The 57671-nt window shown below is 38.4% G+C and carries 50 protein-coding genes, 1 tRNA gene and 1 rRNA gene (1 of these 52 running past the window's edge); 31 read left to right on the forward strand and 21 right to left on the reverse strand.

Annotated elements, in window-relative coordinates:
• Together rrf and ACLCDL_RS07330 are read left to right on the forward strand one after the other, a co-directional pair.
• Window positions 1-93, forward strand: a 5S ribosomal RNA gene (rrf, locus tag ACLCDL_RS07325); the annotation flags it as partial.
• Window positions 94-235: 142 nt separating this feature from the next.
• Window positions 236-1852 (forward strand): S8 family peptidase, encoded by a 1617-nt coding sequence (locus ACLCDL_RS07330; RefSeq protein WP_423147633.1) that lies wholly within the window; start codon window positions 236-238, stop codon window positions 1850-1852.
• Window positions 1853-1929: 77 nt separating this feature from the next.
• Here the strand turns inward: ACLCDL_RS07330 and ACLCDL_RS07335 are convergent, their stop codons facing one another.
• Both ACLCDL_RS07335 and ACLCDL_RS07340 read right to left on the reverse strand, forming a co-directional pair.
• Window positions 1930-5676 carry a BamA/TamA family outer membrane protein gene (locus tag ACLCDL_RS07335; protein WP_423147634.1) on the reverse strand — a complete coding sequence of 1249 codons (3747 nt, stop codon included), beginning with the start codon at window positions 5674-5676 and terminating at the stop codon, window positions 1930-1932.
• Window positions 5666-6505: an SdiA-regulated domain-containing protein gene (locus ACLCDL_RS07340; protein WP_423147635.1), complete on the reverse strand. Its 840-nt coding sequence runs from the start codon at window positions 6503-6505 to the stop codon at window positions 5666-5668. The genes ACLCDL_RS07335 and ACLCDL_RS07340 overlap by 11 nt, the downstream gene beginning before the upstream one ends.
• A 140-nt stretch (window positions 6506-6645) precedes the next feature.
• Between ACLCDL_RS07340 and ACLCDL_RS07345 the strand changes: the two genes are divergently transcribed.
• A complete protein-coding gene (locus tag ACLCDL_RS07345) occupies window positions 6646-7854 on the forward strand; it encodes a Pycsar system effector family protein (protein ID WP_423147636.1) in 1209 nt (402 codons plus the stop codon).
• On the opposite strand, the gene ACLCDL_RS07350 is transcribed toward ACLCDL_RS07345, so the two are convergent.
• Complete coding sequence (locus tag ACLCDL_RS07350; RefSeq protein WP_423147637.1) at window positions 7842-8468, reverse strand: DUF2652 domain-containing protein; 627 nt, start codon at window positions 8466-8468, stop codon at window positions 7842-7844. The two genes, ACLCDL_RS07345 and ACLCDL_RS07350, sit on opposite strands and share 13 nt — an antisense overlap.
• Before the next feature lie 737 nt (window positions 8469-9205).
• Here ACLCDL_RS07350 and ACLCDL_RS07355 point away from each other — a divergent pair.
• Complete coding sequence (locus ACLCDL_RS07355; protein ID WP_423147638.1) at window positions 9206-9517, forward strand: EthD family reductase; 312 nt, start codon at window positions 9206-9208, stop codon at window positions 9515-9517.
• Window positions 9518-9781: 264 nt separating this feature from the next.
• Here ACLCDL_RS07355 and ACLCDL_RS07360 read toward each other — a convergent pair.
• A tRNA-Met gene (locus ACLCDL_RS07360) sits at window positions 9782-9855 on the reverse strand.
• Window positions 9826-9954, reverse strand: a complete 129-nt coding sequence (locus ACLCDL_RS07365) for a hypothetical protein (protein WP_423147639.1) — start codon at window positions 9952-9954, stop codon at window positions 9826-9828. The genes ACLCDL_RS07360 and ACLCDL_RS07365 overlap by 30 nt, the downstream gene beginning before the upstream one ends.
• Before the next feature lie 95 nt (window positions 9955-10049).
• Between ACLCDL_RS07365 and ACLCDL_RS07370 the strand changes: the two genes are divergently transcribed.
• From ACLCDL_RS07370 to ACLCDL_RS07380, 3 genes are all read left to right on the forward strand, one after another.
• Window positions 10050-10430: an START-like domain-containing protein gene (locus tag ACLCDL_RS07370; protein WP_423147640.1), complete on the forward strand. Its 381-nt coding sequence runs from the start codon at window positions 10050-10052 to the stop codon at window positions 10428-10430.
• A gap of 27 nt (window positions 10431-10457) precedes the next feature.
• The gene (locus ACLCDL_RS07375; protein WP_423147641.1) at window positions 10458-11882 is read left to right on the forward strand and encodes an LptF/LptG family permease; all 1425 of its coding nucleotides are present in this window, start codon (window positions 10458-10460) and stop codon (window positions 11880-11882) included.
• A 63-nt stretch (window positions 11883-11945) separates the two neighbouring features.
• Window positions 11946-13160, forward strand: a complete 1215-nt coding sequence (locus ACLCDL_RS07380) for a bifunctional 3,4-dihydroxy-2-butanone-4-phosphate synthase/GTP cyclohydrolase II (RefSeq protein WP_423147642.1) — start codon at window positions 11946-11948, stop codon at window positions 13158-13160.
• A gap of 6 nt (window positions 13161-13166) precedes the next feature.
• Here the strand turns inward: ACLCDL_RS07380 and ACLCDL_RS07385 are convergent, their stop codons facing one another.
• On the reverse strand, window positions 13167-17540 hold the full coding sequence (locus ACLCDL_RS07385; RefSeq protein ID WP_423147643.1) for a translocation/assembly module TamB domain-containing protein: 4374 nt from the start codon (window positions 17538-17540) through the stop codon (window positions 13167-13169).
• Between the two features lie 102 nt (window positions 17541-17642).
• Here ACLCDL_RS07385 and tsaD point away from each other — a divergent pair, with 102 nt between their 5' ends.
• Entirely contained in the window at window positions 17643-18644 is a 1002-nt protein-coding gene (gene tsaD, locus ACLCDL_RS07390) for a tRNA (adenosine(37)-N6)-threonylcarbamoyltransferase complex transferase subunit TsaD (RefSeq protein WP_423147644.1), read from the forward strand.
• Window positions 18645-18696: 52 nt separating this feature from the next.
• Here tsaD and recA read toward each other — a convergent pair whose 3' ends face one another.
• From recA to ACLCDL_RS07410, 4 genes are all read right to left on the reverse strand, one after another.
• Window positions 18697-19707, reverse strand: coding sequence for a recombinase RecA (recA, locus tag ACLCDL_RS07395; protein ID WP_423147645.1), 1011 nt, complete (start codon window positions 19705-19707; stop codon window positions 18697-18699).
• A gap of 101 nt (window positions 19708-19808) precedes the next feature.
• Window positions 19809-20546 (reverse strand): endonuclease III, encoded by a 738-nt coding sequence (nth, locus tag ACLCDL_RS07400; protein ID WP_423147646.1) that lies wholly within the window; start codon window positions 20544-20546, stop codon window positions 19809-19811.
• Between the two features lie 76 nt (window positions 20547-20622).
• Window positions 20623-20823: a hypothetical protein gene (locus ACLCDL_RS07405; protein WP_423147647.1), complete on the reverse strand. Its 201-nt coding sequence runs from the start codon at window positions 20821-20823 to the stop codon at window positions 20623-20625.
• A 76-nt stretch (window positions 20824-20899) separates the two neighbouring features.
• Window positions 20900-21484, reverse strand: coding sequence for an RNA polymerase sigma factor (locus ACLCDL_RS07410; RefSeq protein ID WP_423147648.1), 585 nt, complete (start codon window positions 21482-21484; stop codon window positions 20900-20902).
• A gap of 255 nt (window positions 21485-21739) precedes the next feature.
• On the opposite strand from ACLCDL_RS07410, the gene uvrA reads away from it, so the two are divergent.
• From uvrA to ACLCDL_RS07435, 5 genes are all read left to right on the forward strand, one after another.
• Complete coding sequence (gene uvrA / locus ACLCDL_RS07415) at window positions 21740-24535, forward strand: excinuclease ABC subunit UvrA (protein WP_423147649.1); 2796 nt, start codon at window positions 21740-21742, stop codon at window positions 24533-24535.
• Window positions 24536-24633: 98 nt separating this feature from the next.
• A complete protein-coding gene (locus ACLCDL_RS07420; RefSeq protein ID WP_423147650.1) occupies window positions 24634-25578 on the forward strand; it encodes a sulfite exporter TauE/SafE family protein in 945 nt (314 codons plus the stop codon).
• A 22-nt stretch (window positions 25579-25600) separates the two neighbouring features.
• Window positions 25601-26770, forward strand: coding sequence for a trans-sulfuration enzyme family protein (locus ACLCDL_RS07425; RefSeq protein WP_423147651.1), 1170 nt, complete (start codon window positions 25601-25603; stop codon window positions 26768-26770).
• 2 nt (window positions 26771-26772) lie between these two features.
• Window positions 26773-27186 carry an OsmC family protein gene (locus ACLCDL_RS07430; protein ID WP_423147652.1) on the forward strand — a complete coding sequence of 138 codons (414 nt, stop codon included), beginning with the start codon at window positions 26773-26775 and terminating at the stop codon, window positions 27184-27186.
• A gap of 63 nt (window positions 27187-27249) precedes the next feature.
• Window positions 27250-27867, forward strand: coding sequence for a lysine transporter LysE (locus tag ACLCDL_RS07435; RefSeq protein WP_423147653.1), 618 nt, complete (start codon window positions 27250-27252; stop codon window positions 27865-27867).
• A 3-nt stretch (window positions 27868-27870) separates the two neighbouring features.
• Here ACLCDL_RS07435 and ACLCDL_RS07440 read toward each other — a convergent pair whose 3' ends face one another.
• Genes ACLCDL_RS07440 through ACLCDL_RS07465 form a run of 6 tightly spaced genes read right to left on the reverse strand, consistent with a single transcriptional unit; the run spans window position 27871 to window position 32505 of the window.
• Window positions 27871-28917: a DUF2157 domain-containing protein gene (locus ACLCDL_RS07440; protein WP_423147654.1), complete on the reverse strand. Its 1047-nt coding sequence runs from the start codon at window positions 28915-28917 to the stop codon at window positions 27871-27873.
• Window positions 28918-28929: 12 nt separating this feature from the next.
• Window positions 28930-29865 (reverse strand): bifunctional riboflavin kinase/FAD synthetase, encoded by a 936-nt coding sequence (locus tag ACLCDL_RS07445; RefSeq protein ID WP_423147655.1) that lies wholly within the window; start codon window positions 29863-29865, stop codon window positions 28930-28932.
• A gap of 11 nt (window positions 29866-29876) precedes the next feature.
• Window positions 29877-30602 carry a tRNA pseudouridine(55) synthase TruB gene (gene truB, locus ACLCDL_RS07450; protein ID WP_423147656.1) on the reverse strand — a complete coding sequence of 242 codons (726 nt, stop codon included), beginning with the start codon at window positions 30600-30602 and terminating at the stop codon, window positions 29877-29879.
• A complete protein-coding gene (locus ACLCDL_RS07455) occupies window positions 30602-31396 on the reverse strand; it encodes an undecaprenyl-diphosphate phosphatase (protein WP_423147657.1) in 795 nt (264 codons plus the stop codon). Before ACLCDL_RS07455 ends, truB begins: the two co-directional genes overlap by 1 nt.
• Window positions 31397-31627: a DUF3098 domain-containing protein gene (locus ACLCDL_RS07460; protein ID WP_423147658.1), complete on the reverse strand. Its 231-nt coding sequence runs from the start codon at window positions 31625-31627 to the stop codon at window positions 31397-31399. It lies immediately after the preceding gene.
• Entirely contained in the window at window positions 31627-32505 is an 879-nt protein-coding gene (locus ACLCDL_RS07465) for a cell division protein FtsX (protein WP_423147659.1), read from the reverse strand. The genes ACLCDL_RS07460 and ACLCDL_RS07465 overlap by 1 nt, the downstream gene beginning before the upstream one ends.
• 196 nt (window positions 32506-32701) lie before the next feature.
• Here ACLCDL_RS07465 and ACLCDL_RS07470 point away from each other — a divergent pair, with 196 nt between their 5' ends.
• The 4 genes from ACLCDL_RS07470 (at window position 32702) to murI (ending at window position 40332) form a co-directional block, all read left to right on the forward strand.
• Entirely contained in the window at window positions 32702-33580 is an 879-nt protein-coding gene (locus tag ACLCDL_RS07470) for an ROK family protein (protein WP_423147660.1), read from the forward strand.
• A 112-nt stretch (window positions 33581-33692) separates the two neighbouring features.
• The gene (gene leuS / locus ACLCDL_RS07475) at window positions 33693-36527 is read left to right on the forward strand and encodes a leucine--tRNA ligase (protein ID WP_423147661.1); all 2835 of its coding nucleotides are present in this window, start codon (window positions 33693-33695) and stop codon (window positions 36525-36527) included.
• A gap of 145 nt (window positions 36528-36672) precedes the next feature.
• Window positions 36673-39162: a TonB-dependent receptor gene (locus tag ACLCDL_RS07480; RefSeq protein WP_423147662.1), complete on the forward strand. Its 2490-nt coding sequence runs from the start codon at window positions 36673-36675 to the stop codon at window positions 39160-39162.
• A gap of 351 nt (window positions 39163-39513) precedes the next feature.
• Entirely contained in the window at window positions 39514-40332 is an 819-nt protein-coding gene (gene murI, locus ACLCDL_RS07485) for a glutamate racemase (RefSeq protein WP_423147663.1), read from the forward strand.
• Between the two features lie 37 nt (window positions 40333-40369).
• Here the strand turns inward: murI and ACLCDL_RS07490 are convergent, their stop codons facing one another.
• The 4 genes from ACLCDL_RS07490 to ACLCDL_RS07505 all read right to left on the reverse strand — a co-directional run bounded on the left by ACLCDL_RS07490 (window position 40370) and on the right by ACLCDL_RS07505 (window position 44668).
• Window positions 40370-41170 carry an NIPSNAP family protein gene (locus ACLCDL_RS07490; protein WP_423147664.1) on the reverse strand — a complete coding sequence of 267 codons (801 nt, stop codon included), beginning with the start codon at window positions 41168-41170 and terminating at the stop codon, window positions 40370-40372.
• Window positions 41171-41182: 12 nt separating this feature from the next.
• Window positions 41183-41629: a c-type cytochrome gene (locus tag ACLCDL_RS07495; protein ID WP_423147665.1), complete on the reverse strand. Its 447-nt coding sequence runs from the start codon at window positions 41627-41629 to the stop codon at window positions 41183-41185.
• A gap of 3 nt (window positions 41630-41632) precedes the next feature.
• On the reverse strand, window positions 41633-42937 hold the full coding sequence (locus tag ACLCDL_RS07500; protein WP_423147666.1) for a PQQ-dependent sugar dehydrogenase: 1305 nt from the start codon (window positions 42935-42937) through the stop codon (window positions 41633-41635).
• A 270-nt stretch (window positions 42938-43207) separates the two neighbouring features.
• Entirely contained in the window at window positions 43208-44668 is a 1461-nt protein-coding gene (locus ACLCDL_RS07505) for a glycine--tRNA ligase (RefSeq protein ID WP_423147667.1), read from the reverse strand.
• 153 nt (window positions 44669-44821) lie between these two features.
• Between ACLCDL_RS07505 and ACLCDL_RS07510 the strand changes: the two genes are divergently transcribed.
• The 8 genes from ACLCDL_RS07510 to ACLCDL_RS07545 all read left to right on the forward strand — a co-directional run bounded on the left by ACLCDL_RS07510 (window position 44822) and on the right by ACLCDL_RS07545 (window position 52157).
• Window positions 44822-45544, forward strand: a complete 723-nt coding sequence (locus ACLCDL_RS07510) for an ATP-binding cassette domain-containing protein (protein WP_423147668.1) — start codon at window positions 44822-44824, stop codon at window positions 45542-45544.
• A gap of 122 nt (window positions 45545-45666) precedes the next feature.
• Entirely contained in the window at window positions 45667-46200 is a 534-nt protein-coding gene (locus tag ACLCDL_RS07515) for an outer membrane beta-barrel protein (RefSeq protein WP_423147669.1), read from the forward strand.
• A gap of 136 nt (window positions 46201-46336) precedes the next feature.
• A complete protein-coding gene (locus tag ACLCDL_RS07520; protein ID WP_423147670.1) occupies window positions 46337-46867 on the forward strand; it encodes a hypothetical protein in 531 nt (176 codons plus the stop codon).
• A 67-nt stretch (window positions 46868-46934) separates the two neighbouring features.
• Window positions 46935-47663 (forward strand): gliding motility-associated ABC transporter permease subunit GldF, encoded by a 729-nt coding sequence (gldF, locus tag ACLCDL_RS07525; protein ID WP_423147671.1) that lies wholly within the window; start codon window positions 46935-46937, stop codon window positions 47661-47663.
• The gene (gene gldG, locus ACLCDL_RS07530) at window positions 47657-49339 is read left to right on the forward strand and encodes a gliding motility-associated ABC transporter substrate-binding protein GldG (protein WP_423147672.1); all 1683 of its coding nucleotides are present in this window, start codon (window positions 47657-47659) and stop codon (window positions 49337-49339) included. The genes gldF and gldG overlap by 7 nt, the downstream gene beginning before the upstream one ends.
• Before the next feature lie 80 nt (window positions 49340-49419).
• Window positions 49420-50544: a DNA polymerase III subunit beta gene (dnaN, locus tag ACLCDL_RS07535; protein ID WP_423147673.1), complete on the forward strand. Its 1125-nt coding sequence runs from the start codon at window positions 49420-49422 to the stop codon at window positions 50542-50544.
• A 146-nt stretch (window positions 50545-50690) separates the two neighbouring features.
• Complete coding sequence (locus tag ACLCDL_RS07540) at window positions 50691-51422, forward strand: DUF4397 domain-containing protein (RefSeq protein ID WP_423147674.1); 732 nt, start codon at window positions 50691-50693, stop codon at window positions 51420-51422.
• Between the two features lie 81 nt (window positions 51423-51503).
• On the forward strand, window positions 51504-52157 hold the full coding sequence (locus ACLCDL_RS07545) for a DedA family protein (RefSeq protein ID WP_423147675.1): 654 nt from the start codon (window positions 51504-51506) through the stop codon (window positions 52155-52157).
• Here ACLCDL_RS07545 and ACLCDL_RS07550 read toward each other — a convergent pair.
• Window positions 52154-53113, reverse strand: coding sequence for a zinc dependent phospholipase C family protein (locus ACLCDL_RS07550; RefSeq protein WP_423147676.1), 960 nt, complete (start codon window positions 53111-53113; stop codon window positions 52154-52156). The genes ACLCDL_RS07545 and ACLCDL_RS07550 overlap by 4 nt on opposite strands.
• 128 nt (window positions 53114-53241) lie before the next feature.
• Here ACLCDL_RS07550 and rpsT point away from each other — a divergent pair, with 128 nt between their 5' ends.
• The 6 genes from rpsT to ACLCDL_RS07580 form a co-directional block, all read left to right on the forward strand.
• Window positions 53242-53496, forward strand: a complete 255-nt coding sequence (gene rpsT, locus ACLCDL_RS07555) for a 30S ribosomal protein S20 (protein ID WP_423147677.1) — start codon at window positions 53242-53244, stop codon at window positions 53494-53496.
• A gap of 80 nt (window positions 53497-53576) precedes the next feature.
• The gene (gene radC, locus ACLCDL_RS07560; protein ID WP_423147678.1) at window positions 53577-54275 is read left to right on the forward strand and encodes a RadC family protein; all 699 of its coding nucleotides are present in this window, start codon (window positions 53577-53579) and stop codon (window positions 54273-54275) included.
• Window positions 54276-54360: 85 nt separating this feature from the next.
• A complete protein-coding gene (pheT, locus tag ACLCDL_RS07565) occupies window positions 54361-56760 on the forward strand; it encodes a phenylalanine--tRNA ligase subunit beta (RefSeq protein WP_423147679.1) in 2400 nt (799 codons plus the stop codon).
• A gap of 64 nt (window positions 56761-56824) precedes the next feature.
• Window positions 56825-57196 carry a four helix bundle protein gene (locus ACLCDL_RS07570; protein ID WP_423147680.1) on the forward strand — a complete coding sequence of 124 codons (372 nt, stop codon included), beginning with the start codon at window positions 56825-56827 and terminating at the stop codon, window positions 57194-57196.
• A gap of 51 nt (window positions 57197-57247) precedes the next feature.
• Window positions 57248-57535, forward strand: a complete 288-nt coding sequence (locus ACLCDL_RS07575) for a hypothetical protein (RefSeq protein WP_423147681.1) — start codon at window positions 57248-57250, stop codon at window positions 57533-57535.
• Between the two features lie 21 nt (window positions 57536-57556).
• Window positions 57557-57671 carry the start of a cell division protein ZapA gene (locus ACLCDL_RS07580; protein ID WP_423147682.1) on the forward strand. Its footprint extends 176 nt past the window's final position, so 115 of the gene's 291 nt are visible here — the first part of the coding sequence; its start codon is at window positions 57557-57559; its stop codon lies off the right edge, out of view.

Genomic DNA, 57671 nt, shown 5'->3' on the forward strand with positions numbered 1-57671 from the left:
GTGTCCACCTCTTCCCATTCCGAACAGAGAAGTTAAGCCCGCCAGAGCCGATGGTACTGCGGTAACACGTGGGAGAGTAGGTCGGTGCCAAATTTTACTCCTTTAGCCCTTCATTTTAAATGAAGGGCTTTTTTATTTTAAAATAATCCTTTATTTGTAATATTCTTATTGCCGATTAAACGGATCAATCTTAAATAAGTCTCTTTACGTTAATTAGAATTATTAATTAAAATTTATGAATATAAAAATTAGAGAATTTATAGGTTTTCTTTTATTGGCTGCTTTGCCATTATTCTCAGTAGCACAGGATGAAAAGAGGCCACCTGCAAACTGGCAAAACCTGGATTTACCAAGTAATGGAGTATTTGGAATTAGCACAGAGAAGGCTTACTCCTTATTAAAGGGAAAGAAAAGTGTTCCGGTCGTAGTAGCTGTTATTGATGGTGGGGTAGATGAAGAACATGAAGATATAAAAAACGTTATCTGGATAAATTCAAAAGAAGTTGCTGGTAATAAAAAAGATGACGATAAAAATGGCTATGCAGACGATATTAACGGATGGAACTTTATAGGATCGGACATTGGTAATGTGCATTACGATAATCTGGAAGTAACAAGGCTGGTAAGAAAGCTTCGTCCAAAATATGCTTCAGTAGTGAATTCAACTCCTTTAGACAGTGCAGAAAGGAAAGAGTTTAATTTTTATAAACGTTTGGTTGAAGATTATATCAATAGTTATCAGAATGCAAAGAACGGAAGTGAGTTCTATACTAATCTAAAGAAATATACTGATCAGATAGTTGAAAAAATCGGTAAAAAGGAACCTTCACTGGCGGATTTCGAAAATTATAAAACCGAGGATGCAAATGAAAGTAAAGCCTTGAAGGTAATTAAATCAGAGTTGAAAAAGGATAAGACTTTTAAAGAGTTTTATGATGACCTGAAAGAAGGTGTTGAATATTTTAATACCCAGGTTAATTATGGTTATAATCTTGACTTTAATCCTAGGGATACAGTAGGAGACAACTATGCCAACAGCTTGGAAAGATTTTATGGTAATAATGACATTACCGGCCCTGATGCAGATCATGGGACGCATGTAGCCGGAATTATAGCGGCTTCAAGAAGTAACAATATAGGTGTAAAAGGGGTTGCTGATAACGTGAAAATTATGGGTGTACGAGCAGTTCCTAATGGTGATGAACGTGACAAGGACGTTGCTAATGCTATTCGTTATGCAGCTGATAATGGAGCAAAAGTAATCAATATGAGTTTTGGGAAGTCTTACTCCTGGGATAAAGCTATTGTTGATAGTGCGGTAAGATATGCAATGTCTAAGGACGTTTTACTGGTTCATGCAGCCGGAAACGAAAGTAAAAATATCGACAAAGAGCCTAATTATCCTAATCGCTATTACCAGGATTCTACTGGTTTGACAATGGGTACTGCAGCTGCGTGGATTGAAGTAGGTGCTTCAGATTTTACAAATGACGAAAACCTAGTAGCGTCGTTTTCCAATTATGGAGCGAAGTCTGTTGATGTGTTTGCCCCCGGCGTTAAAATTAATTCTACTGTTCCAGGTTCAAAGTATAAGGAAAATGATGGTACAAGTATGGCTTCTCCGGTAGTGGCTGGCCTCGCTGCTTTGATCCGGTCTTATTATCCTTCTCTGAGTGCTGTGGAGGTGAAGAATATTATCCTGCAATCTGTTACCAAAGTGGACCACAAGGTGAAAATTAAAGAAGAAGGAGACTCTAAAAAAGTAAATTTCGATGAAGTTTGTATATCAGGAGGTATTGTGAATGCTTATAATGCAATTCAACTTGCAGAAAAACAAGCGAAAAAGAAATAGAATAACTTTGGCTTCCATAAAAAAAGACCGGCATTAAAAATGCTGGTCTTTTTTTAATATTCCTGATTACTTTATTACTAAAAAGTGATTCCTGTTTTCAATCGTATGTAGCTTCCTTCTTTAGAAAAACCATAAGAGGAAGATACCAGTAACAGGTTATAGAGTTTAAACCATACACCTGGCCCATATCCAGTATGCCACATATTCCCTTCTGGATTATCTGAAAAAACTCTTCCCGCATCAAAAAAGCCAAATACCCCAAGGTTCCCGGTAAGGAAATAATTCCGGATATTGGTTACTTTAAATCGGAGTTCTGTATTTTGGAACAGGAATGATCTTCCACTGAAACGATTATTTCGATAACCCCGTAAAAAGGTATTCCCTCCCAGAGAATTAGACTGGAAAAATTTATAATCACCTACATTAGTAGCTGCACCTAAACGTATAGCCGCCGTTACCGGGATGCTTGTATTAGGTGTCGCGTAAAATGATAGGGTGCTGGATAATTGTAAAAAGTTGTAATTGTTGTTTTTTAATTCTTTAAAGTAATTTGCTTCATTTTTCCATCTTACACCGGAAGTAGGAAAAATGGCGTTGTCAACAAAATCAATATCAGTAAAGAACCTAAGAGTTCCAAAGTGGGATGCTGCGCTTATTTCAGACTGTTCAGGAAATGCAGGATCACTTACAAATCTGTTTTCAGGCTTTTCTACTTTGTAATATTCGAATCCCGGCCCCATACCTATTTTAAAGGCACTCGTAAATCGATGCTGAATGTAAGAGGTGATACTTAGGTTTTTGCTTCTTACTCTGTAATACTCCTTATTATCGCCGATATTTAAAGACGAATTTCCTTGTCCATAATAACTAAAAGTATATTTAGGTCCGTTAAGAGTGGCGTTAAGAGCAAGATCTGTGTTTCTTGAAAAGAGTGAAAAAATAGTTCCTTTATAATTAATTGTATATGCATTTGTTTTGGGGGCATAAATGCCAGATATACTTTGAATGTAGCTTGCAGGTTCTTTCTTAAAACCGAAATGTGTTATGGAATATCCGCCTCCCAGAAATATACCGTCTTCAGAATTGTAATCTACCGCGGGAGTAATAGAACGCTGGTCGTATTTTACAGAATTAACATCGTATTCGTTTACCCAACTTTTATCTGATAAAATGGTAGCAGTATTGGCTCCTTTTTTAATCTCGTTATTTTCGCTTTTACTGTCATAAATCAATACTCTTTTGCCTGTATTGGATGAATCGGTTATTAAATCATTACCCGGCCCCCCTACAATCCTGATCTTGAGAGGAGTTGTGCCTCTTTTGATTATCACACTGTCTTTTCCAGATAAAGCATATATATTTATCGCAGAGGTTTCTTTTGGCAGGAATGTTCGTTCATAGAGTTTATCTGTTATTTTCTTATCTTTTATCTTAAAAACAGATACAATTATACTATCCTTAAAAGGTGTTATTTTGAAGAACTCCTTTTTGTCAGATCCTGCAATAGTTACTTCTCTCGACAGATATGCATAATAGTTCATCGCTGCTTCCTGTAATTGATCTCTTCGCGATTTTAGCTTATCAACCAGTTCTTCGCCTGAAATTTCATATACTTCTTCAGGTAAATGTCCTACAGCTTTCTGAATTATACTGTCACTTAGTTCTTTCTGAAGTTCTCCACTGATTCTTTCCCAGTCCTGCCTGCTTAATTTATTTAAGAGATTTCTGTCAAGATTCCTTGCCGATTTTGATAAATTGACTACATCTTTTATCTCATAAGAAAAAGATTGGAAATCAGGAATGACGAGATTCATTAATTTCGGAAGTACTCCATCAAATTTAGAAAATGCCTGATCTCTGTCCCGGGGAATAGGCTTGTAAATTGATCCTTTGTCTTTTTTGAACTCAGCCCATCGCCATTGATCTTCGTGGCGATCCCAATCTCCTATGAGAATATCCAGCAAACGTGCTTTTAAAAACATTTGCTGATCAACTTCATTGTCATTATCGTCTTTTAATTTTTCATAGAGCTTATTTGTACTGATCGCATTTTTTGCGTTGCCAAAAGAGTTAAAGTCCGACACATCATCGTCTGGTCGGGCTTCAATAATTCCAAGTTTTCCTCCCACATCTTGTAGATAAGGGCCTAATAAACGACTAAAAGGCATATATACTAATTGAGGATTTGTATGATAAATGCCAATAGCTTTTGCTAAATCAGGCACAACTAAAGCTCCGTAAGGATGAGCAGATGAAATTTGATCCTGGAAAAAATCTTCAGCAAAAGTTTTTAGGAATCCTTCGGGAAGCAATGTTGAAGGATCTTTATTAATAGTTCGAAACTGATAGATATTACCATCTTTGCCTTTGAGCTGAAGTGATGTGGTTTGCTTGCCTCCGCCTATTTTGACAGGAGTTAAACCTCCGGCAAAATTAGCCAGATCTAAATATTCAGCTTTAACCGGAACTGCCCACGAAGCTCTGTAATGTTCCCCAAAAAGCCTTTCTTTAAACGGGCTTGCTTTGTATTCTTTGCCTGCGGCAATAGTCTTTACACTGTCACTATAATTTGTTTTTAATTCTTCCTGAACTTCTGAAGGCTTTTGCGGAGGAATAGCATACAATGGACTTCTGAATACCAGAGTTCCTTTCGATCCGTCATTATCAGGTTCCCAGAATTCTACCCAAACCTGTCCGTTTTTATAATAATTCAGCCGGGCAAAACCTTTTGTTCCGTGTGTAAATAGTGCACCGTTGCCTTTAACAAGCGAGCTGCGTTTGCTACCGGCTCCACTAATTATATGAGTTAAATCGTTGTACTTGTTTAGCTGTAAAGCATGTTCGTGCCCTGCCGCTATCACTACGTTTTTCTCGTTCTGCAGAATTGATAATAATCCCCTTTTTAGTTGTTGATAATCTTTATTCGAAATGTCTTCCCTTGAAATACCGTACTGCCGCATTAATGGATAAACAGAGCCAATAACAGGCAGTGGAATCCATAAATTATCCCTTACCAGTGTGAGGGGGAAAATATAATCTTTAAGAGAAAAATATCCTCCATGAGTGCCGTTACTAAAAAGCGGATGATGCTGTGCAAATAGAATGTTTTTGCCTTTATTCCTGTCAAGAATGTCTTTTACCTGCCTGATAACTTCTAATCTGCTGCCTGCAGTGCATCCATTATCAGGAGCTACAGGTTTTTTATATTTATAAAGCCACCACTCTGTATCAAGTACGATGATAACAAGATTTTTATTTAATTGGATCTCTACCGGGCCGGGGCAACCATTACTGGGCAGGAAAACATCATTAGAATCAAGGTAGGCTTCTATAAAGGCTTCTTCTCTATTTACTGCAGCAAGCCCCTGAGGTTTCATTTCATTCCAATCGTGATTACCGGGGACAAAAATGCTTTTTCCTTTAAAGTTCTTAACAACTTTCATTTGTTCAATTATCCGTCGTTCTTTTTCTTTACGGTCTGCTGCATCTGATTCCGGTAATCCTGATTCATAAATATTGTCCCCAAGGAAGATTACCACATCCTGTGAGCGGGAATTGTTGAGAGATAAGGTATCAGAAATTGAATCGGTATTGAAAATTTTTTGCTGAAGTAATTTCAGTGTTGGCTCTTGCCTTGCAGCATCGGGTTTGCCAACATCTCCAACTAAAAAGACCGAATAATTAAGCAGGTTAGAATCGGGCGGATTAGCGCTGGCCCAGTTTCGCTGGCTTTTATCGTAAAAAGGTTTGGTGCTTGTGCAGGCAGCTGCAATTGCAAGGAAAAAAAGTAAACAAATAAATTCTACCGGCTTTTTAATTTTCATGTTTCAGCTTAATGATATTTGCTTTTTTGTCTCTTCCTTCATTTGAAACGAATAATTCTCCGTTTGGGTTGAAGCTGATTCCTTCCGGCTGAATAAATTCTTTTCCTTTCAATTCTATGATCCGTTGCAATTGCCCCTGTGAATTTAGAACAGCAATCAGGTTGTTTAACGATGAAAGAACGTATACATTTTTATTTTGCGGGTTAATTGTTATTGCAGATGGCCTGAATACTTCATTCAGATTTTTATTCCCAAACGCTTTCAAGAATTTTTTAGAGCTTTCTTCAATGGCGTCTCCCTTAAAATAATTCTCAATCTCTTTTAATCTGATAGCATAAACAGGGGTTGTGCTAAGCTGTTTCGTCTTAAGATCGAAAGCATAGATTTCTTTATCTTCGTCGTTATCAATTCCTTCATCTTTAGAAGCAAGTAACAGGCGGTTATGCACTGAATCATATGCCAAGCCCTCGATGTTGTTTTTTTCAGATAGCGGTGTCTTATAAATTTTTACCTCCGGATTCTGTGATTTATAATTAATTATTTGGAAAAGTTTTCCATCACTGCTTATAACGTAAGCATCTGCTTGTACAATTACTACATCTTCGTAATCACCCTTACCGGCAAACTTTCTCTTGTCAGTGATTTTTTCCTCTGATAGATTATAAAAATATAAAGTACCTTCTTCGTCCTGTACGGCAAGCAGGTTTTCCTGATCAATAAACGATATTCCAGAAATTTCTTTCAGGTCGGATGGCAGCTTAAATAGCTGATAATCTGGTTCTTCTTTCTTTTCTTTTTCGGCTTTTTTGGATCTTTTATCTGAGTTCATGCAAGAAGTTGTACCGGCAATAAATAATGGGAGTAACAAAAACAATAAAAATCTGTTCATTGTGTGTAATTAAATAATGTATAAGATAACAGACGGCTGGGTTCATAGTTTTTATTTAACATTAAACAGTTTTAGCTTGCATGAAAAACAATAATCCCATACTAAAAAATGCTTCCGCTTATGTTTTTAATCTTTTTAAAGAAAAGTTAAATGGTGAGTATGTATATCACAGTTACCGGCACACTGCAGATACGGTAAAAGCCTGTAAAGAATTGGCAGAAAGTTATAACCTGTCAAGCAGGGAATATGAAGTTTTAATGCTTGCGGCCTGGTTCCACGACACAGGTTATACTGACTGTTACAATGGCCATGAGGAGAAAAGTGTAGCTATATTAAAAGATTACTTGCAGGGGGAATACCGTACCGAAGATTTAGCCGAAATAGAAGCACTGATTCTCTCGACGAAATTTAATTCAAAAATTGAAGGGAAATTGCAGGAAATACTACATGACGCAGATTATATAAATATTGGTAAAAAGAAGTTTAGTGAAAGGGCAGAGTTGCTTAGGATAGAGTGGGAGCAGATTTTGGATAAAAAATTTTCAGATTCGGAATGGGCAGAAGAGCAGTTGAACTTTCTGATTGGTACCACCTTTAAAACAGAAGCTGCAATTTTAAATTATAACACGCAGCGTGAAATTAATATCCGAGAGCAGAGGAATAAAGTTGAGGAGTTGAAAATTGCCGACCAAAAACAGAAAGCGAAAATTGCGGTAAAAGAAGAATCGAAGCCAAAGAAAGAAGGACGTGGTATTGAAACTCTTTACCGTTCGGTATATGCCTATCATATTAATTTAAGTTCGCTTGCTGATAATAAAGCAAACATTATGATAAGCATTAATACAATTATTATTTCCCTGATAATTACGCTGTTTGGTTCAGGTTATACTTTTTCTTCAAACGACGGTGAGTTTGAGAGTATAAGATTCGTTTTTCCAATGGTTATTCTGCTTTTTTCAAGCCTTACGGCTGTTGTTTTTGCAATTCTTTCTGCAAGGCCAACAGTTACATCGAAAGAGAAATATGATTTAAATAATAAAAAAAGCAGCGTTCTTTTCTTTGGAAATTTCTCTCAGCTACAGCTGGATGAATTTGTGAGTAGGATAAAAGCCTTAAAGAAGGAAAAGGAAGAATTGTACGACAGCATGTCGATTGACATTTACAGTTTAGGGGCAGTTCTATTGAAAAAGTACCGGCTTTTGACCTGGTCGTATAATATTTTTATGGGAGGACTGATTTTAAGTGCTGTTGGATTTATTATTCTGATGATAGTTTCTTATGACGCCTGAGAATAACGGGTATTATCAACCGGCAAATATTCATAATGAATCTTGCCGATATGTTCGTATTCTTCCACTCCCTTTTTTATTTCAATAGCAGAAAAGATAGCAGGAAGGTTATGCTTAATCGTTTTCTTTAAATAATTCTCCGACAGCAGAATGTATTCATCTTCAACTACATTGTTTTTAAGGAGCCTATGAGCAACAATGACATCCTCCCCGATTAGTTTTATATGCCCCTTAATTTTCGTTTTTGAAATTTTTCCGTAATGAATAATGATTTTCAGGCCAATATTTCCTGATGAGAAATACTTAGTGTAATTGTCGGGGTCTGTCATCCGGATACGTTCAATATAGCCGTAGAAATTTTTGTAAAATAGATCGCATTGTTTTGCTACCATCTTAATTGAAGGTAATCTTCCCGTTCTATAAAAAAAGATGGCATCTCCTTCAATTTCGGCTACGTCCATTTTTAGAATGTTGGCGCTGATTAGTTTTGACAGCAAGGCAGGAATAAAGTTTTTGCTGAAATTGATATCAGCAGTAGCAATAAATCTTGTAAAGCCACTTATGTCAGGAACACAAAAAAAAGAAGGTATGATTTCATCTTTCAAACCCATCATCAAAAATTTAATATAATAGCCCTTTAAAGACGCTTAAAATATTGAATTAGTTTTAAATGGATTGGAAAATAGGGGATAGGTTGTTGAAAGTGCCCTTCTGGAATAAAAATCAACAGCAGTCATGAAGAACGCGGTCATGTACAATTACAAATGTCATCCATAACACGATTAGGATTGATAGTACATTAATAATTGTGCTGATTGTGTAATAATTTCTTTGAAAATCAGTGGACTTACTGATAATTTTTTTGATGTAAAATTTAGAAGCAATTGGAATCAGGGTTACTAACAATAACACAATAATTCCAGGATAAAAACCTGTAATTGTGATTCCAATAATACTTAGTACCGCTATCGTAAGGGTTAATATCAGGGACATAGAGGTAACAGTACTAAATGTTTTTGTTCCCATTTTGATAATAATTTAAGTTTTTAAAATTGTTTGTAATTAAAAGTAGTAAAAAGTACTTTTAATTACAAAGTTAATTGTGGATTTTGTCAGAGGTATTGAACAGTGAAAATTTTAAAATATTTAAGATTTGATTAGATGACTACAAGTTGAAAGTAATTGTAGACGGTAAACTAAGGCCAAATTATTTTAATATGCTTATCTGTATTCTTTTATTAAGGTAAAAATGTTTGTCCAAATAGACCTCTATAAAGTCTATTTTACACTCACTTTAAAGTAATGCATACACGTATGTTTGTATTATATAAACAATTTAATAATAATTGAGATGGCAAAAATGACTGTGATTTACAAAATACCTAAGGATAAAGAATTTTTTGAAAGACATTATTTTGATGTACACGTTCCATTAGCGAAACAATTACCCGGTTTGATCAAGTATGAAATAAATGATGGCCCAATTGTCTCAGCTACTGGACATTCAGAAACTTATCGTATAGCCAACTTGTATTTTGATACTCTTGATACAATGATGAATGCTTTTCGTTCAGAAATTGGACAAAAATGTGCTGCTGACAGAAAAATTTTAGCAAATAATGAAGATGTACAGATTTATTTGTATGAAACAAAAAACGTTTAATGGGCTAAAGTTTAGTTCCAAAAAAAAAATAAAAAAAAGTGAGGATTGACAAGTCTCTAACTTGGTATCATTTTCTTTCCTGCACGGACACCTTTTTCAAAAAGTGGTGATTCCATTTTTTTCTGAATTTTCTCAAGTTTATAGTTAAAGTTTATTTAAAAGCTGGTCTTTTTCCCCATTTTTGGGATGAAAGCGCTTTTGACGCATCTGTTGGCGAACAAGATGGGGATAAACGAAAAAAGCCGCATGGAGCGGCTTCTGAGGTAGCGGGGAGCAGGATCGAACTGCCGACCTTAGGGTTATGAATCCTACGCTCTAACCATCTGAGCTACCCCGCCAATTATATTGATCTTTTTACAGGAATTTATGCCGTTAGCTAAACTGAATATATCCTGTCCCTTCAAGGCAGCGGTTGGAACTGCTGAGTTACACGCCATCTTTTTAAAAGAGTTTGCAAATATAGTTTAAATTACTTTTCTTTAGAAAGAAAAGTTAAAAAACCTGTATAGGGGGTAGAAAAGGAACACAAAGAATGTCAGAAAAGAAAAAATTCCATTTAGAATATGAAATAAAATCATCTCCAAGAATATTGTTTAGTTTTTTAAATGAACCAAATGCCCTGGCCCAATGGTTTGCCGATGACGTAAGTTACAGGGATCAGGTTTATACCTTTACCTGGGATGGAGAAGAACATAAGGCTAAGCTTTTATCAGTTAAAGAGAATAAACTGGTGAAATTTAAATGGCTTGAAGATGAGCCTCACTGCTATTTCGAAATGGAAATTATACAGGATGAGCTTACCAATGATGTTGCCCTTGCAATAACTGATTTTGCAACAGAAGATTCATGGAACGACCGGAAACTGATCTGGGATAACCAAATCGAATATTTAATAAGTGTTCTGGGCGCTTAAAGGGAAATTTATCCCTAATTTTGTGATGTGAAAAAGATATACCTGCTGGTAATAAAAGCCTTTATCAGACCTTTTTTCGTTACCTTTTTTATCGTAATGTTCATTTTGTTGATGTTATTTTTATTCAAATACATCGACGATCTGATTGGTAAAGGTTTTGAATGGACCGTTATCCTGGAGCTTTTGTGGTATGCTTCTGCCACCAACGTTGCTATGGCACTACCACTCGCAATGCTGTTGTCTTCTATTATGACCTTTGGCAGCCTGGGAGAAAATTATGAACTTGTTGCTATTAAATCTGCCGGAATTTCTCTTCAAAAGGCCATGATGCCTCTTGTTATCCTTGTTGGAGGATTAAGTATAGGAGCTTTCTTTTTTTCGAATTATATGTTGCCCATTGCGAGTCTGAAAATGGGTTCTCTGTTATACGATGTCAGAAATCAGAAAGCTACTTTTTTAATTGAGGAAGGAGTATTTAATAATAGTTTTCCCGGTTATTCAATTCGGGTAGAGAAAAAAGACCCGGATGGGCAAACACTTCATAACGTGGTGATTTATGATCATAATACCGCAAGCGGTAGTAATGTTTTAATTGCAAAGGAAGGCAGGATGTATAAAACCGAGGATGAGCAGTTCCTGGTACTACGTTTAAAAGATGGGATACGATATGAAGAATCTGAAGGGGAAAAGGGATATAATCCGCGTGAGCGACTACTGCGGTATCGGTTTAAAGAAACAGAACAGAAGTTTGACCTTTCAGGCTTTAAGCTTCAAAGAACTGATGAGAGCCTGTTTAAAAGCAACTACGCGATGCTCAATCTAAAACAGCTGGATTATTATAAAGATTCAATAAAAACACAGCTGGATAGTACGAACAGATCCACCTTTAATACGATTAAAAGAAGTTTTAGGGTCATTTCTTCTCCTTCTCCTAGGATTGAAAACCCTAAGATTAAAACAGAGGATTTTAAAAAAAGTGTATTGGAACTCATACCCAGAACTTCCAGGATGTCCACAATTTCAAATGCACGTTCCGTAGTTAATAACCTGGAGTCGAATTTAACTTCATTGGGTGCTGTAACCGATGATTACAAAACCCGCATCAGAAGGTATGTGATTGAGTACCAGCGTAAATTTACACTTTCAGTTTCCTGCCTGATTCTTTTTTCAATAGGGGCTCCTTTAGGGGCTATAATAAGAAAAGGCGGTTTAGGATTGCCTGTTGTAATGTCTATCATCTTTTTTCTTATCTATCATATCATTTCAACTATTGGCGAAAAATCTGCTAAAGAGGGCTCATTGTCTCCTGTCTTCGGCATGTGGATCGCTATTATTGCCCTTGCACCGCTTGGTATGTTCCTTACTTACAAAGCAACGGTAGATTCTTCACTGTTTGATCTCGATTATTACAAGCAGCTTCTTTTCCGGTTCTTTAAAAGAAAGAAGAAATAGTCCTGATTTTACATACAGATTATCCTAATTATGATAATAGGAAGTAATTTTGTTCACTCAACAATGGAAATTAATCTTAATACAATAGAAGAAGCGCTTGAAGAAATCAAGGCAGGTAAAGTAATAATTGTAGTGGATGACGAAGATCGTGAGAATGAAGGCGATTTTGTAACGGCAGCCCGTAATGCAACTCCCGAAGTGATTAATTTTATGGCTACTCATGGCCGCGGCTTAATTTGTGCACCTCTTACTGAAGAAAGGTGTGATGAATTAAAGCTTGATTTAATGGTAGGAAATAATACCGCTCTTCATGAAACTAATTTTACCGTATCTGTTGATCTGATAGGTAATGGATGTACTACTGGTATATCCGCTTCAGACAGGTCGAAAACAATAAAAGCATTAGTAGATTCTTCAACTACTCCTGAAGATCTGGGCCGTCCGGGCCATATCTTCCCATTAAGAGCTAAGGAAGGAGGAGTTCTACGGCGTTCGGGTCATACTGAAGCGGTAGTAGATCTGGCTCGTTTAGCCGGAATGGAATCAGCCGGAGTTCTTGTGGAAATAATGAAAGAAGACGGAGAAATGGCCCGCCTTCCGGATTTACTTGAAATTGCAGAACGCTTTAATCTCAAGATCATTTCTATAAAAGACCTTATTTCATATCGCTTACGCACCGAATCACTTATAAAGAAGGAAGTGGCTGTAAAACTTCCCACTCAATGGGGAGATTTTGAAATGGTGGCCTATACCCAAACCAATACAGGCGATCATCACCTTGCCTTAATAAAAGGCAATTGGGAGCCGGATGAGCCGATATTAGTACGAGTGCATAGTTCGTGTGTTACCGGAGATATTTTCGGTTCCTGCCGGTGCGATTGCGGTCCGCAATTACACAAAGCAATGGAAATGATCGAGGCAGAAGGAAAGGGTGTAATTATTTATATGAACCAGGAAGGCCGTGGTATAGGTTTGATTAATAAATTGCATGCCTATAACCTGCAGGAAAACGGCTTTGATACCGTAGATGCGAATTTGCAGCTTGGTTTTAAAATGGATCAGCGGGATTACGGTATTGGTGCACAGATTTTAAGAAACCTGGGGATTAAAAAAATGCGTTTATTGTCTAACAATCCAACAAAACGTGCAGGCCTTAATGGCTATGGTATTGAAATAGTTGATAATGTGCCGATAGAAATACGCTCTAATAAACACAACGAACTGTATTTAAAAACGAAACGCGATAGAATGGGGCATTCTATTATGAAGAATTCGTAACCACACTTATCTTTTAGATTTTATTTCAGGTTCATCCGGTTTTGTAGCAATGGGCGAAGAAGGGTTCTGTGGGTTTTGTTTCCGACGTTCTTCTCTTCGCTTATTGCCGATCAATAGCCTAAGGAACTCATTTGCGTTATCAAACTCCTGTCGAAAAACCAATCCGATTGCACTTACATATTCGTTGTTATAAGAAAGATCAAGAAAGCTTCTGTTATTTAACCTGTTGGAAAATCGCAATACAAGACTTCCATCTCTTTTTAAAAGGTAAAGCGCTTCTACATCGCGGGCAATAGAATTTCCGATAAAGTTATAATCGTATAACTCGGCTCTTCTGTCTGTAACACCATAAGTGAAAACCAGGCGGTCATTTAAAAAACGAAAGGAAGCACTTGCTTCGTTAAATGACCGGATATTTAAATCCACGAAGTTAAGATTAAGCGATTGTGCGAGTATATTATTGAACTGGTTAAATAGCAGTTCGGTACCTGCACTTGCTAATGTAGAACTTGCTGCTCCTAAATTTAAGTTTAAGCCCGTGTTAGGAGAGAAAGAGCGGCGTACAATTAGGCTCAAAGCTTGCTGGTTTTTATTGTTTACATCGCTTAAAAATCCTTGAAGTTCGTCTTTTACATAGGCATCGGTAGGGAAGTTAAGATCGAAAGAAATATCAGGCTTTAGCAGATCGCCATTCAGGTTCATAATTGCTTCCGCCTGTACACGTTTGTCATCGTCGGAAGGAAGGCCGGCAGCCTGGTAAAGTGGCTTTACACTGGTACGTACACTATACACAGCTTTTAAGCTGATCTGGGCATGCATGGGGTCTCCTGTCCAGCGGATAGAACCTCCATGTCGTATGTCAAATATCTTATTTATAAAATCCTGTGCAGTAAATTCAAACTGTCCTTCTGAAATCAGGTAATCACCTTTCATTTCAAAATCGCCTAAACTGGTTATCCTTAAATTTAAGGCGTCAGACTCTCCTTTTCCGGTAAGTTTTCCAATATCTGTATAAATGTTCACCTCTGTATTCCGATCTACAGCGAGGTTAAAATCCATTACAAGCCCTTTAAATGTGTTTTGCTTTTTAGGAGGGGGAACATTGCTGGAATCTTTTGAAACGAACGTGATAAAATCATTCTCACTTACAGTTTCTGATGAATTGAGGGGAATATTAAATATGGTACCTGCTTCTGTTTTCGCATCAATATTAATATGCATATTATCCGTTGGCCCTTTGAAACTGAAAGTTCCGGTTCCGTAGGCTGTACCATAATACAGCGGATTGTCTTTTGCCCGTGTATTTAAAGCCATGAAATTCCGGGCAGTAATAATTACATCTATGTCAGGATTATTCGGGTTTTTCATGTCGACAGTGCCGTTAGCAATTGCCTCATGATTTTTTATATCCTTCAGTATCAGATTATCCAGTAAAATAACGCTGTTTTGTACAGTAACTTCATCATTAATATGATAAGGAGTTTTAAGGTAGTTAACGATGAGACCAGCGTTATTCAGCTTCAAAGTACCATCAATTTGAGGATTAAAGATTTTGCCTGTCAGTTTTAGATCTGCAGAAACTGTGCCTGTTAAATTAGATACCAGTCGCTTTAAAAATGGCTCAAAGATTATGAGTTCGCTGTTGTCCATACTCACCGTCATGTCTAAACTGTTTTCTTCGGCATTGGCGTTGTAAGTTCCGGCAATATTTAATGTTTTAAGATGCTCTTTCTGAATGTCGAGTACCACATTGACAAGTTTCGTTTCATTATCAAAGTCGGCTTTAAGCTGTAGGTCTCCTACTGAAGTATTATTCATTATCAGGGAGGATACCGAAAGATTGGATTCGATTCGGGGCGTTTTTAATACCGAGGCGATATCAATTCCACCATTAAGCTCTCCTTTTAAATCAATACCTTCTCCTTTGGTTAGGGGATTAAAAGTTTGCAGGTTAAACTTGTCGAATTTTACATTCAGTTTTTCTTTCGGATCCTGAGAAATTATCCCATCTATTGTTAGAATCTGCTCATTGTGCGATAATTCAAAGTCCTTAATGGTAGTTTTGCCGGCGTCGAATCCTATACGCACCTGCTCTTGAATTTTCCAGGTCTCCCTGTTAATTATCACATCAGAAGGCAAAATGCTGAAAAGGGCAGATGAATCTCTTTTAAATTGTACCAGTCCGTTTAAGTCTAACTGGTTTGTAGCATTTTTATCAGATAATTTGATGTTTAGGTTTAAACTGTCATTTTTAAGAACGTTCGCAATATTTACATTTTTAATGTATAAACTATCTGTTATATCAACCCTGTCTGAACTGATAAAGATGTTGAGCGCTTTATCTGTTGTTGTTTCGTCAATAATAATGTTGTTTACTTTTACGCCCTTATATTCGGCTAATTTAGCGAAGGCGTTAAAAGTAGCTGAGTTTTGATCTGACGTAAATTTTCCGTTCATTAATGCACCTTGCGGGAGCTTTAAATGCGGGAAGAACAAAGTGCTGAGCGGATCAAAATATTTCAATTCTAATTGAAAATCAAAATTCTGCGGAGAAGGCTTTACCGTTTTTGCCTGCAGGGAAGGAACGTATTTTTTTGCTACGGTTAAGAAATAGGAGGGCAGCGTATTGATATCATACTCCCCGTTAATACTCGCATCCAGGATGTCAGAATTAACAGTTAAAGACCGATTCTTGCCTGTTCCATTTGCCGATAATTGCAGCGTCTGGATAGCAAAAGTAGTTTTTGGGCTGGTAACTTTTATCTGCCGAAGAGCCAGGTTTCCTTGTATATTTCCAAGATTATTGCCTGTAAAATTTGTTTTAAAATCGGCATCTACCTGCAAAGTGTCTTTCGTTAAATTTAAAACATTAAGTTTTGCGTTTCTTAATTCTGCCGTGAAGTTAAATTCTGGCAAAGCAGGGTTCAAATTAATGTTCCCGTCAAAATCTAGCTTAATATTCGCATCATTTACTTTAATTTTCCCGGCAAATAAATTGCGCTTAAAGCTGCCGTCAACCTGAATGTTGTTGTAGCGGTAACCTTTATAGTCAAGATATGTAATATTGCTGTTTAGCTGTTCTGCCAACTGTTTTTTATCAAAACCTTCGCCTTTGATTTTAGCAGTAAGGGTAGTTCGGCCTAAATTTGCATCATTTAAAAGATCTCCTATATTGAAATCAACCGCCTTAATAGTTCCTTCGTATACAGGCTTTTTCAGAATTTTCATATTCACATCTGAGATAAGCCGGCCTAAACGCGTTTTAAACTCGCCATAGGCAATAAAATCTTTTGGGAACCCTGTAAATCTGCCTTTAAAATTGACGTTTCCGAATTTTTCAACTATTTCAGGAACCTGCGCTTGTTTGGAAGAAGTTAAGGCAGAAACGATGAAATCGGCATCTTTTTTATTGGTATAGATCTGGTCAAAATCCAGATCAAGGAATGTTTCACTGATTTTTGGTAAGCCTTTTATATTAAAATTACCCTTTAAATAAGTCGTCTGCCCGGCTTTTACCGAAAAGTTCCTTGCTTTAATGTTGTTTACATACCCGCTTAAACTTCCCTCAACACGCACATCCAATTTAATCTGCCCTACCTGTGGTGCGAAATAGGCAATATCCTGCGGATGTAAATACGTATCTTTAAGATTAGCCTTAACTCTTACCTTTCGGATAAAATGGCCGAAATCTCGAAATTTTTTATACGACAATTTTACGTAATCGGTAAGCCGTGTATCAGCAGTTTGGAGTAAAAGTTTTTTAAACTCCATCTGATTGGTATCAATAGTTGCGTTTGTGCTGAGGTTTTTAAGATAGAAACCGCTTTTTTCGTAAAAGGAGAGATGTTTTACATCAAATTTTGCCAAGTGGTTCCGGGTATCAAGATGAAGGAAAGTACCGTTCAAATTTTTAAGCAGGATGTCATCGAAATTGATCCCGTTAATAACAGTATCAACCCTGAAATTTTTATACCTGAAACCAATATTATTCAGTACGATCTTTTCCAGATTAATATCATACGGCTTCCTTTTCTTCTTTTTTTGAGTGCTTGGAGTTCCTGTATCAAAATAATTGATGATAAATTGCAGATTGGTCGTTTTATCTTTATAATCTTTTAAGTAAAACATGCTGCTATCCAGCTGCAATGTATTTATTGTGATTTTTCTTTCATCTAAAGAAAAATAGCCAATGTCAACAGTAAGTTTGGGTGCATAAAGCAGCGTGTCTTTTTGCAGATCCTGTACATAGAGCCCTTCCAGTACCAGTGATTTGAAGGGTTTAATATAAATACCTTCCAGATCAATACGGGTATGCAATTCCTTCGACAGGTATTTGGCGGCTTTTTTAGCTAGATGTGTTTGTACTGTTTTAAATTGCAAGGAAAACAGTAAAGCTGCCAGCAATAATATGATTGCTGAAAGAATCCATAGGCTTATTTTAAGTGTTTTTTTAATAATTTTGAAGCTTTAAATAACTCTGCTTTGGCTACTATTCTCGCTATTGAATCATCCTGTGACGAAACTTCTGCCGCGATATGTATTGACGGTAAAATCGCATCAAATATTATTGCAAATCAAACTATTCATCAAAAATATGGAGGTGTTGTGCCCGAACTTGCATCACGGGCGCATCAACAGCATATTATACCTGTTGTTCACGAGGCTGTAACCGTTGCAAAAATACACAAAAATGAGATTGATGCAGTAGCATTTACACGTGGTCCTGGCTTATTAGGTTCACTTTTAGTAGGAACTTCCTTTGCAAAAGGCTTTGCACTTGCCCGAAATTTGCCGTTAATAGAAGTAAATCATATGCAGGCGCATATTTTAGCTCATTTTATTGACGAGCCTAAGCCTCAATTTCCATTTTTATGTCTTACCGTCTCTGGAGGCCATACACAAATTGTGCTGGTAAAAGATTTTTTTGAAATGGAAATTGTGGGAGAAACTACCGATGATGCGGCAGGTGAAGCCTTTGATAAAACGGCCAAAATTTTAAACCTGCCTTATCCGGGAGGCCCGTTGATTGACAAATATGCAAAAGAGGGTAATCCCCATGCTTTTCAGTTTCCCGAACCTCAGATTACGGGACTCAATTTTAGTTTCAGCGGATTAAAAACCTCGATATTATATTTTGTAAAAGATCGTTTAAAAGAAGATCCGGATTTTTTAGATAAAAATATGGCTGATATTTGTGCATCGGTACAATATCGTATTGTAACGATTTTACTTGCTAAGCTGAAGCGGGCTGCCAAAGAGCTTGGAATCAACGATGTTGCTATAGCCGGTGGCGTTTCAGCAAATTCAGGATTAAGAAATACGCTGCTTGAGTATGCCGAAAAATATAAATGGCAGGTGTTTATCCCCAAATTTGAGTATTGTACGGATAATGCTGCAATGATTGCTATTGCCGGATATTATAAATTCCTTGAAAAAGATTTTGTGGGTCAGGATGTGGCTCCATTGGCCAGAATGATTTTCTGATAAATAAAAAAGTCTCTGATTTTTCAGAGACTTTTTTATTTAGTGATTCATTTTATGCTTTTTCTTCCAGCTTTTCACCGGTAACAGTTTCTTTAATTTTCTCTTCCAGTTCATCCATCAAATCGGGATTATCCAGCAACAGTTGTTTAACAGCATCACGTCCCTGTCCTAATTTTGTGGTGCCATAGCTAAACCAGGAACCGGATTTTTTGATGATGTCAAAATCAACGCCTAAATCTATTATTTCGCCCGCTTTTGAAATTCCTTCACCAAACATGATGTCAAATTCTGCTATTCGGAAAGGAGGTGCTACTTTGTTTTTAACTATTTTAACTTTTACTCTGTTTCCTGAAACTTCATCTGTATCTTTTATCTGTGAAATACGGCGAACATCCAGTCTTACTGAGGAGTAGAATTTCAAAGCATTTCCCCCAGTTGTTGTTTCAGGGTTTCCAAACATTACACCTATTTTATCCCGCAGCTGGTTAATGAAAATACAGCAGCAGCCGGTTTTAGATATTGTTCCGGTAAGTTTTCTAAGTGCCTGTGACATTAAGCGGGCCTGAAGTCCCATTTTTGAATCACCCATTTCTCCTTCAATTTCACCTTTGGGAACAAGTGCTGCAACCGAGTCGATTACAATAATATCAATAGCTCCCGATCGAATTAAGTTATCGGCAATTTCTAATGCCTGTTCGCCATTATCCGGCTGAGAAATCAACAGGTTTTCAATATCAACTCCCAGCTTTTTAGCGTAAAACTTATCAAAAGCATGTTCTGCATCGATAAAGGCGGCAATTCCGCCTTGTTTTTGTGCTTCAGCTATCGCATGGATAGCAAGTGTGGTTTTACCGGATGATTCGGGCCCGTAGATTTCGATGATACGACCTTTTGGCAATCCGCCAATTCCCAGTGCAATGTCAAGACTTATAGATCCGGTTGATATGGACTCTAATGGTTCAACTGCAGTGTCCCCCAGTTTCATTATCGTCCCTTTTCCGTATGACTTTTCTAATTTATCAAGTGTTAGTTGTAATGCTTTCAGTTTGTCCGGATTGCTCATTATTTTAGTATTTCTATTTGCAAATTTAACAGTTATATTTAATAATGCTAATAATTTTAACAATTAATTATCGCATCGCCAAATAAATGTAGTAAAATAAATCAAGTTTTTGACTGGTATTTTTTTAACTGTCGGGCTATTTTTTCGGGATTTTTTAATGGCGGAGTTCCCTGTTTAGTCAATTCTGTACGTGCTGTAGTTTTTAATTGCTGTTCATAATATTTGCAGAAATCACGTATAGGGCAGATTTCGCATTTTGGCCTTCTTGCCACGCAGATATACCGGCCATGCAAAATCAGCCAGTGGTGGGCATGTCTGATGGTGTTGGTTGGCAGGTATTTAACGAGTTGTTTTTCTACAGCCAGCGGAGTTCGGGCATTCTGGGTTAATCCTAGCCGGTTAGCAACTCTGAAAACATGGGTATCTACCGCCAGGGCAGGCGCCTCATATATTATAGAAGCAATAACATTGGCGGTCTTTCTGCCAACGCCGGGCATTTTTTGCAGGTCATCAATATCAGAAGGAACGACGCTATCGAATTCTGATACCAGTATTTTAGCCATGCCTACCAGATGTTTTGATTTATTATAAGGATAACTTACACTTTTTATAAATTCAAAAACTTCTTCCGGTGTAGCCTTTGCAAGTAGTTCGGGAGTCGGATACTGTTTGAAAAGTGCCGGAGTAATCAGGTTGATTCGTTTATCTGTACATTGAGCAGACAGAATCACTGCTACTAATAATTCGTATGGGTTTGAAAAGTTTAATTCCGTTTGAGCATTGGGCTGGTTTTCGGAAAAATAATCAACAAAAGCCTTAAAGCGTTCTTTTCGTAACATTAAAAGATCGGGTTAATTGAGAGAAAAATAAAAAAGAATTTAAACAGCTAAGTTACTGTTTAAATTCTTTTTAGACTCAAATTCTTTTAAGGCGCAGGCGCTTAGAATAATTTAGAATAGATGTAATCGTATCGCCGTGAGGTTGCTTTACCAATTTATTCAGATCCTCCTTTATTGAGGATAAAAATTGTTCGTCTTCTTCACTTATACTTTCCATAGATCCGTCTTTCTGAATACTTTCAGGTGCATTTGATGCAGGAGTAGAAGTTCTTACCATAAGCAATATTTTTACTAAAAATAACGATATTGCTTATGTTTTATTTTACTCTGTGAAAGTTTTTAGAAAAATTTTTCTAATGTTTAAGGCTTAACTCTTTTTCAGTTATCATCTTTCGAAGATTATTAAGAGCATAGCGCATTCTTCCCAGGGCCGTATTGATGCTTACATTGGTTATTTCGGCTATTTCTTTAAAGCTTAATTCTCCAAAATGACGCATTATTAAGACTTCTTTCTGGTCTGACGGTAAAAGATGAATCATTGCACGAAGGTCTTTATGCGTTTGTTCCCGCACCATACGTTCTTCCATGCTTTCGTCGTAGAATTTTAATACGTCAAAGATGTCAAATCCGTCTCCGTTTGTAATTACCGGAGTTCGTTTGTCTTTCCTGAAATGGTCTATAACGAGGTTGTGTGCAATGCGCAATACCCACGGTAAAAACTTGCCTTCTTCGTTATATTTTCCAGCCTGTAAGGTGTGAATAACTTTAATAAATGTATCCTGGAAAATATCTTCTGCCAGATAAGTATCCTTTACCAGTAAATATATAGATGTGTAAATTCTTGATTTGTGTCTTTTAATTAATTCTTCTAAACCCAAATCTTGCCCTGTGACATACAGGTCGATCAATTCCTGATCGGTTTTTGTTTGAAGCTTCATAGGACTCCTACTTTAAATTCCCCTTTAGTTAATCTTTCTTGTTATTTAAGTAGAGTAGTATCGATATGTTATCTCCTATTTTTAGTATGAAACTTTTTTAAATGTATTTCAAATAAACTGATTTTTTCTGTCATGTGCAAGAATAATTTTCAAAAAATCAGTTTTAACATCTAATACTATATTTTTGCATTTTAAACAAAAGAAGTAGTTCTTCAGTATTCTTTATACATAAAAAAAGCCTTCATCGGGTTTCTCATGAGCAAACAGTTTGAAACGAATCCTCAGAATTCTATTATTATAAAAGGTGCAAGAGTGCACAATTTAAAAAACATCGATGTAACAATACCTAAAAACAAACTGGTAGTTGTTACCGGAATGTCGGGTTCGGGAAAATCGTCCCTGGCTTTTGATACCTTATATGCCGAGGGGCAGCGCCGGTATGTAGAAAGTTTGTCTTCCTATGCCCGACAGTTTTTGGGCCGCATGAATAAACCCGATGTTGATTATATTAAAGGAATTGCCCCCGCAATTGCCATTGAACAAAAAGTAATTACCAGTAATCCGCGTTCAACAGTAGGCACTTCTACCGAAATTTATGATTATTTGAAATTACTGTATTCCCGTATTGGTAAAACATTTTCGCCTGTTTCGGGGAGAGAAGTTAAAAAGGATACTGTTACAGATGTGGTAAACTTCATCTCGGAGCTTTCGGATGGAACAGCTGTTACAATTACCTGTCCTTTGCATCCTCATAATAACCGTTCTGTAAAAGAAGAGCTCGCTATTTTGCTTCAAAAAGGTTTTTTACGGGTGTATCTGGATGATAAATTGGCAAGAATAGAAGAATTACTTGAAGATGATTCTGTAAAAGACAATACGCTTCAACCGGGGCGGATAAAAATTGTAATTGACCGTATAACCGTAAATCAGGAAGAGGAGACCTTGAGCCGAATTGCAGATTCGGTACAAACTGCATTTTTTGAAGGAAAGGGAGATTGTCTTGTTGAAGAGAATGAGCAAACACATGTTTTTTGCGATCGGTTTGAGTTAGACGGAATACGTTTTGAAGAGCCTAGTCCAAATTTCTTCAGTTTTAATAATCCTTACGGTGCCTGTAAACGGTGTGAAGGATATGGTAAGGTAATTGGCATTGACGAGGATCTTGTAATACCGGACAAAAGCAAGTCGGTTTACGACGGTGCAATTGCTCCATGGCGTGGAGAAAAAATGAAGGAGTGGCTGGATAAGCTGGTTAAAAACGCTCTTAAATTTGACTTCCCTATACACCGGTCGTACAATCAGCTTACTGACGAACAGCAACAGGTATTATGGACGGGAAATCAATATTTTTCGGGGTTAAACGAATTTTTCAAACACCTGGAAGAACAGACCTATAAAATACAATACCGCGTCATGCTTTCACGATATCGCGGAAAAACAACCTGCCCGGAATGTAAAGGAAGCCGCTTGAGGCAGGATGCTTCCTATGTAAAAATAGCCGGGAGATCTATAATTGACTTAGTGCTGATGCCTTTGGATACGGCCCTAGCGTTTTTCAATGAATTGGAACTGAATGAACGAGAGCAGAAGATTGGCCGCAGGCTTCTAACAGAAATTACAAACCGGATCAGGTTTTTAAACGATGTAGGACTAAGTTATCTCACGTTGAACCGTCTTTCAAATACACTTTCCGGAGGTGAATCGCAGCGTATCAATCTGGCAACTTCTCTGGGCAGTTCATTAGTTGGCTCTGTTTATGTACTCGACGAACCCAGTATTGGTTTACACCCCCGGGATACGCATCGTTTAATTTCTGTGCTTAAATCTTTGCGGGATGTAGGAAATACAGTGCTGGTTGTGGAACATGAAAAGGAAATTATGGAAGCTGCAGATCACCTGATCGACATCGGTCCAGCCGCAGGAACTCAGGGAGGTGAACTGATTTTTGAGGGCACCTATGAGGAGATCACTAAAGATGCCAACAGTTTAACTGGTTTGTATTTAAGCGGGGAAGAGAAAATTGAAATTCCAGGCAGAAGAAGGGTATGGACAGATTTTGTAGAGATAAAAGGAGCAAGAGAAAATAATCTTAAAAATGTAGATGTAAAGTTTCCGCTTCATGTATTAACATGTGTTACCGGCGTTTCAGGATCGGGTAAAACGAGTTTGGTAAAGCGAATTCTTCAACCGGCTTTGCAAAAAGCAATAGGGAATTATTCTGGAGAACAAACCGGAGCGTATGATAGTATTGAAGGTGATTATGATAAAATCAGGCAGGTGGAACTGGTCGATCAGAACCCAATAGGGCGTTCTTCGCGTTCCAATCCGGTTACCTATGTAAAAGCCTGGGATGAAATACGAAATTTATTTGCCTCACAGCCTGCCGCGAAAGCTTCGGGTTTAAAACCTGCTGCTTTTTCATTTAACGTAGAAGGCGGCCGTTGTGATGTTTGTCAGGGAGAAGGAGAGGTGAAGATCGAAATGCAGTTTATGGCTGATATTTACTTGCCTTGTGAAGCTTGTAACGGACAGCGGTTTAAACAGCATGTGCTTGATATAAGCTACAAAGGAAAAAACGTTTCAGAAATACTTGATCTTACCATTGAACAAGCGCTTGAGTTTTTTAAAGACGAGCCGAAAATTCTTAATAAGTTGCAGCCGCTTTCTGACGTTGGACTCGGTTATGTTCATTTAGGCCAGTCGTCCAATACTTTATCCGGAGGGGAAGCGCAGCGTATAAAACTTGCTTCTTTTCTAATTAAAGGAAATAATAGCAGCAATACTATTTTTATTTTTGATGAGCCTACCACCGGGTTGCATTTTCATGATATCAAAAAATTATTAACTTCTTTTCAGGCCTTGATAGAACAAGGAAATACGATTATTGTTATAGAGCACAATATGGACGTTATTAAGTCTGCCGACTGGGTTATCGATATTGGCCCTGAGGGAGGTGATAACGGGGGAAATATTGTGTTTGAAGGTGTTCCTGAACACTTAATTAACATCCCCGATTCATACACAGGAAAATTTTTAAAGGCACAATTTTAATCACGAAGTAAGAAAAACGTATTATTTCATAATACTCTATAAAAATCGTAGAGTTTGTGTACTTTTGTGCCGGTTTACAAAAAACTTTATTTGTAAGTATGAATATCAGCGATAGTTCTGAGCAAAATTCAACAGTTGTGGCTGTAGCCGAGGCAAAGAAAAGTATGAATATAAAATACAGGTTATCAATTCTTCTGGGTATTTTGATAACCCTGTTTTTGTTGTTTAAAATTCTTTGGAGCGAGGTTCCTGATTTTAAAATATATGTTGAGGAAATTAATCCTCATTTTTATTATTTCCTTGCTGCAGGATTCATTTTTGCAATGATTGATGGCGCTATCGGAATGTCGTACGGTGTAACCTCAACCACTTTCGCTTTATCTATGGGAATTCCTCCCGCTTCAGCAAGTACAGCAGTGCACTTATCGGAAGTTTTAAGTAACGGAATTGCAGGCCTCATGCATAAGCGAATGGGGAATGTAAATAAAAAGCTACTGAAAATGTTGCTGCTGCCAGGTATTATCGGGGCTGTATTAGGTGCTTATCTGTTATCTTCCCTGGAACATTACAGTCATTATACTAAACCCGTTGTTTCCATTTATACATTTATTCTTGGAGCTGTTATTTTAATTAAAGCCTTTAATTCAAGAAAAAAAGACGGTGTTAAAAAAGAAAAGATTAAAAAAATAGGTCTTTTAGGCTTTGGCGGTGGTTTTATCGATGCTGTTGGCGGCGGCGGCTGGGGATCTATTGTATTATCTTCACTGATTGCCGGAGGGAGACATCCACGGTTTTCTTTAGGAACAGTGAAATATTCGCGGTTTTTTGTAGCAGCATTAAGTTCTCTTACGTTTGTTACCATGTTAAATACACCGCACTGGGACGCTATAATAGGCCTTGTAATTGGCAGTGCTATTGCTTCACCTATTGCTGCCCGTGTATCGAATAAAATTTCGGCAAAATCAATTATGGTTGCAGTAGGAATTATTGTTGTTTTGGTTAGCCTGAGAAGTATTTTTAAATTTGCCCTTGCTTTATTTTAAAAAGCAGGGAAATCAACACTTAATGAAAGAACAATCCAAATTAATTCGTACTCAGGCGAAAAGATCGTTTAACAGAGAACACTCTGTACCGTTATATTTAACATCCAGTTTTATTTTTGACGATGCCGAGCAGGGGCGGGCAATCTTTGCCGATGAAATGGAAGGAAATATCTATTCCCGCTATTCAAACCCCAATACTTCTGAATTCATTACGAAAGTATGTGAACTTGAAGGGGCTGAAGCAGGTTTAGCATTTTCTTCGGGGATGGCTGCGGTTTTCGCTTCAATGGCGGGATTGTTAAAGTCAGGAGATCATGTTGTAGCCTGTCGTTCAATTTTCGGGTCTACTCATCAGTTATTAAACCAGCTGTTTCCCAGGTGGGGAATTACAAGTACTTACGTGGACGCTTTAAAACCAGAAGAATGGGAAGCAGCAATTCGGCCGGAAACAAAAATGATCTTTTTGGAAACGCCATCGAATCCCGGTTTAGAACTTGTTGACCTGGAATGGCTGGGTGGTTTTAAGGAAAAATATCCTCATATAATTTTAAATGTAGACAACTGTTTTGCTACTCCCTATCTGCAAAAACCAATTCAATACGGGATAGACCTGGTTAGCCATTCTGCTACAAAATACATGGACGGGCAGGGACGGGTTTTAGGCGGCGTGGTTGTTGGACGCAAAGATCTGATGAAGGAATTGATGTTTTTTATCCGCCATACCGGTCCGGCGATGTCGGCTTTTAATGCCTGGCTTCTTTCTAAAAGTTTAGAAACATTAGCGATTAGGATGGACAGGCATTGCAGTAGCGCCTTAAAATTGGCCGAAATGCTGGAGCAGCATCCCGAGGTTGAAGAAGTACGGTATCCTTTTTTACCCTCTCACCCACAATATCAGCTGGCAAAAAAACAAATGAAACAGGGCGGAGGAATAGTAACTTTTGTTATTAAGGGAGGATTTGAACGGGCGAAACGTTTTATTGATTCATTGCAAATGATTCTTTTTACCTCTAATCTCGGAGATTCAAGAACAATTGCAACACATCCTGCTTCTACCACACATTCAAAATTGGCGGAGGAAGAACGCAGCCTTATCGGTATTCAGCCCGGATCTATCCGTATATCGGTAGGATTGGAAGATTCTGATGATATTATTTCTGATATTCAACAAGCCTTAGATAGCTCTAAATAAGTATGAAAGTAGAATTAAAAAGATTAAACGATGCGGTTCATTTTGAAGCGAGTGGTTCAGGGTCAGTAAAAGTACATATTGATGGCTCGCCGGAAATTGGTGGCCAGGGATTAGGTGTACGCCCCATGGAACTGGTGCTTGCTGCGCTGGCTTCATGCAGTTCGCTGGATCTGGTATCAATTTTAAAGAAACAGCGCCAGGAAGTAAAAGATTTTACAGTTAGTGCACAAGGCGACCGTGCAGATAAAATACCGGCGGTGTTTACTAAAATCCATCTTGATTTTAAACTGAGCGGCGATATAGATCAGGCAAAAGCTGAAAAAGCAGCAGAACTGGCAGTTAAAAAATACTGTTCTGTACATGATATGCTTGCTGCAGGGGGAGTTGAAATAACTTATTCTATCTCCATTAATTAATACGTAGCAAGCGAATATGGAGTTAGGATTTTCATGTGGCAAGTGCTGTAATATTTCCTACTAATGCTCTTCCTGACTTTTTTTGTTGCTATTGTCATTAATTTTTTCGGTTACATCCCTCTTGGAAATATTAATCTTACTACTGTACAGATAGCAGTAAACCGGGGAGTAAAGCAAGCGCTTTATTTTATAACTACCTTTTCCATTGTAGAAGGTTTTTGTACCTACGTGTTAATGCGTTTCGCGGAATGGTTTGCTTCCAATGAAAAATGGCTTTATTTACTTGACTGGATACTTATTGTCGTTTTTTTAATCCTCGGTTTTTTAAGTTTAAGGGCTTCTACGCATCCAAAGCAGGTTCAGTTCAGAAAACGAGACAGTGTACGTTACGGGATAATTTTAGGCATTTTTAATCCGATGCAAATTCCTTTCTGGATGATTGGAGGGACGTATCTTATTTCGCACCACTGGATTACTACGGCGGGATGGGGACTGCAGATATTTTCAATAGGAGCGGCAATAGGTGCATTTATCTGCCTGTACTTGTTTGTTCGTTTTGCCCGGTATATTCAGGATAAGTTTGCGTTAAGTAACCGTATTATAAACAGGAGCATTGCCTTTGTCTTTTTTTTACTGGCCGCCCTGCATATAATTAAACTTATCTGGGTGTTTTTTAAATGATTATTACTTCTTTAGAAATTCCAGGTTCCATATTTTTTCCGCTTTTCGGCCTATAAGCCAGAAAGAAACCGCCAGAATTCCAAAGAAGATGGTTTTATCAGTAATGTCCCACAGGTATTCAAAATACCGGGTATAGATGTTTATGAGCAGAAAGATAATTCCAAATTCGCGGGCGATAGGTTCCTTTCTTTTTAATCCGTAAAGCATAGATCCGAGAGATACCATAGAAGAAATTACGCCCCAATAAATAAGGTCTGACTGTTTTACTTTTACCCAGTCTTCCAGTGTTCCGAAATTTCCGAAAATAGATAGAAGCCAGAGCGAGATAAAAAGATACATCAGGCCAATGATATATGTGAGATTATCAAATTCTTTTAATTTGCCTTTTTGGGTAATAAACAAGCGACAGACAACGAGTAAAGCGCCGAAACAAACAAAGCGGAACGGGTAATTCATTCCTAAAAAGTAATTGCTCCAATTGGTTTGGTAACCGGTTTCGGTGCCGAACCAGCTGCCTAAAGAGATAAGTGCAAATGCCCAGATTAGCTTTGAGTTGAATTTAACTGCTAATATTCCATATACAAGTACCGAAAGCAGGAACAGGATTGAAAAGTGTCCGGAACCATTATCAAGCGCCTTACCAAGGAAGGCAATACTGCTTGCGGTAAACAATACGCCCATAAAAACCACCGCCTCATTGCTGAAAACATGCTGCGGGTTTTTTCGCTTTTGTGTTTGTCCTTTATAAAAAAGAAAGGCAGCAATTGCAGCGGATAGAATGCTGATTGCTATATCCGGCGTATTATAAAGTTTTTTCAGGAAGTTTATTACTGTATCATCAATTACAAGGGACGCAATAGCAATGATACCACAGGCGAGAGCAACCCAGAAAGAATATTGAGCCAACCTTTTCCAATCAAAACCTTTTACTTCGTACGACTCTTTCAAAGACTGGCCTGTCTCAGCCGAAATCACTCCTTCTTTTTGCCAGTGATCAATGACGTTTTCTAAGAAGTCCTTTTCGTGCTTGTCTATGTTTAGTCTGGACACACACTAATATAATCAGAAATCTTTATTTTGAAGGATTAGTGAAGCCGTATCCTGATCTTTCTCTATTTGCCGGCGCAAATCTTCCAGCGTATCAAACCTGGCATCACCTCTTATAAACTCTATAAAGTGCAACCGAATATCCTTACCGTACAAATCCTGATCGAAATTGAAAATATTGGCTTCAATATTTCTGCTCATCCCATTTAAGGTAGGGCGTGAGCCCAGGTAGGCCATGCCGTTAAATAAGGTTTTATCAGCCTCTACTCTTACAGCATAAATACCGTCGGCAGGTAAGATTTTATAAGTTTCGGCAATTAAAAGATTGGCTGTAGGAAATCCCAGTTTGCGGCCAATTTGGTCGCCGCGAATTACTTTCCCGGTAATGTGAAAATGATAGCCTAGAAAATCCTTCGCAGTCCTGACATCTCCTTTTAAAAGAGCTTCACGGATTTTTGTTGAACTTACTGCCACATCGTGAATATCCTGCTCAGGAATTTCTTCCACTTCAAAGTTATATTGAGGAGCAAGCCTTAACAAGTCAGTAAGTCCGCCTTCACGGTTTTTTCCGAAACGATGATCGTATCCTATAACAATTTGCTGCGTGCCGATCTGCTCTACCAGGATTTGTTTAATATACTCTTCCGGCGCCAGATTCGAAAAATCCCTGGTAAAAGGGGTAATAATCAGGTGATCAATTCCAAGGTCTTCCAGTAACTCGGCCTTTTCGTCTATAGTAGTTATTAGTTTAAGGTTTACATCTTCAGGATGGATAATCATGCGTGGATGCGGGAAGAAGGTAAGAATTACAGTTTCTCCTCCACGCTGTTCAGCTACTTCAAGTAACCGTGAAATAATCTTTCTATGACCGATGTGAACACCGTCGAAAGTACCAATAGTTACTACTGAATTTCTTTTATCGAACTCTGCTAAATTCTTGTAAACTTTCATTTCTTAAAAATTTACTTTAGTTGCTCCTGGTGTTTTAAATCGCGTATAAGAGTAACCAGTTCCATCACTTCGTATGCGTTTTCTACTTTGAAGTCTCCACTTCTGGTGCGGCGCAGTTTAGAAAGGTAGGCACCATTCTGAAGCCGTTTCCCAAAATCATGTACCAGGGAACGGATGTAAGTTCCCTTGCTGCAAACCACTCTGAAATCAACCTCAGGAAGTTCAATTCGTGTAAGTTCAAACTCAGAAATCGTAACTTTTCGCGATTTTAATTCTACCGATTCACCTCTGCGGGCCTTCAGATACAATCTTTCGCCGTCAATCTTAACAGCTGAATGTGCCGGTGGAAACTGATCAATCTCGCCTATAAAATTCAAGCAGTTTTGTTTTAATTGTTCCGCACTGAGCGTGGAGATGCTAAACGTTTCATCTACCTCTGTTTCCAAATCGTAAGAAGGAGTGGTGGCGCCCAATATCATGGTTCCTGTATATTCTTTTTCCTGTGCCTGGTATTTATCAATCTCTTTAGTGAGTTTTCCGGTACACAGTATAAGCAAACCTGTTGCCAGCGGGTCGAGAGTGCCGGCATGGCCAACCTTTACCTTAAGGGGTTTTAACGAGTTCCTGATTTTTCCTACCACATCAAAGCTGGTCCAGTGATAGGGCTTATTTATAAGAAGAAGTTCGCCTTGCTGGAATTGAAAATCCCGAAGGCTTTTTTTTGTTATTTCGTTCATCAAACCAACTGCAGTTCATGTCCTGCTAATAAAAAAGCAAGAATAACTCCGCCAATAATAATTCGGTACCATCCAAACAGTTTAAAGCCGTGCTTGCTTAAATAACCGATAAAGCTTTTAATTGCAATCATGGCAACAATAAATCCTACAATGTTCCCAATTATCAAAAGATTTATTTCTTCGTTTGTAATGGTGTAGCCTGTTTTATAGAAGTCGTATATTTTTTTAACGGTCGCTCCGAACATGGTAGGCACAGCCAGAAAGAATGAAAACTCGGCAGCAGCTGTACGAGAAAGCTTTTGCGACATTCCTCCGATAATTGTAGCAGCCGATCTTGACACACCGGGAATCATGGCAATACATTGGAAGAGTCCTATTTTGAAAGCTGTAGGAAAAGAAATGCTATCAGAGTTTTCAATGGTAGGATTGTTAAACCATTTATCTACAAAAAGAAGAATAATGCCTCCGAGCAATAGCGTGATGGCAACAGTAAGCGGACTTTCAAGGAGCCTGTCGATCATATCGCTGAATAAAACTCCAAAAATGATAGCCGGAATAAAGGCTGTAAGCAGTTTGAAATAAAAATTAAAGCTTTGAAAAAAGCGCTTGAAATACAATACTACTACCGATAATATAGTTCCAAGTTGTATTGCTACCGTAAAGAGTTTAACGAATTCATTCGACTGAATTCCCATGATGGAAGAACCGATAATCATGTGGCCTGTTGAAGAAACAGGCAAAAACTCGGTAAGGCCTTCGATGATTGCCAGGATTATTGCTTGAAGAACGGACATTTAGCGATCAGATTTTTTTAAAATGGCGAAGAAGCCAATGGTAAATCCGATAAGAACTACGATAGGAGCCAGTACAATCTTGCGGAAATTGTAAATATCTGTTTCGCCAATCATCAGGATAAAACCCAATGCAACCACTGCAATACTGACTAACATCCAGCGGTAATTATCTTTTCCAAATACAAAGCCGATATGTTTGCTTTCTGTATCTGTAATTTTTTTTTGTGCCATTATCTGTAAAGGTCGTAAATTTTTAAACGTAAATACTTGCTCACTGCAAAATAAGTACTCAGAGCAGAGATAAGTATTCCTACACCAATAACTGCCAAAAATACAAATATAAATTCGAACCAGTTTCGCAGTATAATGAGTTCGGGTACCTGTTGCTGGGCAAAATACAAGGTAAGAAGCAGGAGAATGACCGCTATTAAACCCGCTATTAACCCATGTAGAATCCCAAACCCTATAAACGGTTTACGTATAAAGTTTTTTGTAGCACCTACCAGCTGCATACTTTTTATCAGGAAACGTTGTGAGTAAATAGCCAGTCTGATCGTATTATTAATGAGGGCAACGGCAATGATCAGAAGAATAAGAGCGAAGGCAAGAATAACAAGCCCGATTGTGCGTATATTCTGGTTTACCATATCAATTAATGATTTTTGATAAACCACTTCTTTTACCAGCGGATTTCGGCCTAGTTGCTTGCTGAGAGCTGTAATGCTGGCATTATTGGCATATTCTGCCTTCATATAAACATCAATTGAGGAAAGCAACGGGTTGTAGCCTAAAAATTCAACGAAGTCTTCTCCAAGGTCGTTGGTTAAATTCCTGGCCGCAAGTTCTTTACTCACATATTGAGTTTTTAATACATACTTATTGGCATCAATTTGTTTTTGCAAAGCCAGTACATCCACTTCTTTAGCGCCTTCATTCACTATGATATTAAGTACAATGTTTTCCTTTACATAGTTAGAAAGGTTTTTGGCATGTACAAGTATAAGGCCAAGTAAACCCAGCATAAGCAGTACAAGCGCAATGCTTATTACAGTGCTTATATATATTGTTTTAGTTTTCCGTGCTGCAGAGCTTTCTTCAAATTCTTCCATCTTGTATGGGCTAAATCAGATTGCGAAAATAAAGATTTAACGCAAGCTAATAAAGGTTAAATATAAAGAATTACATCTTTTAACAAATTGAAGGCACACGAAAAATAAACCCTTCTTTTAAATTATAATACTTTAAACCCTTTTTATATTTTTGCGTACAAGCATAAAAATTTTAGTTTGCTTTAAATGTTTTGGTATGAATAACGAGATTGTAATAGGAGTTGCCATAGAAGACGCTCACATTTCTGCAGGTATTGTAGACCTGGAAACGAGAAAAGTTATTGGAAGTTCTTTACAACGAAAAAGGGTTAATCCTTCCGGTTCGGCTGATGAAATAATTTCATCATGGGCTAAGGTTTTAAAAGATGTGGCAGGTTCTGCATCAAAAGTAAAGCTGGGAATTGGGTTGCCGGGTTTGTGCGAGTACGATACGGGTGTTTATTTAATGAACGATAAAGGCCGGTACGATAGTTTATATAAATCAAATCTGAAGGAATTACTTTCTGCTCAAATGGGCATTACGCCCGCAGACATTCGTTTGCTGAACGATGCCGCGTGTTTTTTACAGGGAGAAGTTTTTGGAGGAGCTGGAAGAGGTTTCAGAAGATCTCTGGGAGTAACCCTTGGTGTAGGTCTTGGCAGTGCAACCTATGTAAATGGTGTGGTTCAAGATGCAGACCTGAAAGATATGCCTTTGTTTGAGGGAGTAGCTGAAGATTATATTTCTATAAGATGGCTTCTTCAACGCTTTGAAACCCTGTCAGGTATTAAAGTAAGAGACATGATAGAATTAAAACAGCTTGCAGCTACCGATTCAAGGGTACAGCTTGTGTTTGACGAATTTGCAGAAAATATATCGCAGTTTTTAGTACGTTTTATAAGCCAGCATAATCCTGAAATAGTAATTATCGGAGGCTTTATGGAAACGTTTAATCGTTTCTTCTTCGATAACCTGACCAGGAAAATGCCTGCTCTTGGCATTAGAATTCCAATTCTACGGGCAGTCTTAGGCGAACAGGCGAGCGTTATTGGCGCTGCTTCTACCTGGTATGAAGCCAAAATGATCCACGCTTAATCGCATCCTTCCTTAAAATAAGCTCTTATTATTTAATCGTAATACAGATAATATTGAAAGTACCCTTATAAATAGGGTATTTTCTTATTTTCGCATTTTATTATTACGATTCATGGATTATCAGTTCAGAGATATTGAGAAAAAGTGGCAGCAATTTTGGGCAGAAAACCAAACCTATAAGGTTGATAATAACTCAGAAAAGCCAAAATACTACGTGTTGGATATGTTTCCCTATCCTTCCGGGGCGGGACTTCACGTAGGGCATCCTCTGGGATACATAGCTTCTGATATTTTCGCAAGATATAAAAGGTTAAGAGGATTTAATGTTTTGCACCCAATGGGATATGATTCTTTTGGCTTGCCTGCAGAACAATATGCTATTCAAACCGGTCAGCATCCTGCTGTTACAACCGAAACCAATATAAAAAGATACCGCGAGCAGTTGGATAACATTGGCTTCTCTTTTGATTGGAGTCGCGAAGTACGTACCAGCGATCCCTCTTATTACAAATGGACACAATGGATCTTCATGCAATTATTCAATTCCTGGTATAACCTGGAATCTGATAAAGCTGAATCAATAAACACGCTGGTAACTCATTTGGAAACTTATGGTACAGCAGCTTTAAATGCGGTGGCCGATGAAGATGTTCTGGTATTATCTGCTGAAGAGTGGAAGCAAATGTCTGAAGATGACAAACAACGGGAACTTTTAAAATACCGGCTTACATATTTAAAAGAAAGCACAGTAAACTGGTGTCAGGCCTTAGGAACTGTTTTGGCGAATGATGAGGTGAAAGACGGAGTATCAGAACGTGGTGGACATCCCGTTGAACAGAAAAAAATGATGCAATGGAGCATGCGTATCACCGCTTATGCAGACCGCTTGCTTGAGGGGTTAAATACAATCGACTGGCCCGAACCTTTGAAAGAGATGCAGAGGAACTGGATAGGAAAGAGCGTGGGGGCTTCAGTAAAGTTTAGCCTTTCCATCCCGATAGCTATCGGGAGAGGGGAAATTGGTCCTATCGAAGTATTCACTACCCGGGTAGATACGTTATATGGGGTAAGTTTCCTTGTATTGGCTCCCGAGCACGAACTTGTTCCGTTGTTAACAACTGCTGAACATAAAGGGGAAATAGAAGCTTATATCAGCCAAACTAAAAAGAAGTCGGAATTAGACCGCATGGCTGATACGAAAACAGTTTCAGGCGCTTTTACCGGAAGTTATGCAATTAACCCTGTAAGCGGAGAGAAAGTTCCGGTATGGATAGCTGATTATGTTTTGGCAGGATATGGAACAGGCGCTGTAATGGCGGTACCATCAGGAGATCAGCGGGATTATTTATTTGCCCGGCAATATAATCTTCCTGTTATTCAAATCCTTGATTCTCAAAAAGACCTGGAACAGGAAGCCGATGCAACTAAGGAAGGAAAATACATTAATTCTGGAATTATAAATGGCCTAACTTACCAGGAAGCGGTTCCAGTACTAATTAAAAAGTTGGAAGAGCTGGGTGCTGGCAGAGCGAAAGTGCAATACCGGATGCGGGACGCTATCTTTGGTCGCCAGCGGTACTGGGGAGAACCTGTGCCGGTATATTTTAAGCCTGCTGATACAAGCGGAGAAGAGTTACCTCATCTTATCAGTAAAGAAGAACTTCCTTTGGTATTGCCGGAAATTGATAAATACCTTCCTACAGAAACAGGGGAGCCCCCCTTGGGAAGGGCAGAGAATTGGAAATATCAGGGGCAGTATGAATATGAATTAAGCACAATGCCCGGATGGGCGGGTTCCAGTTGGTATTGGTACCGTTATATGGCTTCTCCGGAAGAAAGAAAGGAAGATGTTTTTGCGCCAAAACCGGCTATTGAATATTGGAAAGACGTAGATCTTTATATCGGTGGTTCTGAACATGCGACAGGCCATTTACTGTACAGCCGTTTCTGGAATAAAGTTTTGAAAGACCTTGGCTATGTAATAGAAGAAGAGCCTTTTAAAAAGCTGATAAATCAGGGAATGATTCAGGGCAGGTCGAATTTCGTTTACAGGCTGATTAATGAGCAGGGCCAGGGAACCAATACATTTGTTTCTGCCGGAATTAAAGATCAGTACAAAACAACTGCTTTACATGTTGATGTAAATATTGTTGACACCGATATCCTTGATCTTGAGAAATTCAAAGGGTCAAGGGCAGAATACGCAGAGGCAGAATTCATTTTGGAAAACGGAAAATACATCTGCGGAGTTGAAATTGAAAAAATGTCTAAATCTAAGTTCAATGTCGTAAATCCCGACGATATTATTGAACGTTATGGTGCTGATACTTTACGGCTTTATGAAATGTTTCTTGGCCCTCTTGAGCAAAGTAAACCCTGGAACACCAATGGAATTGAAGGTGTATTTAAATTCCTCCGGAAGTTCTGGAAGTTATTCCATAACGATAAATTTGAATTTTCTGTTTCGGATGATGAACCAGTAAAGGCCGAATTGAAATCGCTTCATAAGATCATCAGAAAAGTGGAGGAAGATATTGAACGCTTTTCTTTCAATACTTCAGTTTCAAGTTTTATGATCTGTGTAAACGAACTGCAGGAGTTGAAATGCAATAAACGAAAGATATTACAGGAGCTTGTCATTGTCCTTGCTCCGTATGCTCCTCATATTACCGAAGAATTATGGAGCCTGCTGGGAAATGAAGCGGGTACTTTAACATACGCGACTTATCCGGCGTTTAATCCGGATTTCCTGGTAGAGGATGAGTTTGCTTATCCCATTTCAATTAATGGGAAAATGAAGATGAATTTAAGCATTCCTTTGAGTTTAGAAGTTCCGGAAATAGAAAAACTGGTGCTTTCCAGTGCAGATGTTCAAAAATACCTGGACGGAAAAACACCTAAAAAGGTAATTGTAGTAAAAGGCAGAATTGTAAATATTGTGCTTTAAAAATCCACTAATCAGAATAAAAGTCGCCTTACTACTACCAGGCGACTTTTTTAATTTCCGATTGCCGCTCTTGCTTATCAATTACCAGAAAAATCTTTGTAACAATCAATCCTGTTTTTCGACTAAATACTATTTAAACCAAATTATGAAACGCATATTTTTACTTATTGCATTTACTTGTTTAAGCACTGTTATAATGGCGCAGGTGCCAATGGGAGGAGCCTCCTCATTAAAAGGGCGGATATCAGGTGTGGTAATAGATTCGCTAACGCAAAAGCCCATTGATTATGTCTCTGTGGCATTGGGTAGGAGCGGATCCTCAAAAAGCACTAATGGTGCCCTGGCTGATGATAAGGGAGTTTTTAAAATTGACAATATCAGTCCGGGATCATATAAACTGACCATCACTTTTATGGGTTATACCACAAAGGTTATTGATCCTGTTACAACAACTCCAGAAAAACCGGATAATAATCTGGGACGGATTCTTCTTTCCCCTAATCAAAAAATGCTGAACGAAGTCGTGGTCCAGGGTCAGGCTGCGATTATTGAAAACCGGGTTGATAAAGTAGTTTACAATGCCGAGAAGGACGCTACGGTTTCCGGTGGGAACGCAGCAGATGTTTTAAGGAAGGTACCCATGGTTTCTGTTGACCAGGACGGAAATGTGTCGCTTCGCGGAAGCCAGAATATTAAAATATTGATCAATGGAAAGCCTTCCGGGGCGGTAGCGAGCAATGTTGCAGATGCTATGAAAATGCTTCCGGCAGATCAGATCAAAAATGTGGAAGTGATAACAAGCCCTTCTGCAAAATACGATGCTGAAGGAAGCGGAGGTATTATCAATATCATTACAAAAAAGAAAAATATGTCTGGTGTGAGCGGCTCTATAAGCGGGGGCTTAGGAACACGCCAAAACAATGGAAACGCCAATTTGAATATAAATCATAACCGGTTAAGTGTGGGCGGAAATTTTGGTGGAAATTTAACATGGCCGCAAACCAGCACAATAGAAAGTGAGACGAATACTGTTTTGGGTCAGCTTCAGGCATCGCAAAACGGAACCAGTCGAACTAAAAGGTATGCTTACATCGGTTCCGGGAATATTAGTTATGATTTTAACAATGCAAACAGTATTTCTTCCGGTATTCGTTTTAACCATGCCCAGTTTTCCACAGATGGAGAAACACAGAACTTTGATAGAAGTACGTATACTCAGAGCAACGATAGTAAAACTAAGTTCGGGAGTTTTGACTGGAACGGCGATTACGTAAGGAAGTTTAAAAAAGAAGGCCACGAAATTACACTGGCCGGGCAATGGAGCCATGGTATAAATTCTACTAATTTTATATCCTTATATACTTCTCAATACTCTAATCAGCTGGCAGATAACGAGGGTGTAAACGATGAATATACGGTTCAGGCAGATTACGCTTTACCAATTAATAAAGTAGTAAAATTTGAAGCCGGAGCAAAATCAATCACCCGTAATATAAACAGCGATTACCAGATTCAGAGACAATTGGTTGCAGGAGGATTTGTTCCGGATGCCAATGCTTCAAATGTATACGATTACAATCAGGATGTATATTCAGGATACTCCGTATTAACTTTCCAGTTAAAACACAATATAGGAATGCAGTTGGGAGCAAGGGTAGAAAATACTGAAATTAACGGTCATTCTACAAATTCGGTATCCGAAGGCTTGAAGGTAAATAACAGTTATACCAACTTTATTCCAAGCTTTTCTATCTCAAAAACTATTAAAACAAATACGTTTCGCTTAAGTTACAGCAAACGTATTCAGCGCCCAAGTTTACAGTATCTGAATCCTTTCAGAAATACAAGCAATCCGCAGTACCAGTCAATGGGTAATCCTGATTTGTCGCCGGAGGTTTCTCAAAGCCTGGAACTAAACTTTTCTACTTTTATTAAATCGTCTGTTATCAATACATCTTTATATTACCGGCATACAGATGATATTATTGAAAGCTTTTTAAGAAGAGAATCGTACACAACCATCGGGGAAAACGGAACTCCGCTGACCGATACGGTGAATCTTACCACCTTCAGAAATATCGGGAAGAATAATTCTTTTGGAGGAAGTTTCTTTGGCTCTGTAAACCCTGTAAAGAACCTTACTTTAAGGGGAAGTATTAATCTTTTCAGTTATAAGCCTACTTCCAGCAATGCTTTTCAGTCCGAATCTTCGAATAATGATAAGACATATCTTCAGTACAACGCCTTTGTGAGTGGTTCGTACACACTGCCAAAAGGATTTGTAACAGAAACGTTTTTAATTTTTAATGCACCACGCCGTACCGTTCAGGGCCGTTACCCATCCTTTAACATGTGGGTCCTTTCTTTCAATAAAGAGATTCTTAAGAAAAAAGGAAAGATCGGTTTGAACGTTATCGATCCGTTTTCGGAGCGTAAAAACTTTAAAACTGTGCTGAACAATGGCACCGTGATTCAATCTAACAATTTTTCAATGCCTTTCCGTTCTGTAGGTGTAAACTTTAGCTGGCAATTCGGTAAAATGAACTTTAACCAGCAGCAACCTAACAGAAAGAAGCGGGGTGTAAATAATGACGATTTAAAACAGGGCGAAAACCAGGGTGGACAAGGAATGTAATTTTAAATAAAATTACGCGGTTATAAAACATTTATACAATTCCGTCGTTCTGTACCCAGGTATTGAAGATTAAAAACGATAATCCGGTTCCCTTAGAAGGGGCCGGATTTTTTTGTTGAATAATTCCAAGTGTTAAACTTCTTTAACGTTTTTTAACTTTTTTTTAACATTTAGATAGCATGAACGTCCTTATCTTTGGGCATTGAAAAAGCGAAAAAAGATCCCTCACATAAATTGGTTATAATTGGTTAGTTAGAAAAAGCTCCTTCCCAGGGAGCTTTTTTATTTTCATGATTTCTAATTTTTCTTATCTCATTCGTATAACTTTATTTTCCTTTATTTTTGAATTAAATGGGCCCAATAGGTGTTTTCGACTCCGGTTACGGAGGTCTTACTGTTTTTAAAGAAATTATTAAAGAACTTCCCGAATACGATTATTTGTATCTGGGAGACAATGCCCGGGTGCCTTATGGAACCCGTTCATTCGAAACCGTGTATTCATATACGTGGGAGTGCGTACAACATCTTTTTAACAAAGGTTGCAGACTGGTTATACTTGCCTGTAATACCGCTTCAGCTAAAGCTTTGCGTACAATCCAGCAGAAAAATCTTCCCGCTTTAAACTCATTACACAAGGTGTTAGGTGTAATACGGCCGACTGCAGAAATTATTGGGCAGATAAGTAAAAGCGGACAGGTTGGAGTACTTGCTACCGAGGGAACTGTTGCTTCACAATCTTATGTGCTGGAGATTGAAAAGTTTTTTCCTGAATTTGAGGTTTACCAGGAAGCTTGCCCCATGTGGGTCCCTTTAGTAGAAAATAACGAAAGTGCTTCTGCCGGCGCTGATTATTTTGTAAAGAAGAATATCGATAACCTGATGCAAAAATCTGCGGAAATTGATACAGTAATTTTGGCCTGTACTCATTATCCGCTGTTGTTTGATAAAATAAAAGAATTTCTTCCTGTAAATGTTAAAATCCTATCGCAGGGAGAGATAGTTGCTAAAAGTTTGAAAGATTATCTATTTCGCCACCCGGAAATTGATAGCCTGTGTTCGAAACAGGGTAATATTGAGTTTTATACTACAGAGTCAACAGATTTATTTGATAAAAAAGCGGCAATTTTTTTAGGCAGGGAAGTGAAATCGAAGCATCTGCAGCTTCAGTAAAGAATTTGAAGGGAATTTAATTCCCTTCAAATTCCTTTTAAAAGTCAGAATAATCTGTAGGATATAAGAACAGAATATCTGCTTTAGAAACATTATTCTGGTACATCGGCATAGAAGAGAGTTTTTTCCATTCAGGGTCTTCTCCAAATGTTTTCCATTTTGCATCCCTTTCTGCTTTGTTATTAAAGGTAGTCATATACATGAGGTTGGGCATGTGGCTACCCGCTAAAACTTCCCCGTAAAATACTGCATTAAATCCTAAGCGTTTAAACAGTGGTACTTCTCCACCCTGATTAAACATATGTACCTTATTGACATAATATTTTTCAGTAGGGCCTTCGTAGCTTCTTAATTCATATATTCTTTCATTTTTTGCTCCTTTAAGTGCCGGTACAGCAGGTGCAGGCATTTCAGAAAATGCTTTTATCAGTATAGTTTCAATCCTTTTATAAGGAGCATCCTTATAATTCGCGTCAATGTATTCTTTGCCGTCAGAAAGGAATTTTTTATCCTGCTGAAGCTTTGCATCCAATTTTGAGAAATCTTCTAAAGACTGAAAAGGGATAAACACATAGATCTTGTCGTCCAGGCTGTCTTTCTCAACAGGTTTAAAAACTCCCGCTTTATTAATGCCGTTTCTGTGTAACGCCGGTAAGTAAGCCTTCTCCAGAAATTTTTCAACCTGTTCCTGCTGGGTTGAGTTTGCTAAATGGTAAATTTTCAGCTCATAGAAGTATCTTTTACCACTGCTTTGGGCATTAGCCGTAAAAGCTGCAAGGGAACAACAAAAAGCCAGTAAAGAATAAAAATAAGCCGAAGCTTTAAAGTGATTTTTCATTTTCAATTGATACTATTTATTTAAAGTTGCACGAACCATTTTTACCAATGCAGAATTTACCTGTGAAGCCTTATTACCGAAATTATTTCTTACATAAGTTAAGACATCTGCAACTTCCTGATCTGATAGTGCTTTAAATGGCGGCATTGTATTAGAGTAGTATTCCCCATCAATCTCAACCTGCTCGTTAAACCCGTTTAATACAATCTTAGCTAACTCGGTTTTATCGCCAAGTACGTAGGATGTTTTAATAAGCGGTGGATTTAACCGCGGAACTCCGCTTCCATCAACCTGATGACAGGTAACGCAATATTGGGTATATACTTTCTGTCCCCGTGCTATCGATTCCTTTAATCCCGGTTGCTGAGTTTTAGAAGCATTTTGTGCTTTTTTTGTTTGTCCGCTTAGCAACATACTGAAAGAGAGCAGGGATGCTGCTGTTAATACGAGTCTTTTCATTAATTATTTTGCTTTGTAGCTTATTTTATAGATGGTGCCTTTTGCATCATCAGAAACGTATAAAGATCCGTCTGGCCCCTGGGCTAATCCGCATGGCCGGTGTTCTGCCTGTCCGGGAGAAGTAATGTTTTCTGTGCCTGCAAAACCTTCTGCAAAAATTTCCCAGTCACCTGAAGGTTTTCCATTTTTAAAGGGAACAAAGGCTACGAAATATCCTGCTTGTTTTTCCGGCGCCCTGTTCCATGATCCATGAAAAGCAATGAAAGCACCATTCTGATATTTTTCAGGGAACATTTTTCCGGTATAAAATAATAATCCGTTTGGTGCTAAATGGCCGGGAAATGCAGCTACGGGATTAATAGCATCAGCACCGCCTTCTTTTTTACCATCTCCTCCATATTCGGGAGCTAAGATTTTTTTCTTCTGAATCTGGTCGTAATAAATATACGGCCAACCGGCGTTATCTCCTTTTTTAACCATATACATGGTTTCGGCGGGAAGAATGGCGGAAGTCTTTACATCATACAAATCCGGAAACAGGTCGTGCAACTGATCTCTTCCGTGCTGCATTACAAAAAGTTCATTTACCTGATTATTCCAGTCGAGGCCTACCACATTCCTTAAGCCGGTAGCGTAGCGTGCCCCGTCTCCATAACTTTGGTTTATTTTATTTGCCTTAAATTGCCAGATGCCCGCGGCAGAATCAAGAACGGGGCAGTTTTTCATGCCGGGAGATCCTTTGGTACGGTCTTGTTCCTGGCAGGCATTGCTGTAGGCTCCGATATTAACGTAAATATTGCCTGAATTATCTAACGTTATTGATTTGGATTCGTGCTGGCGGCGGTTGATTAAGCCGGTTACTATTTTTTCTGGTTTCTCCGGATCGATTACCTGGCCTTTATCATCTAATTTATACCTGAAAATTTCTTCATTGGAAGATGCGTACAGATAACCGTCCTTTATATAAATTCCAGTTCCTATATAATTTCCAAAGCCGGTTTGTTTATCTGAGATACCGTCGCCATTGGTATCCTGCAAGCGGATAATCCCTTTTCCGTTTAATAATTTTTCAAGTTTTACATAGATATCTCCCTGCGGAGTAACTGCTAAATGCCGGGCTCTTCCAAGGCCGTTCGCTACTTTTATCGCATCAAATCCCGTAGGTAGTTTTAAACCTGCAGCATCAGAGGGCTGATCATTTTGTGCGCTTTTCTTACCGCCTTTGCCTGGTTCTTTCGAAAAAGAAGCCGCTCCGATTCCAATGACGATTGCCGGAACAAATAAAGACTGAATAATGAATTTTTTCATCCGAATAAATTTTTTTTTAATGATAATAAAGCTATCGTGAGTTTAACAATCTTCGTTAAGTGCTCATGACGGTTCCATCAGGATAATTTTAATTGATATATGTCAATTTTGATATTGACAAATTGCTTAAAGCAATTGTTTAGCATCTGTAAAATTAGCTTAAAGTAAATTATTTTTTTACAGCGAATTTTTTCCTAAGAAGATTGTTACAAAAGGGTATAAACGGTTTATTTAAAATGAGGAAGCCGCTGAAATGCGGTTTCCTTTGACTTATTTTAATAAATTTTTCCAGCTAACCAAATCCCTTATAATACGGTCAAGCTCATTTATCGGAACCCGTTCCTGCTGCATTGAATCGCGGTGGCGTATAGTAACGGTATTGTCTTCTAACGACTGGTGGTCTACAGTGATGCAAAAAGGTGTACCGATTGCATCCTGTCTGCGATATCTTTTTCCAATAGAATCTTTTTCTTCATACACTAAATTATGGTCAAGTTTCAGTTTGTCCATAATTTCTCTTGCTTTTTCAGGAAGTCCGTCTTTTTTGGTAAGAGGGAGAATAGCGGCTTTAACAGGTGCTAAACAAGGATGCAGTTTTAAAACAACACGGCTGTCTTTTTTATCACCTTCACTCAAATCCTGTTCTTCATATGCGTTGATAAGTGTTAACAGGAACATCCGGTCTAAACCAATGGATGTTTCAATAACATAAGGAGTATAATTCTGATTGATCTCCGGATCAAAATACTGCATTTTTTTCGATGAGAATTGCTGATGCTGGCTCAGATCGAAATCAGTACGGCTATGTATTCCTTCTACTTCCTTAAATCCGAAAGGAAATTCAAATTCAATATCAACTGCCGCATTTGCATAATGGGCAAGTTTAGTATGATCGTGGTAACGGTATTTTTCAGAAGCTGTGCCTAAGGCTTTGTGCCAGTTTAACCGGGCTTCCTTCCAGTAATTGTACCATTCCATTTCAGTTCCGGGCCGTACAAAAAACTGCATTTCCATTTGCTCAAACTCACGCATCCGCATAATAAACTGCCTTGCAATTACCTCATTTCTAAAGGCTTTTCCAATCTGAGCAATTCCGAAAGGAATTTTCATCCTTCCTGTTTTTTGTACATTTAAAAAGTTTACGAAAATTCCCTGAGCAGTTTCGGGGCGAAGATAGATTACATCCGCATCGTCTGCTACAGCGCCCATCTGCGTAGAAAACATCAGGTTAAATTGCCTCACCTCTGTCCAGTTGCGGGTTCCGGAAAGGGGACATGCTATTTCATGTTCAATTATAAGTTCCCTCAAACGGCCCAGATCTTCGACTTTCAGTGCTTCATCCATAGCTGTTTGCAGCTTTTCCGCCTTTTCGTTCTTGCCTTCCTTCTCGTATTTTGCTATACGGTCTTCAAGAAGCTGATCGGCACGATAGCGTTTTTTGGAATCTTTATTATCGATCATCGGATCGTTAAAGCCATCAACGTGGCCGCTTGCTTTCCATATTTTAGGATGCATAAAAATGGCAGAATCTATACCTACAATATTTTCATGCAGTTGCACCATTGATTTCCACCAATAGGTTTTAATGTTATTTTTTAATTCAGCACCATTTTGTCCGTAATCGTAAACAGCGCTTAATCCATCATAAATCTCGCTTGATGGAAAAACAAAACCGTATTCTTTAGCGTGGGAGATAACGTTTTTAAAAAGTTCGTCGTTATTTTTGCTCATGATGCTGCAAAGATATAATTTCGATCCGATAGTTATCGGATTACGATTTGCCACTTACAATTTCCATCTTACCTAACACCTTAAACCTTTTACCTGCAACCTTTCGCCTTTCATCTTTCTATCCACTAACTTTGTTTCTATATTCAAGACCGTATGAGCATTCATGTTGAAAATCTTACCAAATTTTATGATAAGCAAAAAGCGATAGATGATCTGAGCTTTTCCGCGGAAAGTGGTAGAGTGTTGGGTTTTCTTGGTCCCAATGGGGCCGGAAAGTCAACTACGATGAAGATTTTAACCTGCTTTTTGCCGCAAACTTCGGGCAGGGCAAGTGTTTGCGGGTTTGACGTGGCAGACAACGCCATGGATGTACGAAAGAATATCGGTTACCTTCCCGAACACAACCCCCTGTATTTGGATTTTTATGTAAAAGAATCATTGGAATTTGTTGCCGACCTGCACAAAGTTCAGAATAAGAAGAAAAGGATTGAAGAAATTATTGAAATAACTGGTCTTGCGCAGGAGCAAAATAAACAGATTGGCCAGCTTTCAAAAGGATATCGTCAACGGGTAGGTTTGGCCCAGGCAATTTTACACGATCCTAAAGTGTTGATTTTAGATGAACCGACTTCTGGTTTAGATCCCAATCAGCTTATCGGCATCCGTAACCTGATAAAAGAACTCGGGAAAACCAAAACCGTAATTCTTTCAACGCATATTATGCAGGAAGTTGAAGCTGTTTGTGATGAAGTTGTTATAATGAATAAAGGTAAAATTGTCTTAAACAGGACTTTAGCCCAGCTTGAATCAGAATTCCCTGAACAAAATATGGAGCAGATCTTTGTCAGTCTTACAAAAACACTGGACCAAGTTTAATTTTTAATACTTGTATTTAAGCTAAAACCTCCTTTTATACAACTTAAGTAAAGAAAAAAGCAACTATTGCTTTTATGTAACTTTTTTGTTTATTTCGCGGCTTGAAATTTAAAACACAAATTATGAAAAAAATTTTACTAGCTGTTCTTATTGCATTTACAACAAGCTTCGCATTTTCTCAGGAAAGTTCTTCAAAAGGTAAAACTAAGTTTTCTATAGGTTTAGAGGCTGGTATTCCTGTTGGTAATGCAGGAGATTTATTTGGATTGGCAATTGGTGGTTCTGCTAAAGTAGAAGTGCCAGTAGCACCGTCTTTCTTTGTAACAGGTTCAGCAGGTTTTATTAACCTGTCATATAAAAAAGACATTAAAGATGCTTTTGAAGTGGTGGGGATAGATGCTCCCTCACAAAACTTTATACCTGTAAAAGCTGGTGGAAAATATTTCTTCAATAAAAATATTTATGGAGCTGGGGAATTAGGCGTAGCAATTGGTACGGCCGATGGAGCTGGAACTGCTTTTGCCTGGACTCCCGGAGTTGGTGTTGTATTTCCTGTTTCTGATAAAACTGATTTTGATGCCGGTGTACGTTACGAAAGCTGGTCTGATAATGGTTCCCTTGATCAGGTAGCTTTCCGTGTTGCCTTAAGATTCTAATTGATTTTTTTATCAAAGAAAGGCCGGAGCAATTGTTCCGGCCTTTTGTGTTTGTGATTAGCTGCATGTAAAATTAATATTAGAAACATTGCAATTTTTAGGATGTTAGTATTTTTAGCTCATTGATCTTGCCATAATGAAACGAATATTGCTTTTATTGGTACTTACCTGTAGTATAGTTGCTGAAGTAAATGCTCAGAAAACACCGTATCCGGTAAGGCCTAAAATAAATATTGGTGCCGAGTTTGGAATTCCTCGACGGTCGGGTTTTGGCGAGTATTTTAATTTTGGTTTTGGAGGCTCAGGTAAACTGGAAGTTCCCTTTACTGCTGCTTTATATGGTACTGCATCTGCCGGTTTTATTTCCTATTACAGCAAGCGAACGCTTATAGGGTCAAATGAAAAGCTGAATAACAAATCATATATTCCTTTGAAATTAGGAGTACGTTATTACTTAAGCAAAGCATTTTACGGTGCGGGTGAACTTGGAGCAAGTGTAGGAGTTCAACGAAATTCAGGTTCCTCCATGATATGGGCTCCCGGTGTTGGTTTTTTATTTCCTCTTTCCGAACGCGGAGCACTTGATGCAGGAGTACGATATGAGCGATGGGTACGCGACGGCGGGAATATTGACCAGGTAGGAATCAGGGTTGCCTACCAGTTTTAATATAAAGTATAGATATATTGCTTCTTTTAATGCAATTGTTTTAATTTCGGCACAGACAATAAATTCAGTGTTAACGGTATTAAAAAAAGAGATATCAGGCTTTTTTAACTCTTTAGTGGCTTATATAACCATTGGAGTTTTTTTACTTGTTGCAGGCTTATTTCTCTGGATATTTCCCGATTCCAGCATTTTGGAATACGGGTACGCCAGCTTAGAAAGCTTATTTAATATTGTTCCCTACCTGTTTATGTTCCTTGTTCCAGCAATTACCATGCGTTCTATTGCCGAAGAACGAAAGGAAGGTACATTTGAATTTCTGTCAACACAGCCTTTAACCGACTGGGATATTATATTGGGTAAGTTTATTGCCTCTTTGCTCATTGTTCTCCTGGCATTGATCCCCACGCTTATTTATTATTATACCGTTTATCAGTTAGGAATTGAAAAAGGAAATGTAGATACCGGAGCTGTAATCGGGTCGTATATTGGATTGTTCCTGCTTGGTGCGTCTTTTGTTTCCCTCGGGTTGTTTGCTTCTTCTGTCACTAAAAATCAGATCATTGCCTTCACTCTGTCTGTTTTTCTCAGCTTTTTTGCTTTCAGCGGCTTTGACTCCATTAGCGGGTTACTTTCATTACAAGCTATTAATACAGTTGTGGCGTCATTCGGAATTAACGAACATTACCAGGCAATCAGTCGGGGTGTGCTCGATACACGTGACCTGATTTATTTTTTAAGTTTTATAGCCTTGTTCCTGGTATTAACTAAAACGGTTTTAGGAGGGAGGAAATGGTAAGCAGGCGGAAAAAAGATTTAGGCTACCTGGCCGGTTTTATTGCAGTTATTGTTGTAATAAATGTGCTTTCGTCTTTCTATTTCACCCGGTTTGATTTTACAAGAGAAAAACGTTTCACGCTTTCTGCGATAACAAAGGAATTATTAAAACAGGTGAAAGACGATATCTGGGTAACAGTTTACCTGGAAGGAGATTTTCCTGCCGGATTTAAACGGCTGCGAAATTCAACCCGCGATCTCCTGCTTGATTATAAAGCGTATTCTAACGGGAATTTTCATGTTGATTTTGTAAATCCTTCATCAGGTAACCAGGAAACACAGGATCAGGTATATCAGGATTTAATGGAAAAAGGCTTGGAGCCAACTAATCTAAGTGTAAAAACAGACGAAGGGCTTACTCAAAAGGTTATTTTTCCTGCTGCGCTGGTAACGTATCACGGTAATCAAATTCCTGTTAAGCTTCTTCAAAACCGGATGGGGAGTGCACCGGAAGAAGTTCTTAATAACTCAGTTCAAAATCTGGAATATGCTTTTACAAGCGCTGTTAAAAAAATAACATCTGGCGGAAAGCCACGGGTTGGATTTACCGAAGGCAACGGAGAATTAACAGATCTGCAATTAAGTGATGCAATGAAATCGCTGCAGGAGGGATACGAAGTGGGACGTGTGGATTTAAGTGTAATTCCATTTGAGGGGCTTAAAAAGCTGAAATTGCTGGTAATTCCAAAACCGTCTAACGGGTTCTCTGAAGCGGAAAAATTTAAAATTGATTATTTTTTAATGCAGGGAGGGCGCATTTTCTGGGCAATAGACAATGTTAATGCCGAACTTGACAGCCTTAGGGGAGCCGGCACACAGCTTACATTTCCAAAAAAGCTTAACCTCGATGATATGCTGTTCCGCTACGGCGTTCGCATAAACTATAACCTGATAGCTGATATGAACTGTGCTCAAATTCCCTTAAATGTGGGTAATGTGGGTGGACAGGGGCAAATTCAAATGGTTCCCTGGTTGTTTTATCCTGTTTTTATTCCATTAAGTCAGCATCCTCTGGTAAAAAATCTGGATGGAATAAGAAGTGAGTTTGCAAATACGGTAGATACGCTTCCAGTAAAAGGAGTTAAAGAAACGGTTATCCTGTCTTCATCTCCGTATAGCCGGATAATAAAATCGCCGGCCATGATCTCTTTGCAAATGGTAGAGCAGGAACCCGATCCGAACGCCTTTAAAAGCGACCCCAAAACAGCAGGCGTTTTACTGGAAGGTTCCTTCCCGTCGGATTTTGTAAACCGGCCGGTACCTGAAGGGATTTCTGCAAGTATGCAAACCCGGGCTAAAAGTGTTCCCACAAAAATGGTTGTAGTGGGCGACGGGGATATCTTAAAGAACGATATCAGCAGCAAAGACGGATCTGCTTTTCCTTTGGGATACGACAGGTATACCCAGCAGCAATACGGAAATAAAAGTTTCTTGTTAAACGTGGTTGACTACCTTACCGATGAATCGGGTATAATTTCATTAAGAAATAAAGAAATTAAGATCCGATTGCTTGACAAGGCCCGGATTACCTCCGAAAAACTCTCCTGGCAGCTGTTAAATATCGTTGCTCCTTTAATAATGTTAATACTTTTTGGTATTTTTCAACATTACTATCGCAGACAAAAGTATGCTCGTTAAATTTTTTATTTTTGAGCAGTTAACCAGAGTATTGGCTACTTTAGGAAATATTTAAACCTTTCACACATCAGAATCGAGTTATGAGATTTATCGTTTCGACATCAACTTTGTTAAAACAGTTGCAGGCTGTTAACGGAGCTTCCAGCAGCAGTACGGTATTGCCTATTCTTGAAAATTTCCTTTTCGAGATTAAAGAGGGCAATCTGACTATTTCAGCTACAGATCTGCAAACCAGCATGACAACTTCGCTTCCTGTCGAATCTAAAGAAGAAGGTAAAATAGCTGTGCCCGCAAAAATTCTTTTGGAAACGTTGAAAACTCTTCCCGACCAGCCCATTGCTTTTACAATTGATGATAATACGTATGCTATTGAAATAAGTGCCGGAGACGGAAAATATAAACTGAGTGGTGAAAATGGCGAAGATTTCCCCAAAATTCCTACAGTAGAAAATGCTTCGTCTGTAAATCTGGCGGCATCCGTTCTTTCTGAAGCAATCAATAAAACCATTTTTGCTGTAAGTAATGATGAACTACGTCCTGCAATGACCGGAGTTTACCTTCAGTTAAGTCCGCAGCACCTTACTTTTGTTGCTACCGATGCGCATAAATTAGTCCGGTACCGCAGAAAAGATGCAAAGTCAGAAAGTGTAGCCTCGTTTATTCTTCCTAAAAAGGCATTGAACTTATTAAAATCATCTCTTCCTTCAGAAGATGTGAATGTTTCGGTAGAATATAACAGCACAAGCGCATTTTTCCGGTTTGGTAATATTAACCTGATTTGCCGTTTAATTGATGAGCGCTATCCCGATTACGAAGCTGTTATACCACAGCATAACCCTAACAAACTCACGCTCGACCGGGTTCTATTCCTGAATTCGTTGCGGCGGGTAGTAATCTTTGCTAATAAAACAACTCACCAGGTTCGTTTAAGAATCAGCGGCAGCGAACTGAATATCTCTTCTGAAGATATTGATTTCTCTAACGAGGCACACGAGCGCTTAGGTTGCCAGTATGAAGGCGAAGATATGGAAATAGGCTTTAACGCCCGTTTTTTGATTGAAATGCTGGGTAATTTAAGCGGCGAAGAAGTTACTTTAGAAATGAGTACGCCAAACAGGGCAGGTTTATTGGTTCCGCAAACAAATGATGACAAAGAAGATGTTTTAATGCTTGTAATGCCGGTTATGCTGAATAGCTACGCTTAAACTTTTAAATAATAAGTATAGTTGGGCCCGGTATTTCCGGGCTTTTTTGTTAAATTTAAATAATAAAAAAATTAACACTGCCTGTTACGTTCTGCCAAAACTCAACGTATAGTTTTAATAAAGAAGTAAAATAAATTTATAAAAAAATGAAGACCAGCCAATTAGTGAAAAGAAGAGTGTGTGTTTTTGTAGCGTTGCTATCGTTAACAACCGTATTGTCGTCCTGTCTTAAAAGTAAAAATGATGTGCCTGAGCCTGATATTGCTGCATTTTCTATTGTTAATTCATATCCCGGAAACGATGCGATAGATTTTTATATAGATAAAAGAAGAGTGAATTTACAGCCGCTGCTTTATACTCAAAGTACCGGTTATTTTGCTTTATACGTCGGTAAGAGAAGCGTAGATATTACGCCAAGTGCTACTACGTCTAAAATTCTTCATTCATCAACACCAACATTTGCAAAGAATAAATACTATACTCTTTTCATTGCAAGAAAAATGTCAACAAATGCCGATTCTTTACTGAGCATATTCACAACGGATTCTATACCAGCTCAGCCTTCGGCCGATAAAGCAAGAATTCGCTTTGCGAACCTTTCACCGGATGCTCCAACTTTGGATATTTTATTAAAAGATGGAACTCCGGTGATTACAGGCAAGGCTTTTAAAACTGTGTCTGACTATGTTGAAGTAGATCCGACAAAATCTGACAGTATTCGCATCCGTGCCACCGGAACAACAACAGATAAACTGAAAATTGCAGTTCCGTCAAAAGCGGGTAGTTCAATTACAATAGCTACCAACGGCTTATGGAGCGGCACTGCAGGAAAAGATAAATTTGGAGCCCAGGCAATAATAAATGTTCAAAAGCAATAAGTTCCTTACCAAATAAGTTACTAAAATATCACGGTAGTTTACCGTGATATTTTTATTTTTGGCCAGCTTAAGCAAACTGTTTTGGAAATTATTTATTCAATAATCGACTTTGTATTACATATTGACAAACACCTGGTTGATATTGTTAATGCATACAGCACCTGGACTTATCTAATCCTTTTCTTTATAATCTTTGCCGAAACAGGATTTGTAGTTACGCCCTTTTTGCCAGGAGACTCGTTGCTCTTTGCAGCCGGTGCGTTGATTGCAAAGGGAGATACCGGGTTGAATATTTTTTTCATGGCAATATTGCTTGTATTTGCCGCGATTCTTGGAAATACTGTTAATTATTATCTCGGCAGCTTTTTGGGGGAAAGGGTTTTTAAACCTGAGAATAAAATACTGAAACTGGATTATTATTTGAAAACCCAGGAGTTTTTCAACAAGCATGGAGGGAAGGCAGTAATTTTCAGTCGCTTTTTACCTATTATACGCACTGTTGCTCCATTTGTGGCAGGAGTAGGAGCTATGCGTTTTGCTACATACACCACCTATAACGTTATCGGCGGGCTGTTATGGATTGTAAGTTTCCTGGCTTTAGGATATGTGTTCGGGAACATTCCGGTGATTAAAGATAACTTCACACTGGTGGTATTGGCCATCATCGTTCTTTCTGTTTTGCCTGCAATTTACGCGGCTGTCTCACCCAGGTTTAAAGGTAAGACCAATGCTTAATTTTCTTCCCGGCCTATAATTACTCCTTTTAGAAAAGCCTTTTCTGTTTTTTCGCTGCTGATTGTATCTGCAGCTAAAGCGGTTGGGGTAAATGCTTTCATTTTTGGCTGGCCTGCATCAATCCAGGCGGAGTACCAAAAACAGCCTACTGCCCTTATAGAAGACCGCATTTGTTTTTCAACCATTCCTCCCAATGCTTCGTGGTAGGCAAACGAGTATTCTTCTGAATATTGTTTTTCAATCTTTCCATTGCGGGATGAGAATGTGTATTTACGATCTGTAGGAAACGTTTTGCTTAAACGGGCCTCAATTTTTAATACCGAATCCTTTAATGTAAAAGTATGACGTACTATTTTCCAGGCTTCTTTAAGCGGGTCTTCAATGTAAACAGCTTTTCCTGTAAAGAAATTATAATCGGAAGAGAAAAGTTCAGGCAGGCGACTTTCCCAGAACGCATGGATGCCGGTTTGACCGGTAAGGTTGCCATTGTAGTTTTCTGTTGTATGTAAAGGAACATGGGCATCGGCTACATAATGTCCCAGATCGGAAGAGAGCTTCAGTATCCTGACAGAATCCCGGTTTTGAAAAGCTTTTACCAGTGAATAGTAAGTTCTTGTAATTTGCCAGGGAACAATACCGAAAGCTTCCAAAGTATCTGCTGAATATTTTTTAACAGCATCTTCCCACTTTACCGGCAGGCTGTCGAACGGGAATTGTCCGTAATGATCGGCATCTAAAAAATGCCGGGGAGCTTCCAGCGAATCGGCATACCTTCTTTTGTCCGGATCAACCGCATGCTCATTAATATAAGTTATGTTTCTTTTGTAGAATTGATTAAGAGCCGAAGGTAAGGTAAAAACTGCAAGCGTGTTGATTCTCTTGTGAGCAAAGAAGCCCCAGGAGGATAAAAAAAGAGTAAGAATTAACAGACTAAGGGCAAGTACTGTTCGTTTCATGGGAGAGCGTTTATATTTCTTGCTGATTTAATTTTAAATTCTGCTTGTATTTTAAAAAATAGCCTCCTATATTTGCATCCCGATATTTATCGGTACTTACAAAAATAATACGGAAAAAAAGCTTACAAATGGCAAATCATAAATCAGCGATTAAGAGAATCAGAGCAAATGCAACTAAGCGCTTACGTAACCGCTATCAGGCAAAAACCACTCGTAACGCAATAAAGAAATTACGTGCAACTACAACCAAATCAGAGGCAGCTCCGTTGCTGGTAAAAGTAGTTTCTATGCTTGATCGCCTTGCAAAAAAGAACGTTATCCATAAAAATAAAGCATCTAATAATAAATCCAAGTTAACAAAATTCGTTAACGCTTTACAGTAAAATATTTTCTTTTTATTTAAAAGGCATTGGGAAACCAATGCCTTTTTTGTTTTTATACGCTATTTTTTTAAATTTATGAAATGCAATTCGATAGCGACAGGATTACAATCAAAGCATGGGCTGAGGAAGACCGCCCCCGTGAAAAGCTGCTGTTACATGGCCGTAGGGCACTTACCGATGCTGAACTAATAGCCATTCTCATTGGCTCGGGCAGTAGAAACGAAACCGCGGTTGAATTAAGTAAACGTATTCTCCATGCTTCGGAGAATGACCTGAATAAGGTAGGAAAGCTATCAGTTGCAGAATTGTCGCGATTTAAGGGAATAGGCGAGGCAAAGGCAATTTCAATTATTGCAGCTTTAGAACTGGGCCGACGGAGAAAAGATACAGAAATAGAAAATGTAACTAAAATATCCGGGAGCAGGGATATTTATCAATTAATGAATCGCTATTTTAATGATTTGAACCATGAGGAGTTTTGGATTATCCTGCTCAACAGGGCTAATAAGGTGTTGTCACGCCATCTCATAAGTAAAGGAGGCCAGGCCGGAACCATTGCCGATCCGAAAATTATCTTTCAAACTGCGTTGGAGAACCATGCTGCATCAATTATTTTAACACATAATCATCCTTCAGGAAATTTGAAACCTAGTCAGTCCGATATTGCCTTAACTCAAAAACTGGTATCAGCTGGCAACATGCTTGATATAGGAGTTTTAGATCATTTAATTTTTTCCAATACCGGTTACTATAGTTTTGCCGACGAAGGCCTGCTCTAAGCCTTTAACTCTTTGCTCTCAGCTCTCCGCTTTTATTTAACTATTAGCCGTCAACTTCCTATCTTTGCGCTTCATTATAACAAGCATGAAGATTTCTTACAACTGGCTCAAAGAATTTATTAATATAGAAAAGACTCCCGAAGAAGTTTCACTCATCCTGACCAATATTGGTTTAGAGGTTGAAAGTCTGGAAAAAGTACAATCAGTGCCGGGGGGCTTGGAAGGGCTGGTTATAGGATTTGTAAAGGAATGTAGCCAGCATCCCAATGCAGATCGGTTAAAAGTGACAAAAGTTGATGTTGGCTCAGGAGAAGACTTACAGGTAGTTTGCGGAGCTTCAAATGTTGCCGCAGGGCAAAAGGTAGTTGTGGCAACCGTAGGGACAACAGTTTATCCAACTTCGGGTGAGCCTTTTAAGATAAATAAGTCGAAAATTCGCGGAGAAGTTTCTGAAGGAATGATCTGCGCAGAAGACGAAATCGGGCTGGGGCAATCGCATGCAGGGATCATGGTGCTTTCTGAAGACGCTGTACCAGGAACCAAAGCGAAAGCGTATTTTAAAATAGAAGACGATTACCTTTTTGAAATAGGGTTAACTCCCAATCGTGCAGATGCAGCTTCGCACTTAGGTGTTGCCAGAGATCTGGCAGCATGGTTAAAAATTTCGGTAAAATTGCCGGATGTTTCCGGCTTTAAAAAGGGAGACACCAATTTATCCGTTCCGGTTTCAGTTGAAAATGAAGCGGCATGCCCGCGATATACCTCACTTACTATATCAGGGGTTGAAGTAAAAGATTCTCCCGACTGGCTGAAAAACAAACTGAATGTAATTGGTGTCCGCCCAATTAATAACGTGGTAGATATTACCAATTATGTTTTACATGAACTAGGACAGCCGCTACACGCTTTTGACGCCGACGGTATTAAAGGCGGAAAAGTAGTAGTTAAAAATTGTGTGGAAGGAACACCTTTCACAACTCTGGATGGAGTTGAACGCAAGCTGTCTCAGGAAGATCTGATGATTTGTGACCAGGAAAACGCACTGTGTATAGCCGGTGTTTTCGGCGGTGAAGATTCAGGGATTAAATCAGGTACTAAAAATGTTTTCCTTGAAAGCGCTTATTTTAATCCGGTTTCCATTCGTAAAACATCCAAGCGCCATGGTTTAAAAACAGATGCGTCGTTTCGCTTTGAACGCGGTGCCGATCCTGAAATTACAGTACTGGCTATTAAAAGAGCGGCTCAGTTGATTACAGAAATTGCAGGCGGTACGGTATCATCCGATATAAACGATTTTTATCCGAACCCATTTAAGCCTTTTGCTGTAACGCTTGAATATAAGAATGTAGCCCGATTAATTGGACAGCAGATCCCGGCTTCAGAAATAAAAGCTATTTTGCAGGGTTTAGGGATAAAAATACTGGAGGAAAATGAAGAATCGCTTCGTCTTTCTGTTCCCGTTTTTAAAGTAGATGTAACACGGGAAGTGGATGTTATAGAAGAGATTCTGCGGATATATGGTTATAACAACATCGAAATCCCCGCACAGATAAGGGCTTCTTTAAACTTTGCTGCCAAGCCGGATAAAGAAGTGGTTCAGAACCAGGTTTCAGATATGCTAACCGCAAATGGGTTTTTTGAGATACTTACCAATTCGCTTACTAAATCCGCTTATTCCGAAGATCCTGATCAATTGGTTAAAATCCTTAATCCATTAAGCAGTGATTTGGATAGCATGCGCCAGTCTTTATTGTTTAGCGGCCTGGAAACTATTTCATATAATCAAAACCGGCAGCAGGGCGATCTGAAACTATATGAATTCGGAAAAACGTACTTTACTACTCACGAGGGTTATAAGGAATCGCAGCGGCTGGCCTTGTTTTTAACAGGATTTCTTTCAGGCGAAAGCTGGAGCGGGCCGCAGACTGCAGGTAACTTTTACAATTTAAAAGCTTTTGTCGATGGTGTTTTGCAGCGATTAAACATCGGAGATATAAATGCCGACGATTTGCAGGATACAAAGTTTTCTTACGGCCTGAATTATAAAAAAGGAGAGAAGGTTTTAGTCGCATTTGGGAGTGTAAATAAACAGGAGCTTAAGAAAATGGGCATAGAAAAAGAAGTTTTTTATGCTGATTTTGATTGGGATCTGGTATTAAAAAGCATAAGAAAAAATAAAATCGTATATAAAGAGATTTCACGTTTTCCTTCAGTCCGCAGAGACCTTTCCATGCTTCTTGATAAATCTGTTTCCTTTGGCCGATTAAAACAAATTGCGCAAAAAACAGAGCGAAAACTACTTCAGGATATACGTATTTTTGATGTTTACGAAGGCGAAAAACTTCCTGCCGGCAAGAAATCATATGCCCTTAGCTTTATACTTCAGGATGAAGAGAAAACGCTTACCGATAAACAAATTGATGGCATAATGCAGAAATTAATTTTTAATTTCGAGAAAGAAGCAGGCGCAGAAGTGAGGAAGTAAACTTAATTAATTAATGATTGATTGAAGGATAGATGGATTGATTCCTGCTGTAACCAATATTAAAATGGATAAAATTCAATTTGCAGAGCAATTCAAAAAAAGGACAAAAAAATTTGTTATAGATAATATAAGTCTCTTTCAGTCTTTACCTAAAACTGATGAAGCCCGAATCATAGGGAAACAATTATTAAGGTCTTCTTCTTCGGTTGGAGCTAATTATCGGGCGGCATGCAGAGCGAGATCCCAGGCAGAATTTTTCTCAAAATTATCCACCGTGGTTGAAGAAGCAGATGAATCGGCATTTTGGATGGAAGTCCTTGCAGATGCGCATATTGTAGATATTGAGAAAATTAATAATCTTTTAAGCGAAGCTAATGAAATACTGAAAGTAGTTGCAACTGCAAGAAAAAGTATATCTATGGGAAAAAAGAAGTGATTGTTTCATTTACTCAATCAATCATTCCATCAATAAATCACTCATTAATGTATGTCTACAGCAAACCAACTGAATTCCATAATTGACAGAACTCAACAATTAATAGAGTTAAGTAAAACTTTGCAGGAAGAGAATGCCTTGCTTAAGCAGGAGAATAAATCTTTGAAAGCATTGGCCGAATCGGGAAAGGCAAGAGTTGAAGAGCTGGAAGAAAAGTTGAAAGTCGTAAAATTAGCCCGTTCATTAGAAGGAGCTAACGAAAAAACTCTTGACATAAAGCAAAAAATTAACGAATTTGTGCGGGAAATAGATAAGTGTATTGTGTTGCTTAAAAAGTAATACAAGTGAAACTAAGCTCAAATGGGAGAAATCTCAATTAAAATAAATATTGCTGACCGGGTTTATCCGCTAAAGATAAACATGGAAGAGGAGGAAATAGTTCGGCGGGCTGCTAAATTGATAAATGACCGTATAA

This window comes from Rubrilithobacter danxiaensis, from assembly GCF_047272945.1.
GTDB lineage: Bacteria > Bacteroidota > Bacteroidia > Sphingobacteriales > Sphingobacteriaceae > Rubrolithibacter > Rubrolithibacter danxiaensis.

Excerpts from the sequence above, each read along its gene's own strand:
- ACLCDL_RS07330 (WP_423147633.1), top strand. The coding sequence starts at position 236 with ATGAATATAAAAATTAGAGAATTTATAGGTTTTCTTTTATTGGCTGCT.
- ACLCDL_RS07335 (WP_423147634.1), bottom strand. The coding sequence starts at position 5,676 with ATGAAAATTAAAAAGCCGGTAGAATTTATTTGTTTACTTTTTTTCCTT.
- ACLCDL_RS07340 (WP_423147635.1), bottom strand. The coding sequence starts at position 6,505 with ATGAACTCAGATAAAAGATCCAAAAAAGCCGAAAAAGAAAAGAAAGAA.
- ACLCDL_RS07345 (WP_423147636.1), top strand. The coding sequence starts at position 6,646 with ATGAAAAACAATAATCCCATACTAAAAAATGCTTCCGCTTATGTTTTT.
- ACLCDL_RS07350 (WP_423147637.1), bottom strand. The coding sequence starts at position 8,468 with ATGATGGGTTTGAAAGATGAAATCATACCTTCTTTTTTTTGTGTTCCT.
- ACLCDL_RS07355 (WP_423147638.1), top strand. The coding sequence starts at position 9,206 with ATGGCAAAAATGACTGTGATTTACAAAATACCTAAGGATAAAGAATTT.
- ACLCDL_RS07365 (WP_423147639.1), bottom strand. The coding sequence starts at position 9,954 with ATGGCGTGTAACTCAGCAGTTCCAACCGCTGCCTTGAAGGGACAGGAT.
- ACLCDL_RS07370 (WP_423147640.1), top strand. The coding sequence starts at position 10,050 with ATGTCAGAAAAGAAAAAATTCCATTTAGAATATGAAATAAAATCATCT.
- ACLCDL_RS07380 (WP_423147642.1), top strand. The coding sequence starts at position 11,946 with ATGGAAATTAATCTTAATACAATAGAAGAAGCGCTTGAAGAAATCAAG.
- recA (WP_423147645.1), bottom strand. The coding sequence starts at position 19,707 with ATGAGCAATCCGGACAAACTGAAAGCATTACAACTAACACTTGATAAA.
- nth (WP_423147646.1), bottom strand. The coding sequence starts at position 20,546 with ATGTTACGAAAAGAACGCTTTAAGGCTTTTGTTGATTATTTTTCCGAA.
- ACLCDL_RS07405 (WP_423147647.1), bottom strand. The coding sequence starts at position 20,823 with ATGGTAAGAACTTCTACTCCTGCATCAAATGCACCTGAAAGTATTCAG.
- ACLCDL_RS07410 (WP_423147648.1), bottom strand. The coding sequence starts at position 21,484 with ATGAAGCTTCAAACAAAAACCGATCAGGAATTGATCGACCTGTATGTC.
- uvrA (WP_423147649.1), top strand. The coding sequence starts at position 21,740 with ATGAGCAAACAGTTTGAAACGAATCCTCAGAATTCTATTATTATAAAA.
- ACLCDL_RS07420 (WP_423147650.1), top strand. The coding sequence starts at position 24,634 with ATGAATATCAGCGATAGTTCTGAGCAAAATTCAACAGTTGTGGCTGTA.
- ACLCDL_RS07425 (WP_423147651.1), top strand. The coding sequence starts at position 25,601 with ATGAAAGAACAATCCAAATTAATTCGTACTCAGGCGAAAAGATCGTTT.
- ACLCDL_RS07430 (WP_423147652.1), top strand. The coding sequence starts at position 26,773 with ATGAAAGTAGAATTAAAAAGATTAAACGATGCGGTTCATTTTGAAGCG.
- ACLCDL_RS07435 (WP_423147653.1), top strand. The coding sequence starts at position 27,250 with ATGCTCTTCCTGACTTTTTTTGTTGCTATTGTCATTAATTTTTTCGGT.
- ACLCDL_RS07445 (WP_423147655.1), bottom strand. The coding sequence starts at position 29,865 with ATGAAAGTTTACAAGAATTTAGCAGAGTTCGATAAAAGAAATTCAGTA.
- truB (WP_423147656.1), bottom strand. The coding sequence starts at position 30,602 with ATGAACGAAATAACAAAAAAAAGCCTTCGGGATTTTCAATTCCAGCAA.
- ACLCDL_RS07455 (WP_423147657.1), bottom strand. The coding sequence starts at position 31,396 with ATGTCCGTTCTTCAAGCAATAATCCTGGCAATCATCGAAGGCCTTACC.
- ACLCDL_RS07460 (WP_423147658.1), bottom strand. The coding sequence starts at position 31,627 with ATGGCACAAAAAAAAATTACAGATACAGAAAGCAAACATATCGGCTTT.
- ACLCDL_RS07465 (WP_423147659.1), bottom strand. The coding sequence starts at position 32,505 with ATGGAAGAATTTGAAGAAAGCTCTGCAGCACGGAAAACTAAAACAATA.
- ACLCDL_RS07470 (WP_423147660.1), top strand. The coding sequence starts at position 32,702 with ATGAATAACGAGATTGTAATAGGAGTTGCCATAGAAGACGCTCACATT.
- leuS (WP_423147661.1), top strand. The coding sequence starts at position 33,693 with ATGGATTATCAGTTCAGAGATATTGAGAAAAAGTGGCAGCAATTTTGG.
- ACLCDL_RS07480 (WP_423147662.1), top strand. The coding sequence starts at position 36,673 with ATGAAACGCATATTTTTACTTATTGCATTTACTTGTTTAAGCACTGTT.
- murI (WP_423147663.1), top strand. The coding sequence starts at position 39,514 with ATGGGCCCAATAGGTGTTTTCGACTCCGGTTACGGAGGTCTTACTGTT.
- ACLCDL_RS07490 (WP_423147664.1), bottom strand. The coding sequence starts at position 41,170 with ATGAAAAATCACTTTAAAGCTTCGGCTTATTTTTATTCTTTACTGGCT.
- ACLCDL_RS07495 (WP_423147665.1), bottom strand. The coding sequence starts at position 41,629 with ATGAAAAGACTCGTATTAACAGCAGCATCCCTGCTCTCTTTCAGTATG.
- ACLCDL_RS07500 (WP_423147666.1), bottom strand. The coding sequence starts at position 42,937 with ATGAAAAAATTCATTATTCAGTCTTTATTTGTTCCGGCAATCGTCATT.
- ACLCDL_RS07505 (WP_423147667.1), bottom strand. The coding sequence starts at position 44,668 with ATGAGCAAAAATAACGACGAACTTTTTAAAAACGTTATCTCCCACGCT.
- ACLCDL_RS07510 (WP_423147668.1), top strand. The coding sequence starts at position 44,822 with ATGAGCATTCATGTTGAAAATCTTACCAAATTTTATGATAAGCAAAAA.
- ACLCDL_RS07515 (WP_423147669.1), top strand. The coding sequence starts at position 45,667 with ATGAAAAAAATTTTACTAGCTGTTCTTATTGCATTTACAACAAGCTTC.
- ACLCDL_RS07520 (WP_423147670.1), top strand. The coding sequence starts at position 46,337 with ATGAAACGAATATTGCTTTTATTGGTACTTACCTGTAGTATAGTTGCT.
- gldG (WP_423147672.1), top strand. The coding sequence starts at position 47,657 with ATGGTAAGCAGGCGGAAAAAAGATTTAGGCTACCTGGCCGGTTTTATT.
- dnaN (WP_423147673.1), top strand. The coding sequence starts at position 49,420 with ATGAGATTTATCGTTTCGACATCAACTTTGTTAAAACAGTTGCAGGCT.
- ACLCDL_RS07540 (WP_423147674.1), top strand. The coding sequence starts at position 50,691 with ATGAAGACCAGCCAATTAGTGAAAAGAAGAGTGTGTGTTTTTGTAGCG.
- ACLCDL_RS07550 (WP_423147676.1), bottom strand. The coding sequence starts at position 53,113 with ATGAAACGAACAGTACTTGCCCTTAGTCTGTTAATTCTTACTCTTTTT.
- rpsT (WP_423147677.1), top strand. The coding sequence starts at position 53,242 with ATGGCAAATCATAAATCAGCGATTAAGAGAATCAGAGCAAATGCAACT.
- radC (WP_423147678.1), top strand. The coding sequence starts at position 53,577 with ATGCAATTCGATAGCGACAGGATTACAATCAAAGCATGGGCTGAGGAA.
- pheT (WP_423147679.1), top strand. The coding sequence starts at position 54,361 with ATGAAGATTTCTTACAACTGGCTCAAAGAATTTATTAATATAGAAAAG.
- ACLCDL_RS07570 (WP_423147680.1), top strand. The coding sequence starts at position 56,825 with ATGGATAAAATTCAATTTGCAGAGCAATTCAAAAAAAGGACAAAAAAA.
- ACLCDL_RS07575 (WP_423147681.1), top strand. The coding sequence starts at position 57,248 with ATGTCTACAGCAAACCAACTGAATTCCATAATTGACAGAACTCAACAA.